The organism is Lentzea sp. HUAS12 (assembly GCF_024125735.1).
GTDB lineage: Bacteria > Actinomycetota > Actinomycetes > Mycobacteriales > Pseudonocardiaceae > Lentzea > Lentzea albida.
Genome location: NZ_CP099738.1, coordinates 914016 through 971686, shown reverse-complemented (window position 1 = coordinate 971686; position 57671 = coordinate 914016). Strand labels below are relative to the sequence as shown.

Below are 57671 nucleotides of genomic sequence, written 5' to 3'. Positions count from 1 at the left end.
CCGCCGAGACGGCGGCTTTCACGTCGTCCGGAAGCAGGTACGACACGAGCGCGAAACCCGTCTCGTAGAACGACTTGCGCGAAGTCCACAACTGCTCGTTGTCCACCTCGCGGTCGACGTGTTCCGCGATCGAGGAATCCAGTGTGGTTGTGATGGACAATTCCGTCTCCCTAGTCGGTGTTCCGCCTCTACCGCCCCGTGGACCCGAAAGGAACGTGCAGCGATTTTCTATCAGCCTGAATCACCTGGAGGCCAGCGATACAAAGGCGACCTAAATGGACCACTATCCCTCATCTAAACGATTCATTATCAGCGCCCTGAAACCTTGGACAGCTCCTGGCGGCCGTGTTTTGGTTGAGGCCAGGACATCCACGGCACTTCGGGGAAGGGACACTCATGTCTGCTGGCTACGGGCGGCTGATCTGGCGCAACGGCGTCCTGATGCCGTGGGAGGAGGCCACCGTCCACATCAGCTCGGTGGGCCACGCCTCCGTCTCGGCCGCGTTCGAGGGAGTGCACGCGTACTGGAGCGGCTCGCGACAGGCGCTGCACGGCTTCCGTTTGCGCGACCACATGCAGCGCCTGCTCGAGTCGCTGCGGATGAGCTGGATGGAACCCGAGTTCGACGCGGACGCGCTCGTCGCGGCGACGGTCGAGCTCCTCGCGTCCTGGCAGAGCACGGGCAAGGACCTCCACATCCGCCCGTGGGGCTTCGCCGCGGGGACGCACCGCCAGCAGATGGTGCCGCGCGGCACCCCTGCCGAGATCGCGATCGAGACCTGGGAGTTCGAGAGCAAGCTGGGCCAGGGCCGCACCTGCACGCTCGCGGTCAGCTCGTGGCCGCGGTTCAACCACGGCGCCTCACCGGCGTCGATGAAGGTGTTCTCCAACTACCACAACGGCCGTCTGGGCAACATCGACGCCACCGCGCGCGGGGCCGACTGGCCGGTCTTCCTCAACACCCACGGCCACGTCACCGAGTCGTCGGGTTCGTGCATCGCCCTGGTCAAACGCGGCCGGCTGGTCACCCCCGCCCTGTCCGACGGCGCACTGGACAGCATCACCCGGCGCACGCTCCTCCAGCTGGCCCAGGAGGAGCTCGGTCTCGAGGTGGAGACGAGGTCGGTGGAACGCACCGAGCTCTACCTCGCCGACGAGATCTTCCTGCTGGGCACGTCCGCCGAGGTGCTGCCCGCCGTCGAGGTGGACGGCTTCCCGGTCGGCGACGGCAAGACCGCCGGCGAGGTCACGCAGGCACTCGAGTCCTGCTACCACGACGTCGTCCGGGCGGCGAACGACAAGCACGACGAATGGCTGACTCCAGTTCCACTCGACCTCGTTCCCGCCGGCGCGGGCCTTTCGGGAGGTGTGCGGTGAAGCGTCTCGTCCACGCCGTCATCGGCTGCGGCCGCGTCGCCCCCAACCACGTCGACGGGTTCTCCGCCCTGCCCGGCGTGGAGGTGCGGTGGGCCTGCGACCGCGATCGCGAGGCCGCGGAGTCACTGGCCGGCGCGCACGGCCTGCCCCGCGTCACGACCGACGTCGCCGAGGTGCTGGCCGACCCGGACGTCGACAGCGTCTCCATCGCGACCGGGCACGCCACTCACCACGGGCTGGTCTCGGCCGCGCTCGCGGCGGGCAAGCACGTGCTCGTCGAGAAACCGCTGGCGTTGAGCGTCGAGGACGGCGCTGCCCTCACCTCGCTGGCCGAACGCACCGGACGGGTGCTGTCGGTCGTCTCCCAGCACCGCTACGACCGGGTCGTCACCGCCGTGCGGGACTGGATCGGGGCAGGCCTGCTGGGCGACCTCGTCTCGGGCGTGGTCAGCCTGCAGTGCGGCCGCGACGACGCGTACTACGCGGGCAGCGACTGGCGCGGCACCTACCGGGGTGAAGGCGGCTCGGCGCTGGTCAACCAGGGCTACCACGCGCTCGACGTGACCCGCTGGCTCGCGGGAGGGTTCGAGGTCCTCGGCGCGGCCACCGGGCACACCGCGCCACGCGGGGGCATGGAGACGGAGGACACCCTGGCGGCGCTGCTGCGCACACCCCGGGGCGCGCTGGTGACCTACCAGGTCACGGTGGCCAGCAGCATCACCTGGCGCACCCGCGTCGAGCTCATCGGCACCGGAGGATCGGTCCTGTTCGACCTCGACCACCCCGGAACGCTGCACGTCGCGGAAGGCAACGACGAGCTGCGCGCGGCGGCGGCGGAGTTCACGTCGGCCGAGGTGGAGCAGGCGCCGCCGGGGATCGGCTACTACGGGATCTCCCACCGCAGCCAGATCGCGGACTTCGCGGCGGCCGTGCGGGACGGGCGCCCGATGATCGCCGACGACCGAGCCGGGCTGGAGACCCTCGTGCTGCTCCAGGACATCTACCGCACGGCCGGGAGCGAGGCCGCGGCACCAGCGCTCGCGGGTTCGTGACCCCGGTCCGGCCGACGAGTTCTCCACGGGAATGGGCGGGAGTCCGAAGAATGCTGCACGACATCGCCGGTGCCACGCGCCGGTTCCTCGATTCGCTCGACGCAGACCAGCGCGACGACACGGTTCGCGCGGTCACCGACGACGACCTCAGGCACAGCTGGGGATACGCGCCCGGCACACGGCCCGGCCTGGTGCTCGGCGACCTCCGGCGGAACCAGCGCAAGTTCGTGCACGGCATGCTCGCGGCCGTGCTCAGCCCGCACGCCTACGCGCAGGCCGCGACGGTCATGGCGTTCGAGGACGTCCTCGACCACCGCGAGGGCGGTGACCGCGACCGGCACGGCAGCGACTACTGGACGCTCCTGTTCGGCACACCGGACGGCGACGAACCGTGGGGGTGGCGCGTCGAGGGCCACCACCTGTCGGTGAACGTCGTCGTCGCCCACGGGCGCGTCTCGGTGACGCCGCTCGCCCTCGGCGCGAACCCGGCCCGAGTCACCCACCGCGGCCGCGTCGTCGGCCAGCCGCTGCACCTGGAGGAGGAACTGGCCCGCGAACTCCTCGACCGCATGGGCCCGGCAGCCCGCGACCTCGCCGTGGTGTCGAGCCTGACGCCCCACGACATCCGCAGCGGCAACTCCCCGCACGTCACCCCGTCGGAGCCGGTCGGCGTGACACCGGCGCAGCTCGGCAAGCCCGCCGCCGCGCTCCTGGTGGACCTCGTCCGCCTCTACCTCGACAGGCTCCGGCACGAGATCGCCTACGAGGAGTTCGCGCGGATCGACCCCGAACGCCTGCACTTCTCCTGGGAGGGCTCGACACGCCGCGGCGAGGGCCACTACTACCGGATCCAGGGGCCCGAGGTGCTCATCGAATACAACAACACGTTCAACGAGGCCAACCACGTCCACACCGTCTGGCGTCGCCCTCCGGGTGACTTCGGCGACGACCTCCTCGCCGCCCGCAACGCCTGACCACCACCTCAGGAGACACCCGATGGAAGTCCGCCTGGACGGCCGCACCGCCATCATCACCGGTGCCAGCAAGGGCCTCGGACTCGCGATGGCCAAGGAGTTCGCCGCGTCCGGTGCCGACGTGGCGATGCTGGCCCGCGACCCCGGCACGCTCGCCGAGGCCAAGGCCCTCGTCTCGGCGAGCGCGGCGGGAAGGGTCGAGACCTTCCGCTGCGACGTCTCGAAGGCCGCCGACGTCCAGCGCGCCCACGACGAGGTCGTCGGCACGCTGGGCCAGGCCGACATCCTGGTCAACAACGCCGGCCAGAGCTGCTCCATGCCGTGGGAGCAGGCCACCGACCAGATCTGGCAGGACGACCTCGACCTGAAGCTCTTCGCGGCGATCCGCCTCACCCGGCTCGTCTGGCCGGGCATGAGGCGGCGCCGCTGGGGCCGGATCGTCAACGTGCTCAACACCGGCGCCAAGACACCGCAGGCCAACGGCTCTCCCACGGTGGTGTCGCGCGCGGCGGGCATGGCGCTGACGAAGGTCCTCGCCGGCGAGGGCGCCCCGCACGGCATCCTGGTCAACGCCCTGCTCGCCGGCCAGATCGTGTCGGACCAGATCGTGCGCAGGCACGAGGCGGAAGGGCAGGGCGTCCCGCTCGAGGACTACATCGCCGAAGCCGGTGCCGCCATCCCCGTCGGTCGCATGGGCAAGGCCGAGGAATTCGCCGCCCTGGCCTGCTTCCTGTGCTCGGACCACGCGGGCTTCACGGCGGGTACGGCGATCAACGTGGACGGCGGCGCCTCGCCGGTGGTGTGAGACCACCGAGCAGCACCTGTTGCCGTGCCGTTCCCCCGTCCGGCCCGCAGGACCGGTATCGAGCCGGGAACGGGGTCCGCCACCATTCGACCAGCGAGCATTCCCACCAGCAAGCGAACGGGAGTTCCCATGTACGACAAGGTGATCGGTCTGGCCCTCTTCCTGGCCGCTACCGCGTTCCCGCTGGCTCTCGACGAGCCGGCCGCACCGCACGGGAGCAGCCAGACGATCGCCGCGGCGCACCAGCAGGACCCCGGCCCTGGCGGCGAGGGCCCGAACAGGAGGTGACATCGTTGTCAGCTAGATCGTCGGAACTGCACCGCGATCCCCAGCCTGTCGAACAGCTGGTCGGCCTCCTCACGGCGCCGCGCGGCGAGGGCGACGTCCCCGATCGCCTGGTGGACCTGGGCGAGCCCGTGCAACGCCCTGGCCTCCTCGACCTGGTAGCTCACGTCCGCGGCGATCCGGTGGGCGGTGGTGTGCAGCTCCAGCGCGAGCTCGTGCCGGCCGTTGCCGAGTTCCAGGCCCCCGAGGATGTTCTCGATCCTGGACTGCCGGATGGGAGTCCGGCTCGTCCGGCCGAGCGCGAGAGCTCTGCCGGCGAGAGCCGCGGCGTGATCGCGTTCGCCGCGGCGGTGCGCCGCCTTGGCCGACAACGCGAAGACGAGGGCGCGGTCCGCCGCGGGTGAGCTGTCGTCCATCAGCTCCAGGGCACGGACGAGGTGCACCTGCGCCTCGTCGTCCTGGTCCAACCCGAGATGAGCCGTCGCCAGGTCGGCCAGCGAGACGAGTTCGTTGTCCCTCGCCCCGAGCTCCTGGTTGAGCTCCAGGGCACGGCGGGCGGCCACCGCGGCCTCCTCGTAGTGACCCCACTGCTCGTAGAGCGTGCTGAGATTCGTGAGCGACTCCGCTTCGGCCCGGCTGGCGCGGAGTTCCCTCTTGATGACGATGGACTGCTGGAGCCGGGACAACGCCTCGTCGAACCGGCCGAGCGCGCCCAGCAGCACCCCGAGCAGGCCGGTGTCCTTCGCTTCGCCACGCCTGTCCTCGAGCTGGACCGCGAGCTGCAGCCCTTCGGTCGCCGCGTCGATCCCCTCGTAGAAGCGGCCGAGCTTCCAGTGCGCGACCGCCAGGTTGGACAGGCTCATCCGCAGCAGGGACGTGTGACCGAGCCGCCGCGACGCCGCGACCGCGATCAGGGCGACCTCCCGGTACTCCTCGAACTGGCCGGTGGAGTCGAGCTGGAAGACGACGTTGCGGGCCAGTACGGCAGCCCGCTCGTGCAGCCCCCCGCGGTGGGCGAGCAGAACGACGTTGCACAGCGCGTTCTGCTCGCGGTCCAGCCACTTCCTGGCGTGGTCGGCGTCCTGCAGGAGCGGCAGGCTCAGACCGCCCTTCTCGAGCGAGGACTCCAGCTCGGCCCTGCCGGGGAACGCGAGGTCGCAGGCGAGATCGGTGGCCAGCACGTAGTAGTCCAGCAGGCGGGCGAGCGCCGTCGTCTCCTCCTGACCGCTCTCCTCGTCCTCGTCGTCGGACGGGCGGCCGCCGAGTCGTCGCGCGAAACTGCGGACCAGGTCGTGGAACGCGTAGTAGCCCAGTTCGTGCTGCTGGATCAGGTGACCGTCGAGGAGGTGCTCCATGATCTCCTCGGCCTCGTCGAGGTCGGTGCCGAGGAGCGCGGCCGCCGAGTACACCTCGACGCTGCGCCCGGGATGACGGGCCAGGAGGCGCAGCGCCTTGCGGTGCTTCGACTTGAGCCCGAGGTAGGACAGCTTCAGAGTCACCTCGACGCTGCGGTCACCTGACCGCAGCTCGTCCAGCCTGCGGGACTCGTTGCCGAGCCGGTCGACCAGGTACGCGATCGTCCAGCGCGGCCGGTTGTGCAGGCGGGCCGCGGCGATGCGCAGCGCGAGCGGGAGGTGCCCGCACAGCTCCGCGAGCGCCGCGGCGGCGACGGGTTCCGCGACCACCCGCTTCTCCCCGAGCGTGTCGGCCAGCATCGCGACGCTGCTCTCCGGGGTCATCGTCCCCAGCGAGATCCAGTGCGCGCTGTCCAGGTCGACCAGCCGCGCCCGGCTGGTGACGAGCATCATCGAGCTCGCGCTCGGCGGCAACAGCGGCCGGACCTGCGCGGCGTCGCGCGCGTTGTCCAGCAGGAGCAGCAACCTGCGCTGGGCCGCGATCGCACGCCACTCGGCGATCCGGCCCGGTGCGTCCCGGGGAATGCGATCACCGGGCACGCCCAGCGCCCGCAGCAGCGTCTCGGCGACCGAGTCGGCGCTCAGCGGCTGTTGCTGTTCGGTGAAACCGCGCAGGTCGACGTAGAGCTGTCCGTCCGGGTAGTCCTCGGCGAGCAGGTAGGCGGCGCGCACGGCCAGGGAGGTCTTGCCGATGCCTCCCATCCCGTCGATCGCCAGGATGCGGGGGCTCAGGCCGCGCGGTTCCCGCGCGTGGTCGAGCAGGTCGAGCAACTCCCGCTCGCGTCCCGTGAAGTCCCGCAGGTCGTAGGGCAGGGAGCACTCGGGGACCGAGATGCCGGGGACCGCGGCGGGAAGGGCATGGGGTTGCGGGGGTGCGGCCAGGGCCGGGTCGTTGCGCAGGATCGAGTCGCGGATCTCGGTCAACCGGGTGTCCGGATCGATTCCCAGCTCGTCGGCCAGGAGCCGCCGGACCCGGTTGTAGGTCTCCAGCGCGTCCGCCTGCCTTCCCGAGCGGAACAGGGCGAGCATCAGCTGGGCGTGCAGCGTCTCGCGCAACGGGTGTGCGGCCACCAGCTCGACGAGGTCACCGACGAGACCGGCGGCTTCGCCGTCGTTCAACCGGAGTTCCATCAGCTGCTCGACCGCGGCCAGCCGGCGTTCCTCCAGCGCGGCGGACGCGGCGTCGATCAGCCGGCCACCAGTGCCGGACATGACCGGACCGCGCCAGAGGGCCAGTGCCCGCCGCAGCAGGTCCGCCACGCCGGCGGCCGAACCCGACGCGGCCGCCCGCCGGGCCTCACCGAGCCTGGCCAGGAAGTCGTTGAGGTCCAGGTAGATCCCGTCGGTGACGGCCCGGTACCCGGCCCCCTCGGTGACGAGCAGACCGGCACCGCCGGGGATCACCTGGCGCAACCGGGCGACCGCCTTGCGGACCTGGTGCGCGGCCGTCGCCGGTGGCGCGTCGTCCCAGACCGCTTCGACCAGCCGGGACACCGGTAACACCTGTCCCGGTTCCAGCAGCAGGCTGACGAGCACCCGTTCGTGCACCGGGCCTCCCAGCTTCAGCCGTTCCGACTCAGTCCGGCACTCGAGAAGTCCGAGAATGTGGAAACGCAGCTGCACTGACTCGGAATGCGGCAACGGTGAATCTCCGTACTAGTGGCGATGCGCTTGACAACCAGGATCTCGATGCCGCAAACGGGTGCAATGCGAACAGATCGGCGTCCGCGAAGGATCTCGCCTCCATTCACCAGGCGACCACTGCCAGCCCCGTCGACGCCGGTGCGAGCCGGGAACAAGGCTGCACCGCAACGATCATCGTAGCTTCGATGCAGACCTTCCTGCACCATGAGGCAAAGCCGACGTCTCATTTCGGCCATCAGATCCTCGATCCGGTAGAATGCGAATCCACCGGCTCATCCAAAGCACTCCGGCCTCTCCCGCACTGCGGATCGCGTCGACGCGGATTTGTCTTCGAATTCAGAAATCCGCGAATCATCGGAAAAATCCGGCAGCGCAGGGCCGTCATCGAGGAGCAGCTGGTGGCCGGTCCCCGGCACGCGTGGCCGAGGAGCACCGAAGCCCTTCGTTCTGCCCCGCCCAGCCACGGGATCACGCCCGCTGCGCGGTTGCGCTCACTCCAGCACCTGCGTCAACTCCGGACTCGGACCACCGTGTGCCGGCACGTCCACCCGCAGCCTCGCCGCGGCCCGCTTCGGCGAGCACGTGGCCGATGAACGCGGGGAAAGCCCGATCGGCGTTGATGCGAGCCGGTTCCACCGATCCGTCGGGCACGGGCGTGCCCTCACCGGCGAGGCGCGGCCCCCTGGCCAGTTCCACGCACCGTCGCCTCAGCGGACGACATCGTCGGGGTTCGCGCCGTAGAGCAGGCGCAGGACGGCGTCGGTGAGGGTGTCGAGAAGTTCGTCGTCGTCGTACGAGCCGGGGTTGGCGTAGGCGTCGGCGAAGGTGACGTTGCGCAGGTGGACGACCATCTTGGCGATCAGGTCGGGCGGACCGCCCACCGTCTTGCCGGCCCTGGCGTCGCGCTGGATGCGCTCGCTGAACATCGTGCAGCCCTCGTCGACCAGCCGCGCGCGGACGTGCATGACCTCGGGGCCGGGGTCGGGCGTGATGAACGCCTCGCGCAGCCAGCGGCCGTCGATCTTCCACCGGGCCAGGCCCGCGGCGAGGCCACTGCGCAGCTCGTCGCGGCCGAGGCCGTCGGCGTGGAACCACGCGGCTATCTCCTGGTTGGCCTCCGCGAGCCGGAGGCGCAGATCGGTCAGGTCCTGCTCCGGAACGCGGACGGGGAAAGGTTCGATTCGAGGCATTTCAGGTCCTCACCCTTGGGTGTCGCTGCGCCACTCAGCGTAGAGTGATCGATACATACAGATCACCCAGGGGGTTGTTCGGAGCAGTTGCGCGGTCCACTGCCGACTCGATCGGACCAGACGGTCGCGGGCGCCGCGCCGCAGCCGGTGCCGGGTCCGGGTACAGGTCGGCCATCGCGCCGGTCGCCGTCATGCGCAGGCGGGGCCGTCGTCGGTCCCGGTGACGCCGGCCTCCTCCGTCGCGCACGTCCTCACTGGTCGACGGGCCACCGCCCGTGCGCCCCTTCTCCGGCCGGGTTCGGCTCGAACACGTTTCCCCGCGTGGGTGCGACGGTCCTCCTCGTCAGCGCCGCGATGCGGAAAAGGGGCCCGACGAGCAGGTCGTACAGGCCGGGCAGGATCCGGAATCCCGCGATGACGAGCGGATTTCCCGGACCGACCCGCACGGAGACGTTCCGCCGTGGACGGTCGGCCAGCCGGACGATCGCGGCGGCGACCCGTTCGGAACTCAGGACCGGGACCGGCGGCCGCGCCGCGTGACCGGTGTAGTTGGCGGCCTGGTAGTACACCGGCGTGTTGACGCTGCCGGGACTCACGATGCACACGTGCACCTCTGGCTCGTCGCGCGTTTCCTGCTGCAGAGTGCGCAGCACGGCGCGCTGTCCCCATTTCGCGGTGGAGTAGGCGCCCATCTGCGGCACGGTGATCGAGCCGAGCAGCGAGTTCACGCCGATGAACACACCGGCGCGCTGGCGGCGCAGAACCGGCAGGACCGCCTGTGCGAGGTGCAGCGTTCCGTGGATCGCGGTGTCCACAACGGAGGTGAACACATCCGGTGGCATTGCTTCCACGCTGCCATAACCCATCGTCGTCGCACTGTGCACGACGACGTCGATCCGCCCGTGGCGCTCAAGGGTTTGACCGACGATTCGACCGGCGCCGCCGGGATCGCCGATGTCGTCGACGATGACGTCCACCCCGGCGATTCCCCCCTCCCGGCAAGCCTTCTCCGCGGCGTCGAGCGCCTCACCGCTGCGGGAGACCAGGACCACGGCATCACCGCGGGAGCAGAACGCCACCGCGGCGGCCAACCCGATCCCGCTGCTCGCTCCCACCACGAGCACCACGCGGCCGGTCATGGGCTCAGCACGACCTTGACGCAGCCGTCGCTCTTGGCGCGGAACAGGTCGTAACCCCGCGCGGCCTCGGCGAGCGGGATGCGGTGCGTGGTCAGGTCCAGCGTGCCGAGCGGATCAGCCGGATCCAGCACCAGCGGCAGGATCTCGTCGGTCCACCGGCGCACGTGGGCCTGCCCCATCCGCAACTGGATCCCGCGGTCGAACATCTCCATCATCGGCATCGGATCCTGCTCGCCGCCGTACACACCGGACACCGACACCGTGCCGCCGCGGCGCACACCCTTGAGAGCGGTGTGCAGGGCGTCGAGGCGGTCCAGCGCGACTTTGTCGATCACCTTCCGGGCGAGGCGGTCGGGCAGCAGCCCGGCGGCTTTCTGCGCCGTGGCGACCAGACCTCCACCGTGCGCCTCCATCCCGACGGCGTCGATGGTGGCGTCCGGTCCACGTCCGTCGACCATGTCGATCAACGCCGCCGCCACGTCGTCGGAGCCGTCGAAGTCGTCGAGGTTGACGGGTTCAGCCCCGTGGCGCTCTGCCAGCGCGAGGCGTTCAGGCACCCTGTCCACGCCGATGACGCGGCCGGCGCCGAGCCATCGGGCGATCCGGACGGCGAACTGCCCGACCGGGCCGAGCCCGAGCACGGCGACGGTGCCGCCGGGCGGGACGTCGGCGTAGCGCACTGCCTGCCACGCCGTCGGCAGGATGTCCGACAGGAACAGGAACTGCTCGTCGGGCGTGCCGTCCGGGACCACGATCGGCCCGAACTGCGCCTGCGGTACGCGCAGGTACTCCGCTTGACCGCCGGGAACCGAGCCGTAGAGCGAGGTGTAGCCGAACAGGCTCGCGCCCTTGCCCTCGCCGCGCACCTGCGTCGTCTCGCACTGCGCGAACAGCTCGCGCTCGCACATCCAGCAGTGACCGCACGAGATGTTGAACGGCACCACCACCCGGTCGCCCACCTTCAGGTGACCGCTCGCACCGGAGCCGACCTCCTCGACGACGCCCATCGCCTCGTGGCCGAGCACGTCCCCCGGCTTCAGGTAGGGCCCGAGCACCCCGTACAGGTGGAGGTCGGATCCGCAGATCGCGGTCGAGGTCACCCTGATGATCGCGTCGGTGGGCTCCTCGATCCGGGGGTCCGGCACGTCGACGACCTCGACCTTCTCGTTGCCCTGCCAGGTCAGCGCCTTCACGACCGCGCCACCTCCCCCACCGGCCCGGTGGGACTTGCGAGCGTGGCCGGCGATGCGGACGTGGCCGCCATCGAGCAGGTGGTCCGGGGCATACGACTCTCCTCCTGGCTGCTGGGTGACAAGACAGCGATACCCCCGGAAATCGACTCAAAACCGTTTCATGCTCCGCGAGACCTGGGCTACCGGTGATCTTGAGCCACACTGCGAGCGTGACAACGCGAGAGTTCTGGGACCGGCACGCGGCAACGTTCGACGACGAGCCGGACCACGGGTTGCGCGACCCGCGGGTGCGCGATGCCTGGGCGCGCCTGCTCCTGCCGCTGGTGCCCGCCGGCTCGTCCGTGGTGGACCTGGGGTGCGGTACCGGCAGCCTGTCGGTCCTGCTCGCCGAGGCGGGTCACGAGGTGCAGGGCGTGGACCTGTCCGAGGAGATGGTCGAGCTTGCGCGGGCGAAGGCGTCGGCGGCAGGCCTGTCGATCGGCTTCGCCGTCGGCGACGCCGCCCACCCGCGGGGCTCGTTCGACGTGGTGCTGGCGCGGCACCTGTTGTGGGCGTTGCCGGACCCGGCCGCGGCGCTCGGGAGGTGGGTGTCGGTGTTGCAGCCCGGCGGTGTCCTCCTGCTGGTCGAGGGCCGGTGGTCGACCGGAGCCGGGCTGACCGCCGACGAGACCCGGAGGCTCGTCCTCGGGGTGCGCGCCGAGGCCGAGGTCACCCCTCTCACGGACGAGGACCTGTGGGGACGGCCGATCACGGACGAGCGCTACCTGGTCGTCAGCCGGCGCTGACCAGCATCGACCGGATCGCGAACTCGAACCGCTCGTGCCCCTCACCGGAGTTCAGCTCGTCCACGTGCGCGGAGATGCACGGGAAGTGGCTCGCCGGCAGCATCCGCAGCCGCTCCAGCACCTCTCCCCGATCCAGCTCACCGCGCAACGACGACTCGACCGTGTACGCGCTCACGTACAGCAGCACGGCGTCGATCGCCCACGCCGCCGCCCGCGGTGACACGCCGCCGGCCAGGAAGATCGCCAGCAGGCCCTCGGTGATCCGGAGGGTGTCGAGGTTCGTGGGCGGCGCGGACAACGCCGCCCGCGCGATTCCCGGGTAGCGCAGGAACTGGTCGCGCAGCTGCCCGCACACGTCGAGGACCTGCTCCCGCCAGCGGGCGGCGTCGGGCTTCGGCGCGATCACGTTCTTGCTCAGCGCGCCGATCAGCAGGTCGTCGAGCTCGGCCTTGTTGCGCACGTGCGCGTAGAGCGAGGCGGGGCCGGTCTGCAGGGCGGCGGCGACGCGGCGCATGGTCAGCGCGTCGAACCCCTCCGCCTCGACCAGTGCCAGCGCCGTGGCGAGGATGCGCCCGACCGTGATCGGTTCCTTGCGCGCCGGGGTCTGCTGGTCGAGCGACGCGATCCGGGTCGCCCACTCCTCGCGGGACGAGGCCTTCCTGTTCATGTCCCCACCTTATCAATTGACCCGAACAGTGTTCGCGAGTAGAACAGTGTTCGTGACAGTTCACGCCGTACCTTCACCGCGATCGCTGCGCGAGGCGTGGATCGCCCTCGCCGGCCTGTCCGCGGTGTTCCTGTTCGAGATGCTCGACAACTCGATCCTGAACGTCGCGCTGCCCACCATCGGCCGCGACCTGCACGCCTCGACGACCGCCCTGCAGTGGGTGTCGAACTCCTACGCGGTCGTGTTCGGCGGCCTGATGCTGGTGTTCGGGGCCGTGGCGGACCGCTTCGGACGGCGCCGCGTGATGCTCGCCGGGCTCGCGCTGCTCGGTGTCGCGAGCCTCGCGACGCTGTTCGTGACATCCGTGGGCGGGCTGATCGCCGTGCGGTCGGTGATGGGCGTTGCCGCCGCCATGACCACGCCGGGGTCGATCGCGCTGGCGTTCCGCCTGTTCCAGGCCGACGACCTGCGCGTCCGCGCGATGACGCTCATCTCCACCGTCGGCCTGGTCGGCCTCGCGGTCGGTCCTCCGCTGGGCGGCTTCCTGCTGGCCGTCGCGCCCTGGCAGGCGTTGCTGCTGGTCAACGTGCCGATTGCGGTGCTCGCGTTCGCCGGCATCGGTCGCGGCGTCGGGCCGGACACCGACCTGCACCGCGGCCCCGCGGACTACCTCGGCGGCGTGCTCGGCACCGTGACGATCGTGCTGGCCCTCGTCGTGCCGACGCTCTTCGTCGAGGGTTCCGGACTGGCGTGGGCCGCCGCCGTGCTGACTGTCGTCGCCGCGGTGGCGTACGTCGTTCGTGCGCGCACGGCCAAGCATCCGTTGCTCGACCTCAAGCTCGTCGCGCATCCACTGGTTTCCGCGGGCCTCGCCTACAAGGCCGCGACCGGACTGGCGGCGGCCGGTCTCACGTACCTCGTGACGCTTCAGCTCCAGCTCGACTGGGGCTGGTCCCCCGCGCTCGCCGCCGCCGGGATGCTGCCGCAGGTCGTGGTGCTGATCGCGGCCGGTCCGGTGGTCACCCGGTTCGTCGAGTGGGCCGGCCTGAACCGCGGCGTGTGGCTCGGCGCCCTCGCCGTCGTGGCCGGGCTCGCCGCGTACGCGCTGTTCGGGCGCCTCGGCTACCTGTCCGTCGCGACGGCCCTGGTCCTGGTCGCGATCGGCATCCGCGTGGTCGGCGCCGTCGCGGGTGTCAACGTCCTCAAAGGTCTGCCGGAGAACCGGACGTCGATCGGCGCCGCGCTGGTCGACACGGCGTCGCAGGTCACGTCGGCGGCGGGGGTCGCGGTCAGCGGGACCGTGCTCGCCGTGCTGTTCGCGGGCGGAATCGCGCAGCCCGGCTGGAGCGCCGGGCAGACGGCGCAGTTCGAGCGGGCGGTCACGGTCGGCGGGCTGACTCTCACGGCGATGGCGGGCGCGCTCGTCGCGTGGGCGTACTTCCGGGCCCGGCACGCGCACTAGGCCGAATTGCGCCAGAAAGTTCTTGCAACGCTTTGCCCGGTGTGTCCGCGGGTGCTACCACCATGGGTGAACCCTGCAAACAAGGAGACAACGTGGTTTCCTCGGCTTCGCGCGTCTTCCTCGCGCTGCTGCTGATCGTCGGACTGTCCACACCGGTGCAAAGTCTTGCGGCGCCACCGGGCGCCAAGGACGTCACCGTCACATTGTTCCAATGGCCGTTCGCCCGCGTGGCTTCGGAGTGCACGAACGTGCTGGGGCCCAAGGGCTACGGTTACGTCGAGGTCTCCCCCGCCACCGAGCACATCCAGGGTCCGCAGTGGTGGACCAGCTACCAGCCCGTGAGCTACCGGATCGCCGGGCGGCTCGGCGACGAGAACGCCTTCCGGAACATGGTCACCACCTGCCACAACGCGGGCGTGAAGGTCATCGCGGACGCGGTGATCAACCACATGAGCGCCGGGTCGGGCACGGGCACCGGCGGCACGAACTACTCCAAGTACAACTACCCCGGCTACTACAGCGACTGGGACTTCCACTCGTGCCGGTCGGCCATCAGCAACTACCAGGACCGCTACAACGTCCAGAACTGCGAGCTGGTCAACCTGTCCGATCTGAACACGGGCAGCGACTACGTGCGTTCGACCATCGCCGCGTACCTGAACCGGTTGATCTCGATGGGGGTCGACGGGTTCCGCGTCGACGCGGCCAAGCACATGGCGGCGGCCGACCTCGCCGCGATCAAGGGGAAGCTGAGCAACCCCAACATCTTCTGGGTGCACGAGGTCATCTACGGCGCGGGTGAGGCCGTGCAGCCCGGCGAGTACACGGGCTCGGGCGACGTGGACGAGTTCCGCTACGCCTACGACGTCAAGCGGATCTTCCAGAACGAGAACCTGGCCTACCTGAAGACCTTCGGGCAGTCGTGGGGCTTCCTGCCCAGCGGCCAGGCGCGGCCGTTCGTGGACAACTGGGACACCGAGCGCAACGGGTCCACGTTGACCTACAAGGACGGTTCGACGTACACGCTCGCGAACGTCTTCATGCTGGCGTGGAACTACGGTGCGCCGCAGGTGTACTCGGGCTACGAGTTCAGCGACAAGGACGCCGGTCCGCCCGGCAACAACGTCTGCTACAGCGGCTGGAAGTGCCAGCACGCCTGGACGCAGATCGCGAACATGGTGCAGTTCCGCAACACCGTGGCGGGCACGGACGTGAACAACTGGCAGGACAACGGGTACGACCTGATCGCGTTCGGCCGCGGCACCAAGGGCTTCGTCGCGATCAACCGCGAGACGTTCGCGGTGACCCGCACGTTCCAGACCGCGCTGCCGGCCGGGAGTTACTGCAACGTGCAGGAGAACGGCTGCGTGCGCGTGACGATCGACGCGCAGGGCCGGTTCACCACAACGCTCGGCGCCGGAACCGCGCTCGCGTTGCACGTGAACGCCCGTTAATGGATCACCGGCTGTCCACCGCGCGAAGCGGTGGACAGCCGGGAGTTCCTCATCAGGCCGTGTGCAGCCTCAGGCCGTACACGTTCAGGATCTCGTTGATCGGCTGGAACCAGGTGCGGCCACCGCTCGAGCAGTTGCCGTACCCGCCGGACGTGACGCCCTGGGCCTGGTCACCGGTGATGAACGAGCCACCGGAGTCGCCGCCCTCGGCGCAGACCGAGGTGCCGACCATCTGGTAGACGGCGCCCTGCGCGTAGTTCACGGTCTCGTTGCGGCCCTGGATCACGCCGCAGTGCCAGCGCGTCGTCGAGCCGGAGCGGCACACGGAGGTGCCCACGGGCGCCTCCCACGAGCCGCGGACCAGCGCGTCCGGCACGGTGCCCCAACCGAGCACGACCGGCACGGTCCACCAGCCGCCGCCGGTGCGCACCCACGCGTAGTCGTTGCCGGGGAACGAGGAACCGGCGAAGTTGCCCTGGAACGAACGGTCCCAGCCGTAGACGGCCGCGCCGCCGCCACCGCAGTGGCCCGCGGTGACGTAGCCGCCGTGCACCGAGAAGCCGATGGAGCAGCGGACGTTGCCGGTGTAGTACGGGTCGCCGCCGACGGTGCCGGCCGCGAAGGTCTGCGGCTGCCGCACGCCCTCGGTGTTCACGGTGATGGCACCGTACTGGCGCGCCTTGTCGAGGAACGACGCCACTTCAGCGGTCTGCTTGCCCGCCTCGACGTTCACCACGACGGTCCCGGTGCGGGGGTCGGGGCGCCAGCCCGCCACCGCGGCCGGCACGGAGCCGGTCGCGGACAGCGCGTCGAGGCGGTTCTTGTGGGCCGCCATGGAGTTCGCCGAGCGGCCGACGATGACCGCGTCGGCGCCGGTGGCCTCGACCTTGCGGGCGGCGGCCTGGTCGGTGACGGCCACGACCAGGCGGTTGGTCGCCTCGTCGAACCAGCTGCCGGCCAGTGCGGCACCGGCCTCGCCTTCGGCGCGCGGCGCGAGCTGCGACGCGCGGTTCTCCTTGTCCAGGCGCAGCCGCGCCTGGGATTCGGTCAGCCCGAACGCCGAGCTCATCGCGGTGAGCAGGCCGGGTGACATCTCCTTCTCCGACGCCTGGGCCGGAACGGTGAACGTCGTCCCGACCAGCACGAGCGCCAGCGCGGGCACGATTCTGGGCACGGTGAAGCGCATGCTCTTCTCCTTGTCCGTGCAGGGATCGCTTCCGCCCCGTTGCGAGAAGCGACGAACATGAGAGCGCTCTCACCGTGCAGCAGGAAAGCAGCGGTGGTCAACACCTGTTACCGGAGTTGTCCTGCCCGACAATTGACCGAATGGGCGAAAACGGGCATCACCGCATCACGACGACCTGGCGTACGGCCTCCCCGGACGCGAGCTTCGCGAACCCGTCGTTGATCTCGCCGAGCCCCAGCCGCCCGGACAGCAACCCGTCGACCGGCAGCCGTCCCGCGCGGTACAGGTCGACGAACCGCGGCACGTCCCGGCGCGGCACGCACGAGCCGAGGTAGCTGCCCTTGAGCGTGCGTTCCTCGGCCACCAGGTTCAGCGCGGGCAGGCTGACGGTCCGGTCGGGGTGCGGCAGGCCGACGGTGACCGTGGTGCCGCCGACGGCCGTCGCGGCGTAGGCCTGTTCGAGCACGGCCGCCACGCCCGTGGTGTCGATGACCTTGTCCGCGCCACCGCCGGTCAGGTCCCTGACCTGCGCGACGACCTCCGGGCCGCCCGCCGCCTCGTGCGTCGCGCCGAGGGTGAGGGCCAGCGCGCGCTTGTGCTCGACCACGTCGACCGCGACGACCTGGGTGGCGCCCGCCGTCACGGCGGCGAGCACGGCGGCCAGGCCGACACCGCCGAGCCCGAACACCGCGACCTTCTCACCCGGCTTCACGTCGGCGCTGTAGAACGCCGCGCCGGCACCGGTCAGCACCGCGCAGCCGAACAGCGCGGCGATGTCGAGGGGGAGGTCGTCCGGCACCTTCGTGGCGGACCGGTCGGAGATCACCGTGTACTCGGCGAACCCCGACACGCCGAGGTGGTGGTGCGGGCGCGTGCCGTCCGGAAGGGCCCATCGGCGGGCACCGCTCAGCAGGGTTCCGTCTCGATTGGCCGCGGCACCCGGCTCGCACAACGCCTGCCGGCCCGACGCACAGCGGCGGCAGGCACCGCACGCGGGCACGAACGACAGCACGACGCGATCGCCTGGCGCGAACTCGGCGTTCGGACCGGCCTCCACGACCTCGCCCGCCGCCTCGTGGCCGAGCACCATGGGCAACGGCCGGATGCGCGAGCCGTCGATCACGGACAGGTCGGAGTGGCACAGACCGGTGGCGTGCACGCGCACCAGCAGCTCACCGGGTCCCGGCGGGTCGAGTTCGAGGTCGACGACCTCGAGCGGCCCGCCGACGGCCGTCAGCACCGCGCCTCGGGTCTTCACGCCACCACCAGTCCTTCCATCGCCGTGCGCAGGGTCGCGGGGATCTCCACCGGCTTGCGGGTCCCGCGGTCCACGAACACGTGCACGAAGTGGCCCTCCGCCACGACGTCCTCGCGTCCGTCGAAGAAGAACCCGACCTCGTAGCGCACGCTCGACCGGCCGAGGTGCCCGACGCGCAGGCCCGCGTCGAGCGACTCCGGGAACGAGACCGAGGCGCGGTAGTTGCAGTGCGACTCCACGCACAGCCCGATCTCCTGCCCGGCCTGGATGTCGAGCCCGGCGCCGATCAGCCACGTGTTGATCACGGTGTCCATGAACGCGTAGTGGACGACGTTGTTCACGTGGCCGTAGACGTCGTTGTCCGCCCATCGGGTCGGAATCCGCTGCCAGTGCCGGTACTTCTCGCGCAAGCTTCCATCCTCTGCCGTAGGTCAGACGCTGTCGTCGAGTCTCCTGGTGAGCTCGACCCTCGACCGCACGCCGAGCCGCGCGAAGATGTTGCGCAGGTGGTGCTCGACGGTGCGGTGGCTCAGGAACAACCGCGCGGCGACCTCGCGGTTCGTGGCGCCCTCGGCGACCAGCCGCGCGATCTGCGCCTGCTGCGGCGTCAGGCTCGGGTGGTCCTTCGGTTCGCCGGTGGAGTCCCCGGCCGCGCGCAGCTCGGCGCGGGCGCGGTCGACCCAGTGGTCTGCTTGGTAGGACTGGAAGATGTGCACGGCGTCGCGCAGGTGTTCGCGCGCCGCCTTGGGCTTGCGCCCGCGCCGCAGCCGGTTCCCGTACAGCAGCTCGGTCTTGGCGAGTTCCAGCGCCGTGCCGCTGGCCCGGTGCAGCCGGATCGCCTCCTCGAAGTGCTCGTCGGCCGTGCCGCTCTCGAGCAGGCCGTGGCAGCGGTGGGACAACGCCAGGCGCGCGGTGCTCCCCGTCGACCCGGCCCACCTCTCGTACGGCTCCAGCGCCCTGTCCCCCGTGGACGGTCTGCCGCAGGCGACGGCGGCCTCCACGACGTGCGGCGCCGCCATCACCTTGATGCCCGCGTGCCCGGGGTTCAGCCGGAGCCGTTCCAGCGCGTCGGCGGGCCGGTCGCGGGCGAGGTCGACGCACGCGAAGGCCCACGCGCCGAACGTGCCGGGCCGGGTGAGCCCGCGCTGGGTGATCTGCTCCGTCGCGGTGTCGATGCGGTCGAGCGCCGTCGCCGAGTCGCCCCTCAGCGCCGCGAGCAGCGCGAGGATCGTCAGGTGGTCGACGACGGCGTTGTGCTGGCCGATCGCCGTCGCCGCGTGCACGCCCTCGGTCGCCGCCGTCAGCGCCGCCGCGTGCTGGTCCAGCAGCAACGCCGACAGCGCCCGGTACACCAGCGCCCACGGCACGAGCGCGGTGAAGCCGCTCTCCCGCGCCGCCGTCACCGCGCTGGTCGCCATCTCGAACGACCGGGTGGCGTCCCCCAGCACGTAGGCGGCCTGGCTCCCCCAGATCCGCGCCTGCGGCCCCGGTACCTGGTCGGCGAGGCCGACCACCGAGCGCAGCGCGGGCAACGCCTCGTCGTGCCTACCGTCGAACGTCGCCAGCATCCCGACGAGGTGGTCGAGCGTGAGCCGGGTCGCGGCCGGCTCGTCGTGCGCGCGGATCTCCCTCGCGAACTCGGCGACGGCGGTGTAGCGGCGGTGGTCCCCGGCGATGCTGGCCGCCTCGCCCGCGAACCCCAGCGCGGCCACGGCGAGCTCGCGCCGGGTGCCGACCAGGCCCTTCGCCGCGCGGATCAGCCGGTCCGCGGCCACGTCCGGGAGGCTCTCGCCGAGGTCGATGCCGCCGACGACGAGGTCCATCAGCGCCCTGAGCTCCGGGGTGGCGGTCATCTTCGTGGCCGTGCGCAGAACGGCCCGCGACCGGTGCGGCGCGCCGTGCGCCCAGTGGTCGGCGGCGGCTCTGAGCAGGTGGTGCGCCTTCTGCTCGGGATCGGTCGTGAGGGTGGCCGCGCGGTCGTGGTCGCGGGCGGCCGTCGCGAAGTCGCCGCACCGGCGGGCGTGCTCGGCGTGGGCGGTGAGGACGTCCGCGAGTCCGGCGTCGCGGGTCAGGACCGCCTGGTGCCAGGTGCGGCGGCTGCCCGGCGGCAGGGTCTCCGCGAGCTCGGCGTGGGCCCGTCGCCGCTGCGGGAGCGGCACGTCGAACTGGAGGGCGGACCGGACGAGCCTGCGCCGGTCGAACAACGGCCCGGCCTCGGTCACCGCGTCCAGGTCGAGCGTCTCGGCGTCGACCTCCTCGTCGACCGCGGCCAACGCCACGACGTGCTTCGCCTGCGGCGACAACGACTCGAACCGGGCCCGCCACCGCCGGCGCAGCGAGCTGTTCTCCGGCAGCACGTCCGGTGCCGGCGCGATGCCGCCGAGTTGCGCGGACGTGAGCGATCCCGCCAGCTCGACCAGCGCCAGCGGGTTGCCGCAGGCGAGGTCGGCCAGGTCCGCGGCGAGGGTGGAGGGCAGGCCGGGCCTCAGGTCGTGCAGCACCCGGACGCTCGTCTCGGCGTCCAGCGGGTCGAGCGTGACGCTCGGCAGCCCGCGTGGCTCCCCTTCGGTGGCGATGAGCAGCACGGCCCGTGTATCGACGACTTCTCGAGCGAGCGCGACCAGGTCGTCGTCGACTTCGGCCACCTCTACGCACAACAACGCGTCGTAAGTGCCTCTCACGGCGTTGAGCAACGACGTCTTGCCCGAGCCGGCTTCTCCGCGCAGCACGAGCACTCCGCCGCGCCCAACGCGCGCACGGTCCACCAACGCGTCCACGGCGACGCGTTGCGGCTCCCGGCCACGCAACATCGGCCCAGTCTTACGGCGGAAACCGCTCCACCGGAAGAGGGAGCGGACAAATTCACCTACCACCGTTAGTTTTTCGGTCGAAGCTGTTCACCGAGACCGGTGGTTGCACCGATGCGCACCCGGTGACCGGGGTTGCAGGGTCGAGGTCGTCCCCCCGTTCCCCCTGCCGAATGAGGTGTACAACGCCGTGCAACTCCGAACCCTGCTCCCCGTCGCACTGACCCTGACGCTCCTGGGCGGCACAGTCGCCCAGGCCGCCGACAACCCCTACGAACGCGGCCCCGCCCCCACCAACTCGAGCATCGAGGCACTGCGCGGCTCGTTCGCCGTGTCGGAGACCTCGGTGTCGTCACTGGTCGGCGGCTTCGGCGGCGGCACGATCTACTACCCGACGAGCACCTCCGCCGGCACGTTCGGCGCCGTCGCCATCTCCCCCGGCTACACGGGCACGCAGTCGAGCATCTCGTGGCTCGGCCCGCGCCTCGCGTCCCAGGGCTTCGTGGTCTTCACGATCGACACGAACACGATCTACGACCAGCCCGACAGCCGCGCGTCCCAGTTGCTGGCCGCGCTCGACTACCTCACCGGCCAGAGCAGCGTCCGCTCGAGGATCGACTCGTCGCGCCTCGGCGTGATGGGCCACTCGATGGGCGGCGGCGGCACCCTGCGCGCCGCGAGCCAGCGCCCGGCCCTGCAGGCGGCGATCCCGCTCACCGGCTGGCACACCACGAAGAACTGGTCCTCGGTCCGCGTCCCCACCCTGGTCGTGGGCGCCGAGGACGACTCCATCGCCCCGGTCGCCTCGCACTCCGAGCCGTTCTACACCTCGCTGCCGTCCACCCTGGACAAGGCGTACCTGGAGCTGAACAACGCCAACCACTTCGCGCCGAACTCGAACAACACGACGATCGCGAAGTACAGCATCTCGTGGCTCAAGCGGTTCATCGACAACGACACCCGGTACGAGCAGTTCCTCTGCCCGGCGCCGGGGCGCAGCACCCTGATCGAGGAGTACCGGGACACGTGCCCGCACTCCTGATCCGCTGATCGGGGGTCGCGGCGCCGTCCGAGCGCGGGGCGCCGCGACCCTTTCCACGAACGCAACACCAACTGTCCGCGCACGACCCGAGTCGGCCCACGCGGTGGCCCATCGCAGCCGGCCACCCGATCGGCTCAACGGAGTAACGGCGCGACCGGCCCGTCCTATGAAGCAGGGGTGACGCCGCCCCGCACACCGAAGTCCCGCCGCCGGACGACCGCCTGGATCGCGCTGGCGGTGGTGCTCGCCTGCGCCACCACCGCCGTGGTCGCGATCAGGCAGGGGTGGTTCGCCTCGGGTTCGTCCGACACGAACTCGGCAGCGGTCGGCAGGGACGGCGTCGACCTCACGGTCGGCGGTGTGCGCATCCACGGCCCGGCCGGCATCGCGCCGGAGGGCACGACCCTCACCGCCCACGCGACCACCGCCGCCGCGCCGGGCCTGAGTTCGACGATCACCGCGAACACCGGTACCGGCATCGAGATCTCGCTGGGCGGCCGGCAGCCCGAGAAGCCGTTGGAGCTGGAGTTCCCGGTCACCGGCACGCCGCCGGAAGGCCGGCACGCGGTCCTCGTCACCACGCCGTCGGACGGGTCCGGTGCGCGCCTGGTGCCCGCCTCGTTCGACGCCGGCAGGAACACGATCACCGCCACGGCGGACCACCTCAGCTCCTTCTGGCCGGCCTTCCTCGACCTCCGCGCGGCGGGCAGGGTGGTCGACGAGGTCGTCGGCAAGGCGCTGGGGATCACCTCCGCCCGCCCCGAGTGCGCCGGAGCGCCCGCCACCGACCCGTCCGGCATGAAGATCACGATGGACGGCGACTACTCGGCGTCCGCGAAGCCCGTCGTGTGGCCGTGCGTGACCGTCCAGGACGGGCGGACGACCGTCGAGCTGACGAGCAACTCCCCGCTGCCGTGGCGGGTCCGCGCCGCCCCGTCCGCGACCCTCGAACCCCAGGGCGCGATCGATCCCGCCAAGGCCGCGGTACTGGCCGGGTACCACGCGCTGGCGACCAAGCGCCCCTACGCGGAGGGTCTGCTGATCCCCGGCAGCGGTCTGAAGCACACGTTCCCGGTGTCCTCGCTGCCCGCGACCGTCGAAGGTCAGGTCGACGTCGGCACGTGGCTCGTCATGGACCTCGTGTTCGCGGTGCAGGCGATCATGGCGCTGTTCCACGTCGACCTCGGTGCCGTGACGGACGACGCCGCCGCGCTCGGCTGCCTCGGGGACGCCGTCGAGGCGGCGAAGCTGGACGCCAAGCCCGGTGCCGACGCGGTGGCCGCGCTCGCCAAGGCGGCGCTGACGTGCCTCGAACCCGTGGCGAAGGCCTTGGGCGGTGGGCTTTCCGCCGCGGCGGGCTTCGTCCTGCTGGTCCTGTCGAGCGGAGTCGCGCTGGTGTTCGGCGGGCTGCAGGGCGCGCTGATGTCGGTGACGGGCACGGACAGGTTCAAGATCGCCCTCAACGGCACCGGCAGGCCCGTCAGCGCGGCCGACCTGAGGTCGGCGCCGGTGCCGAGCATGTGCCGGCACCCCGCCGGGAAGCTCGTCGGCGGCAAGCTTCCCGGGATCCCGGAGAACGACGGCTTCGTCAGCCTCCAGAGCGAGACGATCCAACTGGGCGACCTCACCGGTGACGGCACGCGGGACGCGGCAGCGATCTTCGACTGCTCCCGGGGTGGGGTCGGCTGGCCCAACCACGTCGTGCTCTACGGACCGGGCCCGAAGGTCCTCGGCTCGATCGACCTGGGTGACGTCATCACCGACGCCGAGCACTCGGTCGTGAGCCGCATGAGCATCGCCGGCGGCGACATCTCGCTCACCTGGAACTCCTACCAGGGCGCGTCCTTCTGCCTGCGCGAGTGGACCGGCCGGATCCACTGGGACGGTTCGAAGGCGTCCCTGCTCGGTCTGAAACAGGTGTCCGGAGCCGCCAAGGGAACCTGCTAGCCGAGCACGGTCATCCGCACGTCCCCCGACAACCGGTAGGGCCGCGTCTCCACCAACGCCCCCAGCAGCCGCCGCAACCGCGACACCTCGGCCCGCACCGTCACGACGTGCTCCGCGTCCCCGTACAGCGCGTTGCTCAACGCCTCCGCGGACATCCCCGCCCGTCCGGCCCGGTGCAGCAGCACCAGGACCTCCGCGTGCCGCCGGGTGACCGTGCGGCGCCAGTCCGCGTCGCCGCCGGACAGCCGCACCTGCGGCGTGCGGGTCAGGTCGAGTTCCAGCGACACCGTCCGGTCCACAGAGGACGGACGGATCAGCCAGCCGCCCGCGAGGCGTTCCGGCACGCAGGCTCCCAGGCCGGGCACCGCGACGGGGTGGCCCGCCACGGGAACGGCGACCCGTGATCCCACCGCCACCCCGTGCGACGCGGCGACCCAGCCGTGGTCGTCCACGACGAGCGACGGGCCGGTGAGCAGGACCGCGGACCGCAGCCGCTCCAACCGCTCCTGGTGGTAGCGCCAGAGCCGCGACTCGGCCAGCATGCGACCGGTCTCGACCAGGGCACCGATCGCGGGGTGCAGGGTCAGCGCCGGGCCGCTCACGTCGATCACCCCGAGCAACGAGCCGGTGCGCGGGTCGTGCACCGGTGTCGCGGTGCAGTACCAGGGGTGCTGGCCCTGCTCGAAGTGTTCGCCCGCGAGCAGTTCGACGGGGGCGGCCTCGGCGATCGCCGTGCCGATGGCGTTGGTGCCGACGCGGCGTTCGGTCCAGTCGGCGCCCTCGAAGAAGCCCAGCGCGTCGGCGCGGCGGCGGACGGCGGGGGTGCCGGAGCGCCACAGGATGACGCCCTCGGGGTCGGTCACGACCAGGAGCAGCTGGGAGGCGTCGGCGAGGGAGCCCACGACGGCGCGCAGGTCCGGGACGACCTCGCGCAGCGGTGAGGCCTCCTGGCGGCGGCCGATCTCGGACGGGTCCAGCCAGTCGCGGGTGTTGACGTCGTCGGCGCGCAGGCCCAGGCCGAGGACGCGGTTCCAGGAGCGGGACACCAGGGCGCGCGGGCGCAGCGCGGAGCGGCTGCCCGCGATGACCGCGTCGTGCATGCGCACGAGTTCACGGGCATACGTGGGCAGGTGCTGACCGGGCGGCACTGCCCTGGGCACGCTCACCGGACGAGCATGAACCAGGCGTGCAATCCGGTGCAACGGTTTCGCCGACCTGGAGCAAGGAGGTGAATGCGGGCAGGACGAGCGAGGAGGAGCGGCGATGACGCAGACCATGGACCGCACGGCGCAGGCGAGGGTCGACGCCTGGCTCGGGGAGTTCGAGGCCGCGCTCAGGGCACGGGACGTCGACGCGGCCGCCGGGCTGTTCGCCACGGACAGCTACTGGCGCGACCTGGTCGCCTTCACCTGGAACATCAAGACCGTCGAGGGGCGCGAGGGGGTCGCGGACCTGCTCGGCGCGTGCCTCGACGGCACCGGCCCGGAGAACTTCCGCACCACCGAGACGCCGACCGAGGCCGACGGGGTCGTGGAGGCGTGGCTCGAGTTCGAGACGGCGGCCGGGCGTTGCCGCGGGCACCTGCGCCTGAACGACGAGGGCGCGTGGACGTTGCTGACGAGCCTGCACGAGCTGAAGGGCTTCGAGGAGCGCAAGAAGGCGACGCGGCCCAAGGGCGTACGGCACGGCGTGGTCGAGGAACGCCTGTCGTGGGCCGAGGAACGCGAACGCGAGCAGGCCGAACTCGGGTACGCCCGACAGCCGTACGTCGTGGTCATCGGCGGCGGCCAGGGCGGGATCGCGCTCGGCGCCCGGCTGCGGCAGCTCGGGGTGCCCGCGCTGGTGCTGGAGCGCAACGACCGGCCGGGCGATTCGTGGCGCAAGCGGTACAAGAGCCTCTGCCTGCACGACCCGGTCTGGTACGACCACCTCCCCTACCTGCCGTTCCCGGACAACTGGCCGGTGTTCGCACCCAAGGACAAGATCGCGGACTGGCTGGAGATGTACACCCGCGTGATGGAGGTGCCGTACTGGACCCGGTCGGAGGTCAGGTCGGCGACCTACGACGGTGCACAGTGGACGGTCACGGTCGACCGAGACGGTGAAACCGTGACCTTGCACCCGAAGCAGCTCGTGTTCGCGACGGGCATGTCCGGCAAGGCGAACGTGCCGAGCTTCCCCGGCGCGGAGGTCTTCGAGGGTGACCAGCACCACTCGTCGCAGCACCCCGGCCCGGAGGCCTACGCCGGACGCAGGGCCGTCGTGATCGGCTCCAACAACTCCGCTCACGACATCTGCGCGGCGCTGTGGGAACACGGTGCCGACGTCACGATGGTCCAGCGTTCGTCGACGCACGTCGTGCGCTCGGACTCGTTGATGGACATAGCCCTGGGCGACCTCTACTCGGAACGGGCCGTGGCCGCCGGCGTCACGACCGACAAGGCCGACACGATCTTCGCGTCCCTGCCCTACCGGATCCTGCCGCAGTTCCAGATCCCGGTGTACCAGCGGATCCGGGAACGCGACGCCGACTTCTACGACCGCCTCGAGAAGGCGGGCTTCGACCTCGACTGGGGCGACGACGACTCCGGCCTGTTCCTCAAGTACCTGCGCCGCGGCTCCGGCTACTACATCGACGTGGGCGCCTCGGAACTGGTGGCGGACGGCAAGATCAAACTCGTCCGCGGCCAGGTCGACCACCTCACGAAGAACGCCGTGGTGCTCGCCGACGGCACCGAACTGGAGGCCGGCCTCGTCGTCTACGCCACCGGCTACGGCTCCATGAACGGCTGGGTGGCCGACCTCGCCGGGCAGGAGATGGCCGACCGCGTCGGCAAGTGCTGGGGCCTCGGGTCCGGCACCACCAAGGACCCCGGTCCGTGGGAGGGCGAGCAGCGCAACATGTGGAAGCCGACCCGGCAGCCGGGGTTGTGGTTCCACGGCGGCAACCTGCACCAGTCGCGGTACTACTCGCTCTTCCTGGCGCTGCAGCTGAAGGCGCGGTTCGAGGGGGTGCCGACACCGGTGTACGGGTTGCAGGAGGTGCACCACCTCAGCTGACGAGCAGTTCCTCGGTCGTCTCCCACAACTCGCGCTGCACGTCGCCGCGCCCCGGTCCAGGGCACTGGAGGGGCGCGGCGTCCCTCACGGAGAAGTAGCCGCCGGTGACGTCCGCGAAGGCCGGATCGGTCGCGAGCCGGGTGATGATCGAGGCACCACGAGCGGGGTCGCCGATGCGCAACGCGTGCAGCACCTTCTCCAGCAGTCCGGCGAACGGCAGCTCGCGGCCGAGGCCCGTGGTGTTGAAACCGGGGTCGCAGCAGTTGGCCGTGACCCCGGTGCCCTCCAGCCGCCGCGCCAGCTCCTGGCTGAACATGACGTTCATCAGCTTGGTCCGGCCGTAGTGGGCGGCGGAGGTGAGCGCCGTCGCCGGGTCGAACTCACGGACCTGCCGTGCCGCCTCGGACGCGACGGTGACGACCCTGGCCGGCGCCGAGGCGACCAGCTTGTCGCGCAGGGCGTTCGTCAGCACCCACGGCGCGAGGTAGTTCACCGCGGTCATCTCGGGCATGCCCTCCGGGGTGACCCGAGGGCTGAAGGCGTGGATGCCGGCGTTGTTGACGAGCACGTCGATCCGGTCGTACCGGGCGTCGACCTCCTCGGCCACACGGCGCACGTCCTCCAACGACGACAAGTCGGCCGTGAACGCCGTGACGCCCGAACCGATCTCGGCGCGCAGGTCGTCCACCTTCGCGGCGTCGCGGGCGATGACGGCCAGGTCGAAGCCCCGGCGGGCGAGGTCGAGCGCGACGAGCCTGCCCAGGCCGTGCGTCGCGCCGGTGATGACGGCGGTGGTCATGGTCCTCCTATATCGTGAGGTACCTCAGCATGACACAGAACTGAGGTACCTCACAAAGGAGGCCCATGGACGCCGGCGAGCTCGGCCTGCGCTACCTGACCACGTCCGCGAGGATCCGCCGGACGGTCGACGAGCGCATGGCCGCGAGCGGGGTCTCGCTCGCGCGGACGAAGATCCTGCAGGTCCTCGCCGGGCTGGGCCCGGTCAAGCAGACGCGGCTGGCCACCGAGCTGGGGATGGCAGCGCGTTCGATCACCCAGGCCGTCGAGGCGATGGAACGGGACGGGCTCGTGGAGCGGTCCGCCGACGCCGCCGACAAGCGGGCCAAGGTGGTCTCCGCCACCCCGGCGGGCTTGACCGCGCTCGCGGCCGGCGAGGCGTCCGGTGACGCGGTGCTGCGGTCGATCTTCGAACGGCTCGGTCCCGCTCGGCTGGAGGCGTTGGACGAGATCTTGGAGGTGCTCGGGGAGCACGACTGAGGAAGGTGCCCGTCAGGCCGCACCCTCGGGAGGTCAGCTCAGGCCAGGTGCCCGTCCGGCCGCACCAACCCCGCCTCCGTCTCCACGTGCCCGCCACCCCGCAGCCGCGCGAACAGCGTGCCCCCGTCCGGCAGCCGCTGCTCCGGCACCCGCCTGCCTGTCGCATAGGCGACGTCCAGCCCCGACAACCGTTCGGCGAGTTCGCGGGACATGTCCGGCGCGGACGCGATCAGCCCGCTCACCACCGCGCGCAGCGCCTGCCCCTCCGGCGAGTAGGCCGTCATCAGCGCGGTCTGGGCCCTGGTGTGCCGCAGCAGGTCGGCGCCGACCGGGTGGCGTTCGGCGTGGTAGGTGTCGAGCAACGCGTCGTCGGCGCGGCCCGTCACGACGGCGGCGAGTTTCCAGCCGAGGTTGTGCGCGTCCTGGATGCCCACGTTCATGCCGACACCGCCGGTCGGGAAGTGCATGTGCGCGGCGTCGCCCGCCAGGAGCACGGCGCCGGACCGGTACACCGCCGCCTGCCTGGTCGCGTTGCCGAAGCGCGACAACCACATCGGGTCGCGCATGCCGTAGTCGGTGCCCGCGATCGCCCGCACCGTCGTGCGCAGCTCGTCGAAGGTCAGCTCGCCACGGCGGCCGCCCCCGGGATCACCGCCCACGATCCGGTGCACGCCACCGGGCAGCGGCACGACCATCAGGCCGCCGCGAGGTCCGGCGACGTTCGCGAAGCCCCGCCCGGGCGGGGAGTCCAGGACCACGTCGCCGAGCCAGCCCCAGGTGGTGGCGTCGGTGCCGGGGAAGTCGATGCCCGCGGCCTCCCGCACGGTGCTGCGCGTGCCGTCGCAGCCGACCACGTAGCGCCCGGCCACGACCTCGCCGCCGGCCAGTTCGACGCCTGACGGAGCCATGCCGATCACTCGGCAACCCCGCCTGATCACGGCGCCCAGCTCCACGGCGCGGTGTTGCAGGAGTTCCTCGGTGCGGGCTTGCGGCAGCGCCAGCGTGAACGGGTACGGCGTGTCCAGCACGGAGAAGTCCATGCGGTCGGGTAGTCCGCCGAAGTGCCCGTTCGGGATCCGGAGGCCTTCCGCCAGGAACGGCTCCACGACGCCCCGGCAGTCGAGGACCTCAAGCGTGCGCGGGTGGATCGTCAGCGCCTTCGAGTTCTCGTCGCGCTCCGGCCGCGTCTCCAGGACCACGACCGAAGCACCTCCCAGTCGCAGCTCCCCGGCCAGCCACAGCCCTGTCGGGCCCGCGCCCACGATGACGACGTCGTACATGACTCCACTCCCCTTGGTCACTGACCAATACGATCTCGTCGAGTAGACTAGGTCAGTGACCAAGAGTCAAGCGGACGTGGTGCGGACCGCCCTGGAGATCCTCGACGAGCGCGGCGCCGAGGCCGTGTCGATGCGGGCCATCGCGGAGAGGCTCGGCGTGCGGATGAACACCGTGCTCTGGCACGTGAAGACGAAGGCGCGACTCGAAGAGCTGATGGCCGACGCGATCGTGGCCGGCGTGTCCCTCGACGGCCTGCCGGAGCACTGGCGTGAGCGGGCGGCGGAGGTCGTCCGCCGCTACCGGCGGGCGTTGCTGGCCCACCGCGACGGCGCCGCGCTCGTGGCGGGCACCTACGCCGCCGAACCGGCCACTTTGGACACCGCGGAGGTGCTTGTCGCCTCACTGCTCGAAGGCGGGCTCTCCGCCAGGGACGCGGCGTGGACGTGCTGGAGCGTCATCTACTTCGTTCTCGGCCTGACGCAGGAGGAGCAGGCGCTGCCGAGCGGGTCGGCCACGCTCGACGTGGGAGAACGGCCGGCACTGCGCCGCGCGCTGCCGTTCCTCGCCGAGGAGTCCTTCGACGAACGGTTCGAGTTCGGCGTCGCCAAGCTGCTCGGGAACTGAGTCGGTCGGTTCACTCGACCAGAGCCTCGGTGACGGCGTCGAGCGCCTGCTCGACCACCTCCGACAACGAGCGCATGAACGTCGCGCTCACGTGGTTGTCGTCAAAGTTGACCAGCAGGTCGCCCTTCACCGGCGGGCACTGGTCCTCGGTGCACAGCTCGTCGCTGAAGTCGAGGAACGACACGTTGCCCGGCACGTCGAGGTGGGCGTAGGGAGGCACCGGCGAGAGCAGTTCGGAACGCGGTGCGCCGCACCGGGCCGCGGGGCCGTGCACCTGCACGCAGTCGAGCACCGAGAAGCTGTAGCGGGGGTTGTCGCGCACCGCCACGACCGGGATTCCCGCGTCGTCGAGCTGGCGCCAGCGCTCGACGAAGCCCGGCGGCGTCACCTCGGTCAGTCCTACCTGGACGTTGCGCGTGGCGAGGGTGAACACGAAGTCGGGGCGCAGGTCGAGGATCTCGGTGGTGGCGTCCTCGTTCCACCGCACGCACGACTGGTCGCCGGGGTTCTTCTCCGACCGCGTGGAGTACGGGCAGGCGCCCTTGAGCATCGCGACCAGCTGCCAGTTCCGGCGTTGCGCGATCGGCTCCAGCGCGGCGATGTACTGCTGGACGTGCGAGTCGCCGACGAGGACGACGCGTTTGGCCGGGGTGCCGTCGGCGGGGCCGTGGCAGATCTCCAGGTCCTGGTTGCGCGGTGACCTCTCGCAGTGCTGGCCTTCGATCGCCGCGAAGTCCGTGGCGGCGACCTGCGCGGCCACCTCGCGCGGGCCGGCCGGGTGCAGGAACGCGGTCGCCGCGAGCAGCGGGACGAGCAGCAGCGGGGTGAGGGTGCGGGCCCTCCAGCGCGACTTGCGCACGGGTTCCTCGACGAGGTGGTGCGTGGCCGCCGCGAGCAGCAGCGACGCGCCGATGATGGCGAGACCGCCGAGCAGGCCGACCTCGCTGCGACCCCTGATCACGAGCCACCCGACCAGCACCGGCCAGTGCCAGAGGTAGAGGGAGTAGCTGAGATCTCCCAGGTACCGCAACGGCTCGGCGGACAGGAGGCGGTCCGCGCCGAACCGGCTGCCGGTGGCCCCGGCGACGATCACCGCGGCGGCGCAGGCCGTCGGCCACAGCGCCAGGTAGCCGGGGAAGGCCGCGCCGACGTCCAGGACCAGTCCGCAGACCAGCAACCCCAGCAGCCCGGTCCAGCCCAGTACCGTCCTCAGTGGACGCGACAGCTCGATCCGCGACACCACCAGCGCCAGGATCCCACCGAAGGCGAACTCCCAGATCCGCGTCGCCGTGTGGAAGTAGGCCAGCGGCTGGTCGAGGGCCGTGAGCCACACGGAGAAACCGAGCGACACAGCGAAAACCGCGAGCAGCACGCGTGCGAGCGAGCCCCGCAGCAGCGTGACCACCAGGACGAGCAAGGGCCACAGCAGGTAGAACTGCCCCTGGATCGACAGCGACCAGAAGTGCTGGACGACGCTCGCGTGCTCGTGCTGCGCGTAGTAGTCCGTCGAATCCGACGCCAGCTGCCAATTTTCCAGGAACAGCGCGGAGGCGATCACCTCGCGCACGGTCTGCGACCAGCGGTTCTCCGGCAGCAGCAGCGCACCGGCCACGAGCGTCGTGCCGAGTACGACGACGGCGGCGGGCAGGAGCCTCTTGGCCGTCCTGCTCCACGTCGCGCGCAGGTCGATCCGCCCGCGCCCGGCGGCGCGCACGAGCTGACCCGTCACCAGGAAACCGGAGATCAGGAAGAAGACGTCGACACCGCCGGAGACGCGGCCCAGCCACACGTGGTAGACGACCACGAGCAGTGCGGCCACCGCACGCAGGCCCTGCAGTTCCGCGCGATAGGTCCGGCCCGGCGCCTGCTCCGCCGCTCTGTGATCACTGCCCAGCACGCCTGCGAGGCTGGCGTGTCACGGCCGCGCGGTAAATCCGTGGCAACACCCAAATCCGCCCCGCGCCACCCCTGCCCACGGCGGGAGGTTGAGTGCCCGGACGGATCGTCCGCACACCGTGCGACGGGCATCGTGGACGGCACCACCCCTCCGACCGCCGCTGGGAGGCGCCATGGTCCACACCGGCCACACCACCCGCACTCGACGGCCGCTGCCCTGGGTACTGCTCGGGGTCGCACTGGCCCTGCTGATCGCCGGAATCGCCACGCCGCACGCACTTCTGATCGCCGCCGGGCTGATCCTGGCCGGCCTGATCGGCCTGGACCGCAAGCCCTGACTGCATGTCCGCCACGTCCGAAATGGGTGTTGCACCCGATAGTTCCGGACGGCCGTCCCGCCCAGACTGGGAACCACGACCTGGCTGGAGACGGGAGGCGACATGTCCACAGCGGGACGACTGGCCGGACGCACCGAACGGGCTGATGCCATGCAGGCACGCGACATCGCCATCAACGTCCCGACCGTGACGGTCGACGACCCGATCACCAAGGCGGTGCGGGTGATGGCGGTCAACAGGCTGCCGGGGCTCATCGTGGTCGACGACCGCGCCCGGCCGTGGACGGTGCTGCCCGGCACCCAGGTGCTGCGGCTCGCGGTTCCCCAGTCCTACCAGGAGGACCCGGCGCTCGCCCGCGTCCTGGACGAGGGTTCCGCCGACCTGTTCTGGATGGAGCTGAGCGACCGCACCGTCGGCGACGTGGCGCCGAACCAGCGCGCCAAACCCGCGACCGTCCGCGCCGACGCGACCCTGCTGGAGGTCGCGGCGCTGATGGCACGCCAGCACAGCCCGCTCGTCGCCGTCGTCGACGAGGCGGGAGTGCTCGTCGGGGCGATCACCCTCGACCGCCTCATCACCTCGCTCGCCGTCTACACCGGCGAGGACTGAGCCCACCGGACCATCTGTCCCCCGTCACCGCCGGCGTGCTGAACTCGCGCCGGCGGTGACAGCCATCGGGTTGGGAGATCCGTGAGCGCCGCACTCGCCCTGACGATCTTCCTCGTCGCGTTCTTCTTCATCGCCACCGAGAAGGCGAACAAGGTCAAGGTCGTCCTCGTCGCCGCCGGGCTGATGGCCGTGTTCGGGCTGGTCCCGGGCTCGGAGGTGTTCTTCTCCGAACACGCGGGCATCGACTGGAACGTCATCTTCCTGCTGTTCGGCATGATGATCATCGTCGGCATCGTCAAGCAGACCGGTGTGTTCGACTACCTCGCCATCTGGGCCGCCAAGAAGGCCCGCGGCCGCCCGTACCGGTTGATGGTCATGCTGATGATCATCACCGCGATCGCGTCGCCGTTCCTGGACAACGTCACCACGATCATGCTGGTCGCGCCGGTCACCATCGTGGTCTGCAACCGTCTGAAGATCGCCGCCCAGCCGTACCTCATCGCGGAGGTGCTGGCGTCCAACATCGGTGGTGCCGCGACGTTGATCGGTGATCCGCCGAACATCATCATCGGCAGCCGGGCCGGGCTGACGTTCATGGACTTCCTCGTGCACATGGCGCCGATCGTCGCCGTCGTGTTCGTGGTCTTCGTGCTGCTCACGAAAGTCCTGTTCCGCAGGTCGTTCCAGTACAACGCCGAGAACGTCGAAGCCGTGATGGCGTTGCAGGAACGGCGGGCGATCACCGATCCGGCGATGCTGCGCCGATGCCTGATCGTGTTCACCGGCGTGGTGATCGGGTTCGGTCTGCACGCGGTGGTGCACGTCGATCCCGCGATCGTCGCACTCGTCGGCGCGGGCGTGATGCTGCTCGTGACGCGGGCGGACGTGAACGACGTGCTCGCCGAGGTCGAGTGGCCGACGCTGACGTTCTTCATGGGCCTGTTCGTGATGGTGGCCGGTCTCGTCCACACAGGAGTGATCGAGACCGTGGGCACGTGGGCGGTCTCGGCGTTCGGGGACAACTACTTCGCCGCCGCCACCGCGTTGCTCTTCGGTTCCAGCGTGCTCGGCGCGTTCTTCGACAACATCCCGTACGTCGCCACGATGACCCCGGTGGTCGAGGGCATGGTCGCGGAGATCCCCGACGCCGCGACGGGTCAGTCGCTGTGGTGGGCGTTCGCCCTCGGCGCGGACTTCGGCGGCAACGGCACGGCGGTCGCCGCGAGCGCCAACGTCGTCGCGCTCGGCATCGCCGCCCGCGCCGGGCACCGGATCAGCTTCTGGCAGTTCACCCGCTACGGCATCGTCGTGACGCTGGTGAGCACCGCCATGGCGTGGGTCTACGTCTGGCTGCGGTACTTCTGACGCCGCAGCACGGGGGACACCCAGGCCGTCGTGACTCCCGCGAACAGCACCGCGAGCCCGCCGGCGAGTCCCGCCCGCGGATCACCGGCGGCGACCGACAGGACACCGGCCAGCCCCGCCCCCAGGGGCTGGCCGAGACCCCAGGCGACCATCCGCGCAGTGGTGTTGACCCGCGACTGCAGCTCCTCCGGGCAGACCTGCTGCCGGTAGGTGATCCCGTTGATCACCACGAGGGCGCCGGTGACGCCCCACAGCGTGGCCGTGACGCACAGGACGATCCAGTGCCCGCTGACGAGCACCAGGCAGCCGCAGAGCAGGGACAGCGGCAGCGTCGCCAGCGACACCCTCGCGTTGCCCCAGCGCCGGGTCGCCTTCGGGAACAACCGCGAGGCGACGACCGCGCCCACACCCCAGCAGCTGAACAGCACGGCCAGCCGCGGATCGCCCTTCGGCGCCACCCCGAGCACCTTGTCGGCGAACGGCACGAGCACCGCCATCCACGCGCCGCTCGCCACCGAATGCGTGGCGCCGACGAGGGTCAGGACCCGGATGACCGGCTCGCGCCAGAGGAACCGCAGCCCCTCCTTCACGTCCTCGGTGAGCTCACCCGCCCCGCGCACCGGCCGCGGAGTGCTCAGCACGCTGGTGATGGCGCGCAACAACAACGCCGACCCGACCGCCGTCAACGCGTTCACCGCCAGCAGTGCCGCCGGCGCGACGACCGCCACGAGCAGGCCCGTCAGGCCGGGCACGACGAGTTCCACGACGGTCGTGCGTCCGTACAGGGTCGAGTAGGCGGCGGGAAGCTTCTCCTTGCCCACCAACGTGGGCAGCGCGCCGAAGTTCGCCGCGTCGAAGAACACGAACGCGGTCTGCGTCGCGAACGCCACCACCACGACGTGCGGCGCCGTCAGCCCGCCGAGCAACCAGGCCAGCGGCACGCTGAACAACACCACGGCGACGGTGACGTCCATCGCGACCATCATCAGCCGGCGGTCCAGCCGATCCGCGAGAGCACCGGCCAGCAGCCCGAACACGAGGTACGGCAACGCTTCCGCGGCCGTCACGGCCGACGTCCAGCCCACCGAGCCCGTGAGCTGGTAGACCAGGACGGGCAGCGCCACCGCCGACACCACGGCGCCGGTCACCGACAGCACCCGTGCGTTGAGGTACCGGCGGAAGTCGTGTTCGGTTCCTGTCACCGCGATCCCTCCCCGTACCGGCCGGCGACCGCCGCCGCCCGGTCCCTCACCCTGTCGCGCAACCACTGCGGCTCCAGCGCTTCCGCCCCCGTCGACAGCTGCCACAGCGCCCATTCCGCGTGCCGGGCGTCCTGGAACGTGACCTCCATCCGCAGCCGGTCGCGGTCGGGTTCCTCCGCGAGCACGGCCAAGGCGGTCCTCACCAGTTCCTCGCGCCGTGCCGGATCCACCCGCAACACCACCGCCACCTGGTCACCGCCGGTCCGGAACCTCGTGCTGCGCTCCTGCCAGAGCCGGTCCAGGTCGACCCGGTCCGGACGCTCCGCCGGTTCGTCCAGTTCCTCGGCAGCGAGGACCCGCGACAACCGGTAGGTGCGGTCCTCCCCCGCCCTGCGCGCCAGCAGGTAGCCCTGCCCCCGCGCGGTGACCAGGCCGATCGGGTCGACCGTGCGCCACCGCGCCGCGCTGCCCGAAGCCTCGTAGCGGATGCGCAGCCGACGCCCCGCGAACACCGCGCGCCGCACCTGCGCCACGACCGCGTCCGGCAGTTCCTCCTCGGCGCAGCGGCGGGCGAGCAGATCGATCTCCGGGTCGACGAGCAGGCGTTCCGCCGCACCGGCCGCGGTCTGCCGGTAGCCCTCGGGCAGCGCGTCGACCACCTTCAGCATCGCCGAGGCGAGCGCCGATCCGAGACCGAACACCTGCGCCCCGCGACGCGAGCCGGCGACCAGCAGGGCGAGCGCCTCGTCGTGGTTCAGGCCGGTCAGCTCGGTCCGGAAACCGGGCAGCAGCGCGAAACCGCCGTGCCGGCCGCGTTCGGCGTAGACCGGGACCCCGGCTGCGGACAACGCTTCGACGTCGCGCAGCACCGTCCGGGTGGACACCTCGAGCTCACGGGCGAGCGAGGTGGCCGACAGCCGCCCGTGCCGCCGCAGCAACAGGACCAGCGAGACCAACCGGTCGGCACGCATGCGGAAAACCCTACGGGAATACACGACAGAGGATGTCGCGTATTCGTTGGCAGGCTCACCAGCGACAACCCGAGATTGGAGCTGCAGTGGCACTGGAACGAACGCCCGTCGACCCGTGGGCGTGGTCGGCGGAGCTGGGCTACCACCAGGGCGAGGTCGTGACCGGGCAGACCCGGACGCTGTACCTCGCCGGGCAGACCGCGACGAACGCCGACGGCAAGCCCGAGCACGTCGGCGACATGGCGGCGCAGGTCGCGCTGAGCCTCGACAACCTGGAGGCAGTGCTGGCGGAGGCGGGGATGACGCTCGCGAACCTCGTGCGGCTCACCGTCTACACCACCGACGTCGACCTGCTCTTCCAGCACTACGGCGTGCTGGCGGCACGGCTGGGCGCCGCGCGCGTTGCGCCGCCGACGACGATGCTGGGGGTCGGCAGGCTGGCGCTCGCGGACCTGGTGGTGGAGTTGGAAGGGACGGCCGTGGCATGACGACCGCGGGGGGCCGGGACCGCCTTCCGCCGGGGTCCCGGTCACCTCGCACGACCGCGAAGAGATCCGCGGGCGGATCATCCCCGAGAACCGGTTCTCCCGTTCGGTGAGGGAGTCGCCGAACGCCCGGCCGGCTGCGGCGGGCCGCTGAGGTCGGCCCCGGATCCGACACCCTGCTGGTCGGGCACGAGTGCGGCTCGCCGATCGGGTCCGTCGTCGTAGTGGTGCTCGACCGCGGAGGTGAGGAGGCTCAGTTGCCGGTCGAGCGCGGGATGCCGTTGCGGTGGCGCGACCGCCTTGAGGTCGTGCAGCGCGGCGAAGATCCGGCGCGGTACCTGCGGTGAGGCGACTCCGGCCAGCCGGAGCTCGTCGAAGGCGAGTCGCACGTAGCCGTCCCATCCGAGAACGCGCTCGGTGAGCCGGACGTCGCCGTGGGCGTCGTCGTGCCGCCCGGTCGGGAAGCTCCGGGTGGCGAGCTGGCGGAGGGCGTCGTGCAGGCGGTCGATGACCATGACGGTCGTGGTGGGGTCGGTGAAGGGCTGGGCGATGCCGCGTTCGGCGATGTCGACGAGCTTGCGGAAGCCGTAGGCCGGGTCGTCGCCGTGGGTGCGTTCGGCGGCGAGGACTACGAGCCCGGCCAGCTGCCCGTGGTCCAGGCGGGCGGCGTCGCCGCGGATCCGGAACAGCGGCGCGCCCGCGGGCACGAAGTCTCCCATCATGGGAACCAGTTCGAGCACGCAGCCGGCGTCGTGGGCGGCGGCGACCAGGGCGGGGCGGTCCAGGTCGACCACGATCCCGGATTCGGGGCAGACGACCACGTCGCGCGGGGCCGGCGTCGAGTCGTCGGACGTGTAGAGCCGGTCGATCTGTTCGTGGAGGTGGTCGCCGACCAGGTCGATCAGGCCGGCGGCGCGCAACGAGTTCCCGGAGTGGTGCATGTAGAGGAACAGGGTGGCGATGCTGGCCAGCATGAGCAGGTAGGCCACCAGGACCGTCAGGCCGGGCACGGTGCCTCCACCCGCGACGTCCAGCTCGCGCAGCGCGAGGACGGCGAAGGTGAACGTCGAGGCGAACAGCCCGTAGGCGAGCTGACTGGCCCGGTCCTGCAGCAGTGCCCGCACGATCCGCGGCGAGAACTGGCCCATGGCGAGCTGCACGGCCACCGTGGTGATGGTCAGGACGAGCGTGGTCAGGGTGACCATGGCCGACGCGATCGTGCTGAGGATCGTGGACACCGCGTCCGGCTTGCCGGTGATGCTGGTCGGGATCATGCGGTCGCCGATCGACCGGTCGATCGCGACGGTGATCGTGGACAGCGCGATCGCGGCGAGCACGCAGAGCAGGGGAACGATCCAGAGCTCGCCTCGCAGGCGGTGACGGGTGCGCAGGGACGGCATCGGCGACTTCCTCCGCATCCGGGGTCAGCCCGGGAGCTTCGAAGCGAGGACGTCGACGTTCTCGATCACAGGTGACACGGTGAACAGCTCCTCGGCGCGCTGCCCGAGCGCGGTGCCCACGCCACCGGAGAGGTGGGCCTGCCGACCCGCGTCGTCGGGGAACACGTCGAAGATGCCGAACGTGGACTCGTCGAACCGGACGGCGAACCAGGCCCGGGTGTCGGGTTCCTGCTCGACGACCGCCTGCGCGTCCGCCAGGAACTGCGCCACCTCCGACTCCTTGCCCGGCTTCGCCTGCACACGGACCAGCAGACCGACTCGCACCATGGCTCCTCCTTCGGTGGGTACTCCTTCAACCGGTCGGCCTACCCGTGCCGGTTCGAGGCAAACACCCACCGAAGTCCACCGGGGGTCAGAACGAGCCGGGCAGCACGAGAACCGCCCAGGCGGCGATCGGTCCGAGCGCGACGATGACGCAGGTGTAGGAGATCACCTGCCGGTAGAAGCGGGTCCGGTCGACACCGCGGGCGTTGGCGAGGACCAGCGCGCCGTTGGTGGAGAACGGTGAGACGTCCACGATCGTCGTGGAGATGGCCATGGCGGCGACGACCCCCACAGCGGGCAGGGAATCGGTGAGCAGCAACGGGATCGCCATCGGGATGGTCGCGGTGAGGATCGCCGTCGAGGAGGCGAAGGCCGAGGTGACGCCGACGATGACGCACAGCACCAGCGCCACGAGCAACGGCGCGCCCAGCCCGACCGCACCGTGGGCGACCCAGTCGATGGTGCCCGAGTGCTCCAGCACCCCGACGTACGTGACCATTCCCGCGACCAGGAGGATCGTCGGCCAGCTGATGCCCTCGACGGCCTTGCCGAGGTTCTCCCGGTCGAACAGGGCGAGCACGGCACCCGCGGCCAGCGCCAGGAAACCGACCTGCAGGTGGAACGCGAGCGCCCCGACCACGAGCACGACCAGCGCCGCCAGCGTGGCGCGCTGACGCCAGGCCACCGCGACCGCCTGCGGCTTGACCGCGGTGGCCACACCGCCGCCACTCGGCTCGGGTGCACCGCCCGAGCTCCCCGCGGCACCACCGGTCGCGACGTCGTCCGGGTGCTCGACGAAGCTCTCCTCGCCCCGCCGGCGCAGCAACGCGTAGGTGCCGGCGGCCAGCAGCAGGTTGAAGCCCAGGCTCGCGAAGAACAACGTGGCGTGGGAGATCGTCAGACCGGACTTGACGACGATGCCGTAGACGAGCGCCCCGGACACCGCCATCGGGGAGAACGCCCCGGCGTGGGCGCCGCAGATCACCATCATGCCGATCATCAGCGGGCTGATGCGGTAGGCGAAGGCGAAGCTCATCCCGACCGGCACCAGCAGTGCGACGGCCGCCGGGGTGAAGGTGCCCAGTGCGGTCAGCGTGGCGGCGACGACGAACAGGACCCACGGCACCAGGATCGCGCGGCCTCGCACCAGCCGGATCCCACCCTGGACCAGCAGGTCGATCGTGCCGTTGAGCTTGGCGACGGAGAACAGGTAGGTCACCCCGACGACGGTGATGAACAGCGAGACCGGGAAGCCCTCGAAGATCTCTTTCTCGTCGAGGCCGAACACGAAGGTGCCGACCAGGAACGACGCGACCAGCGCGAGGATCCCGATGTTGATGGGCAGCACGGTGGCGACCACGAACATGCCGCCCAGAACCAGGATCGCGATTATCTGTGATGACATCATTGTCCTCTTCGGTCGTGCGCTCGCCCCGACGCTGCCGTCCGGGCGGGACGGTGCGGGTCAGGAGGCCGCGGCGGCCGGTGTCGGGAGAGAGGGCTCCAGCGGCGCGTCGTCGGGGAGCACGAGGGTCGCGTCGCCGATGCGGCGGGTGGTTCGGGTGACCCCGATCGCGAGCAGTCCGTCGCGGGTGCCGGCACGCGTGGTCACGACTCCGGCCGGAGTGTCCAGGCGCAGCACCTCCAGCTCACCGGCGGTGAAGTCGGACAGGACGGTACCCGGCGTGTGCGCGGCGGCGGTGAGTGCGACGCTGCCGGTGATGGCCAGTGCGGGGTGCGTCCGTCCCATGGACAGCATCCGCACCGTCACGTCGGAACGGTCCGGTCGGCCCGGGCCGACCAGGGCGAGCTTGGGGGTGGCGCGGGCGGCCCCGGCGGGATCGCCCGCGAGACCCATGCGGACCGCGGCGGCGCGCCGGATGCGGTCCAACCGGGCCAGCAGGTCCTCCTGGGCGTCCAGGTCGGCCGGGGACGCCTCGCCGTCCACCCCGACCTCGTCCGCGGGGACGAGGACCACGGGCGCCCCGGCGTCGAGCAGCGTGACGCGCACCCCGTCCACCACGTCGACCGCGTTGCCCGTGGGCAGCAACGCCCCGGTCGTGCGGCCGGCCGGGTCGACGAACCACAGCCGCACCCCGAGGCCGGGCTGGGCCACCCCGGGAATGCGGTCTCCGCCCTCCTCGGTCACCTGACCCGAGGGCGTCGGCACGTCCACGACGATCAGCTGGCCGGTGTTGGTGTTGTTGATCCGCACCGTGGTCACCTCGCCGGTGGGCACCACCCAGCCGCGCCGCAGCGCGTAGGGCCCGACGACCGCCGAGCAGTTGCCGCAGTTGCTCGTCCAGTCCACCCGCCCGTCGGCGATCCCGATCTGGGCGAACGTGTACTCGACGTCGATGCCCGGCCGATCGCTCCTGGCGAGCACGACGGCCTTGCTGGTCGTGGACGTCGCCCCGCCGACACCGTCGACCTGGCGCGGGTCAGGGCTTCCGTACAGCCGCAGCAGCACCTCGTCGAGGTCGCGACCGGGCACCGCGAGCACGTCGCGCTCGAACACCCAGCACTTGCTGGTACCACCGCGCATCCAGGTCGCCGGTATCTCTCGCACAGCCACTCCTTCGCGACGGTGCAACACCGCCGTAACAACCAGGGGAACGACGGCAACGGTGACCCGCACGGACCTTGAACACAATCACGGAAAACTCGATGCCCGTGAAGTTCTGCTTCATGCTCAGATGCCCTGGAACAAGCACCTGTGCAGGTCCTCACGATGAACTTCGCAGATGAACGCCTCGCTCCAGCGTGAAGCTAAGCTGCACGGAACGTACCGATGAGTGAAGTTCCAAACCTGAATTTTCTCGCAGAGGAGCGGCCATGTTGGATGTCCGGCGTCTGGCACTGCTCGCAGCCGTGGTGGACACGGGTTCCATGACCGCCGCCGCGGACCAGCTGGGTTACACCCCTTCCGCAGTCTCCCAGCAGCTGCGCCGACTCGAGGTGGAAGCCGGTCAGCCACTTCTGCACCGGCAGGCCAGAGGGGTGCGTCCCACCGAGGCGGGCGCCCTGCTGGCAGGCCACGCCCGCCACGTCCTGCGCAGGCTCAGCGCCGCCGAGGCCGACCTGGCCGAACTCGCGGGACTGCGCCGCGGCACCGTCGCGATGGGCGTGTTCCCGACCATCGCGAGCGCCCTGCTCCCCCAGGCCGTCAGCCGGTTCCGCCGCCAGCACCCCGATCTCCGCCTGGACGTGCGCAGCACCCGCTTCGACGAGCTCGTCGAGCTGCTGGAGGACGGCACCGTCGGCATCGCACTGCTGTGGGACTACGCGTGGAACCGCGTCGACGTGCCCGACATCTCCCTCACCCCGCTGCTGGACGACCCGACCGTGCTCATCGTCGCCGCCGACCACCGCCTGGCCCGCAAGCGGTTCACCACCATGTCCGACCTCGCCCACGAGGACTGGATCGTCCGCGCCCACGAGCACCCGGTGGCCGAGGTGCTCGAACGCAGCTGCCGCGCGGCCGGGTTCACCCCGAAGATCGCGTTCGAGGCCAACGACTACCAGGAGGCGCAGGCCATGGTCAGCGTCGGAGTCGGAATCGCACTGGCACCCAGGACCGCGGTGCGCAACCCGCACCCGGACGTCCGCGTGCTCGCCCTCGGCACGGACGTGCCGGCCCGCCGCGTCCTGCTGGCACACCGCCAGGACCGGCTCCGCGCACCGGCCGAACTCGCCCTGCACCAGCTCGTGGTCGACGTCGCCCGCGAGTACCAGACCAAGCCCTGACCTGGTTCCGCGATCGTGGTGTGACCGGCCCGCAGCGATGGGCGTTCAGGTGCCGGCCACCTCGACCGACTCGATGGCGGCGGCCGCGAGCGGTGCCGCCGTCTTCACGTAGCGCGTGGCCAGGGACTGGAACACCTGCTCCGCCTCGATCGCGGGCCAGTCGCGGTCGAGCAGTTCGGCCGGCAGGTGCGGGTCCTGCCGGACGAGGTCGAGCCAGTCGGCGTGAAGCAGCAGCTGGCGGGCCAGGTCGTCGGGCAGCGAGTCGTCCGGTTCACGCCACCGCGTCAGGAAGTCCTGGTAGCGCGCGGCGATGGCGGCCGTGTCGAACGCCCTCCGCGCCAGGTCGGCCGCCTCCGTCGGCTTCGCGTGCTGCGCGGTGAAGACCGTGACGTTGCCTGCGAGACCGAGGCTCTCGACCACCTCGGTGACGTCACGGGTGCCGGGCGCGATCCAGAGCCCGTTCTGCACCGGGCCGAAGCCCGCCCACTGCAGTTGCGAGCGCAGGTCGTGCCGTTCGCCGCGGCGGCCCTCCGGCAGCGAGAAGCCGACCAGGGTCCACGTGCCGTCCCAGTCCCTGTTCACGGCGCCGCGCTGCCAGATCCGGCGTTCACCGTCGCGCAGCACGTCCGTCGCGCGCGGCGTGAGTCCGAAGTAGACCTTGCGGCCGCCGCGGTGCTTGGTGAGCAGTCCGCGCGAGGTCATGCGGGTCAGCGTCGAGCGCACCGCCTCCTCCGAGACGTCCACGCGCCCGAACACGTCGATGAAGCTGCCCGAGTAGACCGCGATGCCGCGGTCGAACACGTACAGGCCCAGGAAGTTGAGCATCAAGGACTGGGGTGTCACCGGCACCACGATACATGTTGGGCAGCATCTAGACGAGCGTCATGAATGTGCCCTACTTTGGTGGCGATCCCCCACCGAGAGGACTCGCCTGATGGAGCTGTCGGGAAAGGTCGCGATCGTCACCGGCGCCGGCCGCGGACTGGGACGGGCGTACGCGGAAGCGTTGGCGCGCAACGGGGCCCGGGTCGTCGTCAACGACGTGGACGACTCCGCCGAGGAGGTCGCGGCGAGCATCGGCGGACGGGCGGTGATCGCGCCGGTCGGGTCCACCGAGACCGCCGACCTGCTCGTCTCCGCGGCCGTCGAGGAGTTCGGGCGGCTCGACGTGCTGGTCACCAACGCGGGCATCCTGCGCGACCGCGTGCTGTGGAAGATGACCGACGACGAGTTCGACGCCGTGATCGACGTGCACCTGCGCGGCACGTTCACCTGCGCCCGCGCGGCGGCGGTGCGGATGCGCGAGCAGGGCACCGGCGGCAGCCTCGTGCTGGTCTCCTCCCCCGCCGGGCAGCGCGGCAACTTCGGGCAGACCAACTACTCCGCCGCCAAGGCCGGGATCGCCGCCATGGCGCGGACCTGGGCGCTCGAGCTCGCCAAGTCCGGCATCGCCGTCAACGCGGTCGTGCCGGTCGCCGCCACCGAGATGACGCGGACCATCCCCGCCTTCGCGCCGGTGATCGAGGAGTCGGAACGCACCGGTGCGCCGCTGCCGTCGTGGGTGCGGCACGACGAGGGCCTCGGCACGGTCGAGGACGTCGCCGAGCTGATCGTCTACCTGGCGTCGGACGCGGCGAAAGGCGTGACGGGGCAGGCGATCGGCATCGGTGGTGACCGGCTCGCCCTCTGGTCGCACCCCGCCGAGAAGCAGGTCGAGTTCTCGGACGGCGGCTGGAAGGCCGCCCAGATCGCCGAGCGGTTCGCCGAGTTCGAGCCCGAGACCTACGGGATCCCGCAGCCGGTGGCGCCGTGAACATCGACGAGATCGTGGCCATCGACGTCCACACCCACGCCGAGATCTCGCGCGACGGGCACAGTTCGCTGAGCCCCGCGTTGCTCGAGGCGTCGGCCAAGTACTTCAAGGCGGCCCACCGGCAGCCGACGATCGCCGAGACCGCCGCGATCTACCGCGAGCGGAAGATGGCCGCGGTGATCTTCACGGTCGACGCCGAGCACGCGACCGGTCACCCGCGCATCTCCAACGAGGAGGTGGCCGCGTCCTGCGCCGAGCACGCCGACGTGCTGATCCCGTTCGCGAGCGTCGACCCCTGGAAGGGCAGGGCGGCGGTGAGGGAGGCCCGGAAGCTCGTCGAGGAGCACGGCGTGCGGGGCTTCAAGTTCCACCCCAGCCTCCAGGACTTCTCGCCGAACGACCGGATGGCGTACCCGCTGTACGAGGTGGTCGAGGAGCTCGGCGTCCCCGCGCTGTTCCACAGTGGACAGACCGGGATCGGCGCGGGTGTCCCCGGAGGCGGCGGCATCCGGCTCAAGCACTCCAACCCGATGCTCGTGGACGACGTCGCCGTCGACTTCCCGCACCTGAAGATCGTGCTCGCCCACCCCTCGTTCCCCTGGCAGGACGAGGCGCTCGCGGTGGCGACGCACAAACCGTTCGTGCACATCGACCTGTCCGGCTGGTCGCCGAAGTACTTCCCGCCGAACCTCGTCCGGTACGCCAACACCCTGTTGCAGGACAAGGTGCTCTTCGGCTCGGACCATCCCGTGATCACCCCGGACCGCTGGCTGGCGGACTTCGCGAAGCTCGACATCTCCGACGAGGTCCGCCCGAAGATCCTCAAGCACAACGCCGCCCGTCTGCTCGGACTCGTGAAGGAGGACGCGTGACCACCACCGTGAACGGAATCGCAGAGCTGAGGGCCCTGGCGGGCAGGGATCTCGGGCACACCGACTGGCTCCAGGTCGACCAGGACCGGGTCGACACGTTCGCCTCCGCCACCGACGACCACCAGTGGATCCACGTCGACCCGGAACGCGCCGCCACCGGGCCGTTCGGCGGCACGATCGCCCACGGCTACCTGACGCTGGCGCTGCTCATCCCGCTGATGACCGAGCTGCTGGAGGTCTCCGGCGTGCGGATGAGCCTCAACTACGGGCTGGACAAGGTGCGGTTCCCCGCGCCCGTGCCGGTCGGCGCCAAGATCCGGCTCCGGGGAACCGTCGCGTCCGTCGAGGACGTGCCGGGCGACGGCGTGCAGCTCACCGTCGACTTCACGGTCGAGATCGAGGGCTCCGCGAAGCCCGCTTGCGTCGCACGTGCCGTCTACCGCCACTACACATGAGGTGAGGTCATGGCGCCAACAACGCAGTTACGCCGTGCCGTTGCGTCCAGCTTCCTGGGCAGTGTGATCGAGTACTACGACTTCCTGCTCTACGCCACCGCGTCCGCGATCGTGTTCAACAAGGTCTTCTTCTCCTCCCTGGACCCGCTGGTCGGCACGATCGCGAGCTTCGGCACGTTCGCCACCGGCTACCTCGCCCGCCCGCTCGGCGGTGTCCTCTTCGGACACTACGGGGACCTGCTGGGACGCAAGAAGATGCTCGTGCTGACCATGAGCCTGATGGGTGTGGCGAGCTTCCTGATCGGCCTGCTGCCCACCTACGCCCAGGTCGGCTGGCTCGCTCCCGCCGGCCTGATCCTGCTGCGGGTGCTGCAGGGCATCTCCGTCGGCGGCGAGTGGGGCGGAGCCGTGCTGATGTCGGCCGAGCACGCCACCTCGCGGCGCGGGCTGTGGGCGAGCTTCACCAACGCCGGCGCGCCGTGCGGCATGGTGCTCTCGACGGCCGCCCTGACCGGGACCGCCGCGCTCGTCGGCGAGCAGGCGTTCCTCGAGTGGGGCTGGCGGGTGCCGTTCCTGCTCAGCGTCGTGCTGCTCGGCATCGGTCTGTTCGTGCGGTTGAAGGTCGAGGAGACCCCGGTCTTCCAGGCCGGGCGCAGGCCGGGCTCCATGCCGTTGGTCGACGTGCTGCGCAACCACCCGCGCACGCTGGCGCTCGGGATCGGCGTCGGTCTCGCCGCGTTCGTCGCGCAGTCGACCCTGACGACGTTCGTGCTGGCGTACGGAGTGCAGGCGGGGGAAAGCAGGCAGATGATCCTCAACGCGCTGACGCTCTCCTCGGCGCTCGCGGTGCTCGGCATCATCGGCTGGTCCGCGGCGTCGGACAGGTTCGGGCGCAGGCCGGTCGTCCTCGCGGGCGCCGTGCTCATGGCGGCGTTCGGCTTCGCGCTGTTCCCCCTGGTGGACAACGGGTACGTCGTCATCGCGCTGGTGCTCGGCCAGGCCGTGATCCACCCGATGATGTACGGGCCGCTCGCCGCGCTGTACAGCGAGCTGTTCACCACCGGCAGCCGCTACACCGGCGCCTCGCTCGGTTACCAGCTCGCGGGTCTCGGCGCCGGGTTCGCGCCGCTGATCTTCGCGCAGGTGCAGAAGTCGTCGGGCACGGGCGCGATCCCGTTCATCCTCGCGGCCTTCTGCCTGCTCACCGTCGTGTGCACGGTGGTCCTCCGGGAGACCAGCCGGACCAGCCTGACAGGAGACAGGGATGCGGAACTCGGGACTGGGCAGCTGGCCCCACCGCCGCGCACGCATGGCGCCGAAGCGTAAGGCGTTCACCTACAACGGGGTCTCGACGACGTACGACGAGCTGGCCGTCCGCACGACCCGCCTCGCGTGGCGGTTGCGGGAGCTCGGCGTGCGGCACGGTGACCGGGTCGCGTACCTCGGCCCGAACCACCCGTCGTTCGCCGAGACCCTGTTCGCCGCGCACCAGCTGGGCGCGATCTTCGTGCCGCTGAACTTCCGCCTCACGCCCGCGGAGGTGAACTACCAGCTGGCGGACTGCGGCGCGCACGTCCTCGTGCACGCGCCTTCCCACGCCGCCGAGCACCCGCGCGCGGTGTCGCTCGCGGAGTACGAGGACTGGCTGCTGGGCGGCTCCGACGAACCGGTCGACGAGCCCGTCGACATCGGCGAGCCCGCGCTGATCCTCTACACCTCCGGCACGACCGGCAGGCCCAAGGGCGCGGTGCTGACCCACGCCAACCTGCTGTGGAACACCTTCAACCTGATGATCGGCGTCGACCTCGCCTCCGACGAGGTCGCGCTGGTCACCGCGCCGCTGTTCCACGTCGCCGCGCTGGCCCAGACGTTGCTGCCCACCTTCGTCAAGGGTGGGCACTGCGTCATCACCTCGGGCTGGGACGTCACCGCGTGCGTGTCGTTGATCGAAGAGCACGGCGTGACGTCGATGTTCGGCGTGTCGACCATGTTCGCGGACCTGGCGTCGTCGTCGTTGTGGCACACGGCGGACCTGTCGTCGTTGCGGGTGCTGCTGTGTGGCGGGGCGGCGGTGCCGGACGCGGTGATCCGCGCCTACCAGGACCGCGGCCTGGTGTTCTGCCAGGGCTACGGCCTCACCGAGACCGCGCCGGGCGCCACGTTCCTGGAGGCGTCCGACAGCGTTCAACGCGCGGGTTCGGCCGGTCCGTGCGTGTTCTTCGGCGATCTGAGGCTCTCGGACGTCGGCGAGGTCGAGGTGCAGGGCCCGAACGTGACCCCGGGCTACTGGAACGACCCGGTCGCCACCGCGGCCGCGTTCACCGAGGACGGCTGGTTCCGCACCGGCGACCTCGGCCGGCTCGACGACGGCCACCTGTACGTCCTCGACCGCCTCAAGGACATGTACATCTCCGGCGGCGAGAACGTCTACCCGGCCGAGGTCGAGAACGCGATCACCTCGCACCCGGACGTCGCCGAGGTGGCGGTCGTCGGGGTGCCGGACCAGCGCTGGGGCGAGGTGGGACGCGCGTTCGTGCGCCCGCGCGACGGCGCCGTCGTGGACGCCGCCGGGTTGCGGGAGTTCCTGGCGCCACGCCTGGCGAAGTACAAGATCCCCGTGCACGTCGAGGTGGTCGCCGAACTGCCGCGAACGGGGTCCGGGAAGGTCCTCAAGCCCGCGCTGCGCCGGGTGCCGTTGTGACCGCGTGACGGCACAGGAGCGTCTGGACCGCCTCGTCCACCGAGTGGGCCAAGGCCTTCTCGGTGGGCGCCCAGTTCACCAGCAGCATCCGCGGCCAGAACGCGAAGTTCGAGATCATGCCGAGGAACTGCGTCGCCGCACCGACCGGGTCGTCGACCACCAGCGTGCCGGCGCCGTGCTCGGCGGCCAGGTAGTCGCGGACGGAGTCGAAGAACGGCTGCTTGCCCAGCTTGAACTGCGTCTGGCCGAGCTCGGGGAAACGTGTCGCCTCGGCGATGACGATGCGGAACAGCGCGACCATGCCCGGCCGCGTCAGCAGCGCCACGTACCGGTCGCCGAGCACCTTGAGCCCCTTCGCGGGGTCGCCCGGCGGCGGCGTGAGCGCGCCCTCCTCCGTGCGCCAGTAGTCGGTGACGATCGCGTCGAACAGCTCGGCCTTCGTGGGGAACTGCTTGAACAGCGTCGCCTTCGAGACCCCGGCCGCGTCGGCGATGCGTGCGAGTGACGTCTTGTCGTAGCCGGACTCCAGGAACAGCGTCGTCGCGGCGTCGACGATGGCCGTCCGCTTCTGCTCCGCCAGGCGCTCGTGGTAGGTCGGCACGCCCCCAGTATGCCACGAGGTGAGTCACTTGACTCACCATCGAGGTCGTGTCTACGGTTCCGAGGTGAGTCACTCAACTCACCACTGGAGGAATGGACGATGGGACGCTTCGACCGACGGACGGTGCTCGTCACCGGCGCGACGAGCGGGATGGGTGCGAGCCACGTGCGGGGCTTCCACACCGAAGGGGCGCGGGTCGTGATCGGCGCGCGGGACCTGGCGGCAGGCGAGGCGTTCGCCGCGGAACTGGGCTCGCGGGCGGTCGCCGTACGCCTCGACGTGACGTCCGAAGCCGACTGGACCGCCGCGCTGGAAGCCGCCGGGCCGATCTCGGTGCTGGTCAACAACGCGGGCGCCCAGCACCCCGCCGCGCTGATCGAGGACACCGCGCTGCAGGTCTGGGAAAGGACGCTCGCGGTGAACCTGACCGGGCAGTTCCTGGGGATCAAGCACGCGGCGGCGTCGTTGCGGCAGGCCGGCGGCGGGTCGATCGTGAACATCGCCTCGACGATGGGCAACGTCGGTCAGGCCTACTACGCGCCTTACGTGGCGAGCAAGTGGGCGCTGCGCGGTCTGACCCGCACGGCGGCGCTCGAACTCGGCCGCGACGGGATCCGGGTGAACTCGGTGCACCCCGGTGTGGTGGCGACGCCGTTCATCACCGAGCCCGTGGCGGACGGGCAGCCGGCCATCGGCGACCTCTACTCCCCCGCCCCGTTCGCCGTGCCGCGGCTCGGGACGCCGGAGGAGGTCACCGCGCTCGTCCTGCACCTCGCCTCGGACGACGGCGCGTTCGCGACCGGGGCGGAGTTCGTGCTGGACGGCGGTCTGCTGCTCGGGCCGGCACTAGTGGCGTAGGTAGTCCACCACCGGGCCGAACGTGAACAGCCCGGTGCCCGCCACCAATTCACCCTTGGCGGGCAACAACATCTCGTGCGCGCGCTGCCACAGTTCGTCGTCCCGCAGCCTGGTCGCCGCCATCGCCAGCAGGCAGGCGCGGACCTCCGTCAGGAGGTCGGCCGGGCCGTCGGGAAGTGCCCGTGCGGCTGCGAGCGCTTCGTCCGGCGGCAAGGCCAGCGGGCGCACCCAGTCGAGGTGCGGGCCCCAGTCGTCGTCCAGGTCCACTGTGGACGGCCCGTGCAGGCTGAGCAGGGCGAGCGGCAGGAGTCCGCTTTCCATGCCCCACATGCCGGTTCCCCGGACGCGCTCGGCCGCGGCCCGGTAGGCGCGGTCGGCTTCGGCCTTCTTCCCCGCCGCCGCGAGTTTCAGCGCGGCGTACCACTCGGTGAAGACGCTGACGAGCGGCAGGTCGTGTTCGTGGGCCAGTTCGTCGGCGGCGGCCGCGTGCCGGTCGGCGGTGGCGAAGTCGGCGAGCGCGGACGAGGCCTGCACGAGGATCAGGTGGCCGAGGACCTCGTGGGTGACCAGGCCACCCGCCACCTCGACGAGTTCGCGCCCGATCTCGGCTCGTTCGCGGGCGAGGCCGGTGCGGTGGAAGGTGTGCATGAAGCGGGCGTTCAGCGCGAACGCGTGCAGGGCGGGATCGCCGAGGTCTCGGGCGATGGCCTCGGCTTCCCGGGCTTCGGCGAGGCGGGCGCCGGTGCCGCGGTCCTCCATGGCGATGGTGGCGAGCAGGCGGGCGCGGGTCGCGGTGGGGCCGGGGAAGGACGGGAGGACGCGTTCGGCGGCGGCGATGAGTTCGGCGGAGTGGGCCGGGTCGTCGTTGGTGGTCCAGATGCCGGGGACGTCGAACGAACCGATCGCCTCGGCCGCCTCCCGCGCACCACCGGCGAGCCGCAGCGCCACCGACCGCTGCCTCCTCGCCTCCTCCAGGTCCCCGCTCACCGCCAGCGCCCTGGCCAGCCCGATCACCAGGTCGGCACGCTCCGTCCCGGCCGCGATCGCCGCTCTCCACCACCGCACCGCCTCACGAGGCGAGCGCGTCCCCTCCGCGGCCTCGGCCAGCGCCCGCACCGCGGCCGCACTCCTGGTCCCCGCGAGGGCGTAGTGGTGCGCACGCGTCCGCACGTCACCTGAGCCGAGCGCCTCCGCCACCACCGCGTGCCAGCGTGCGCGCCTGGTCAGCGACACGTCCTCGTACAGGGTGTCGCGCACCAGCACGTGCGCGAACCGGGCGTGGCCGGGCGCCACCTCCACCACGAACCCCGCGGCGATCGCGGCGTCCAGCGCGTCGAGCACGTCGTGACCCGCCAGTGCGGCCAGCAGATCGACGTCGACGTCCCGGCCGAGCACGGAGGCCTGGTGCAACACGGTCCGCGCCTCGGCCGGCAACCCCGAGAGCCGGTGGCGCAGGACGTCCCGCACACCGGCCGGGACCGCGCCGAGGTCACCGCCGGACTCGACCAGTCGCACGAGTTCCTTGACGTAGAACGGATTGCCTCCGCTGCGTTCATGGATCGCCCGCGCGTCCAGCGAGCCCACCAGTGCGGCGACCGCCTCCTCGTCAAGTCCGCGGAGCTCCACCCTGACCGGTTCGGCGCGCGCCAGCGCCTCCAGCGGCACGGCGGTGCGCGAGGTCACGACGATCAGCACCCTGCCCGACAACCGGGTCGTGGTGAAGGCGGCCAGCACCGCCAGTGTCTCCTCGTCGGCCTGGTGCAGGTCGTCCAGCACCACCAGGACCGGCGCCGCCGACTCCACTGTGGACACGACCGCGCGACGCAGGTGGAACCGGTCGGCCACCGGGAGTGCCGACCCCAGCGCCTCCACGACCTGCTGCCACGGCCACGCCACCGGCGCGTCCTCGGGGCAGCGCGCCCACACCGTCCGCCAGCCCTTCGCGCCGAGCACGGCGCTGAACGCCTCGGCCAGCGCCGTCTTGCCGACACCGGCCTCGCCGGTCACCACCGCGACGCCGAGCCCGGCAGCCGGTGTCGCCGACTCCAGGGCCGCCAGTTCCGCAGACCGTCCCACCAGCGGAGACCGGGGTGCGGGCGTCAGGCGGGGCGACTGGGCGAGGATGTCCGACTCCAGCGCTCGGAGCTCGGGCCCGGGGTCCACGCCCAGGTTCTCGACAAGGGCGAGGCGGGCGGAACGCACCGCTTCCAGCGCGTCGCCCTGACGGCCTTCGCGGTACAGGGCGAGCGCGAGCAGGCTCCACGCCTTCTCGCGCCACGGGTGGTCGGCCAGGTGTGCGCGCAGGTCTGCGGCGACCCCGGCCGCCCGTCCGACGGCCAGCGCGGCCTCGGCACGGCGTTCGACCGCCACCAGCCGCAGTTCCTCCAGCCGGTCGATCTCCGCGCGCGCCCAGTGCTCGTCGGCGAACTCGGCGTAGGCGGGCCCCCGCCACAACGCCAGCGCACCGTCCAGCACGGACAGGTCGCCACCGAGCATCTCCTCGAACCGCCAGGCGTCCACGTCCTCCGCCAGCAACGCGTAGCCCGCGCCCTCGGTGACCAGCAGCGTCGACGGAGTCCGGGGTGGACGACCGGGTTCGAGGGCCTTGCGCAGCGCCCCGACGAACGTCTGCACCGTGCCGAGCGCGCCGTCCGGCGGGTCCTCCCACAGGTCGGCGACGAGCGTGCGCACGGGCACCACCCGGCGGCGCGCGACCAGCAGGCGGGCCAGCACGGCGCGTTGCCGGGGGCCGCCGAGCCGGGCCGACCCGGCGGTCAGCGGGCCCAGCACCCCGAACCTCATCCGGCGCTGATCCGTTGCTGATCGGGCGGCGCCACAGTGTGCTCGTGAACCACACCGCATTCGACTACCAGCGCGTTCAGGTCTCCGGCGGCATCGAGCTGAACGTGGCCACGACCGGCGGCGGAAGCCCCGTCGTGCTCCTGCACGGCTTCCCGCAGACCCACCTCATGTGGCGGCACGTCGCCGCCGGCCTGGCGTCCGACCACACCGTGATCATGCCCGACCTGCGCGGCTACGGCGACAGCGACAAGCCCGCCGACACCGGCTCGACCTACGCCAAGCGCACCATGGCCGCCGACGTGGTCGAGGTCGCGCGGCGGCTAGGGCACGACACGTTCGCCCTGGTGGGACACGACCGCGGCGCGCTCGTCGCGTTCCGCACGGGCCTCGACCACCCGGACCACGTCACGCACCTCGCGTCCCTCGACGTGCTGCCGACGCTCGACATGTGGGACGTGATGCGCGGAACGTCCGCCGCCGTCGGGTTCCACCTGTTCCTGATGGCCCAGCCACCCGGTCTCGCCGAGCAGATGATCAGCGCGGTCCCGGACGCGTTCTTCGGCCACTTCCTCGACATCTGGAGCCAGAAGCCGTTCCCCGGCGACGTCCGCGCCGAGTACCTGCGCGCCTCCCGGGAGGCCGTGACGTCGATCGTCGCGGACTACCGGGCGTCGGCCACGATCGACGTCGAGCACGACACCGCCGACCGGGACGCGGGCACGCGGCTGAAGATGCCGGTCACCGTGCTGCAGCAGGACTGGGGTGCCGCTCTCGGCTTCGACGCGCGGCGGCTGTGGGAGGCCTGGGCACCCGATCTCGACCACCGCACGGTCTCGTGTGGACACTTCATGGCCGAGGAGGCGCCGGACGTGGTCACGGCGGCGATCCGCGACCTGCTGAAGCGCTGATCCCGGCCCCCGTCAGGTCCTGACGCGGCCCTTGGTCGTCCACATCCGGTACCCCGCCGACTGGGCCTCCGCCTCCGACCCGAACGTCATGTCGCCCTTCGTCCGCCGGTAGTACGGCGAGTCCGGCGTGTGGTAGACCATGGTCTTCGAGTTCCCCTTGACCGGCAACGGTTCCTTGACCGGCTTCGGCGCGGCGGGCGGCTGCTCGGAGATCACCACCTGCTCGGTGGTGGAGCGGGGCGCGGGCAGTGCCAGGCGGGCCTTGGGGCGTTCGGGCTGGAGGCGACCGCGGACCGACAGCCACGTCACCAGCACGCCCACGGCGAACGACGCCAGGCAGAGCAGGAACATCTGCGAGAACAACCAGAGCACAGCGAACTCCTAACGGACTACGACGTCGACCTGGCGCGTGGCCGGGTCGTACTCGCCGCCGGGGGCGGGACGGGTCTCGATGGCGATCAACGCGGGTGCCACGCCCTGGCCGACGAGGACGTCGCGGACCATCTCGCCGCGCTTCACCGCCATCGCCTGGTCGGTGCCGTGGGCCACCAGGGTGATCGAGGCTCGGGGGGCCACGAGCAACATGCGGCCGACGCGTTGGATGAGCACCGGGCCGTGGCCCTCGTAGGCGGTGGTGCCCTGCACGAACCGGATGGCGCCGTTGCCGTTGACCAGGCGGGAGATCGAGTCGTGCAGCGCCTCGACGTTGAGATCGCCCGTCGTCGTGGACGGGCCGATCTCGATGCGGTCGGTGACCTGCAGGCCGTTCGCGGCCTGCTTGACGGCGTCGCGGACCGCGGTGGCCCTCACCTCGTCCGGCACGCGGGCGGCGACCACGACCTGTCCGTTGTGGATGGTCGTGGTCACGTCCGACACCTTGGCGGACAGCGCTGCGGTGACCACGCGGCCGATCACGGCCGGCGGGATCGGCAGCAGACCGCCCTGGCGCAGGGCGGCCGTGACGCGGTGGCCGTCGGCCTGCACGGCCTCGATGAGCGCGCGGCGTTCCGCGTCGTCGGCGACCGCGCCGGACACCAGGATCTCGCCACCGCGCAACGCCACGAGCAGCTGCTCGGGTTCGGCCGCGCGCACGTCGGCGGTGCCGACACCGGACACGTCGGACACCACGGCGCGCACCGCGTCCACCGAACGGGGCGCGACCTCGGTGACCACGACCGTGCGGCCGTCGACCGACACGACACCGTGGTAGCCGGCCTTGCCGAGCGCTGTCCGCACGTCGGCGTGCAGCGTCCGTTCGATGCCACCGCCGTGGACGACCACGCCGGTGGCGGCGAGCAACGCGGGCACCAACAGCCCGCCGATCCAAACCGCGTGAGGCAAACGCACGGCGCAGGGGTACCGAACCTCGCCACTCGAAATCCAGCCGCTCCAGCCTTTCGGGTCGGACTTCACCCGGTCAGGTGGCCGGACCGAGTTCGCTGCCACCACGGGTCACGGCACCCTGGACCACGCGAGCCGGCGGCCCCGGGCTGGACGGGGAGCTCCGATCCCGGGGAATCGGCGTACGTTGAAGATCGTGACGACGAGCTCGACCGAGCAGCGGATCCCGCGCCGGGGCGGCCGCGTGACCTTGATCACCAGCGCCCCGCGACACCTGAGGAAGACCCGACGATGAAGTCAGAACCGGTCGCCCCCGCCGACGACACCGCTGAACGCACCACGCGGGCGATCGAAGACCTGAGCGGGCCACGAGGGGTGCCGCTGCTGGGAAACCTGCCCGAGCTGGCCCGCGGTCAGGTCATGAACCAGGTGCTCGAACGGTGGTGCGACCGCTTCGGGTCGACCTACCGGGTCCGGCTGGGAGGAACACCCGCGGTGGTGACCGCCGATCCGGTGCTGGTGGACACCGTGCTGCGCCAACGACCTGACGCGTTCCGGCGGTCGAGCATCATGTCGGAGGTCATCGACGAGATCGGCGGGCACGGCGTGTTCACCGCGGAGGGCGCCGAGTGGCGGCGGCTGCGGAAGATCGCGACGCAGAGCCTCAACAGCTCGTACCTGCGACAGTACTTCTCCACGATCGCCGAGGTGACCGCCCGGATGCGGAACTCGTGGGTGAGTGCGGCGGACGCGGGCTCGTCGGTCGACGTCCTCGCCGACATGCAGCGGTACACCCTCGACGTCACCACCTGGCTGGCCACGGGTCACGACCTCAACTCGGTCGACAGCAACGACGACAGCCTGCGCAGCCGCCTGGTCGAGTTGTTCCCCGCGTTCGCCCGGCGGATCAACGCTCCCTTCCCGTACTGGCGCCACGTCAAGTTGCCGCAGGACCGGCGTCTGGACGCGACCGTCGAGGAACTGGCGGCTCTCGTACGCGTCCAGTTCGTCAAGGCCCGTGAGCGGATGGCAGGCGGCGCCGAGCCCACGAACTTCCTGGAGGCGCTGGTCCGACCGTTGGAGGACGAGCCCGCGGCCTCGGACGAGGAGGTCTTCGGCAACGTCGTGACAATGCTGCTCGCCGGTGAGGACACCACCTCCTCCACGCTGGCCTGGGCCGTGCACCGCCTCAGCGCGCACCCCGAGGCGCAGGACCGGGTGGCGGCGGAGGCCGAGGCCGTCCTGGCCGACGGTCTCGCGGACCCGGCCGCGGTCGGGAGGCTGACCTACGCGCGAGCGGTCATCGACGAAGCCATGCGGCTCAACCCGGTGACACCGTTCATCGTCGTGCAGCCGAACCAGGACATCACCGTGGACACCGCCGAGGGGTCTCTCCGGCTGAAGCAGGGCACTCCGGTGTTCACGCTGCTGACGTACGGATCGCGCCGCGACCACAGCCGGTTCGGCGACCACGACGCGTTCCGCCCGGAGCGCTGGCTCGACGAGTCGTCCGCCCCCGCGGAGCTGCCCTACGCGCCGTTCGGCGCGGGCCCGCGCTTCTGCCCCGGCCGCAACCTGGCCCTGCTCGAGGCGACCCTGCTCATCGCGACCCTGTGCCGCGCCGTCACCATCAGGGCGCACGACGCCGACGGCCCGGTGCGGGAACGCATGGGCTTCACCGCGTTCCCCACCGGTCTCGCGGTCACCCTGCACCGACGCGAAGCCCTTGGTTGATCGACCCTCCTCCGCGGACGGGGAGGACGACCGACCAAGGGCTTCGTGCTAGTCGACCGTCGCCCGCGTCCGCCGCCACGCGATCACGATCAACGCGATCAGCCCGAACAGCGGGATCGTGCTGATCGCCCACGACAGCCCCATCGGCGGCCCCGGCTGCTCCATCACGGCGAGGTTCTTCAGCTCACCGGTCCCGGTGCCCTCGGGTCCCTCGACGTCGAACTTCATCGTCCACGTGCCCTGCTCGGGCAGCGCGAAGATGTCGAGACCCCACACCTCGCGCTTGCGCGGGTGCCGCGCGAGCGGGCTGTCGTCGGCCTCCACGCCCTCGCGGAACAGCGTGAGCGTGCCCTTCTTGCCCTCGATGCCGTTCTCCGGCGCGAAGGTGAAGTCGAGCGACTGCATGGCCTTCACCGGCCACGTGCTGAAGCCGATGGTCAGGTCGTACGGTCCAGCCTGCACCTTCTCGGTGTGCACGACGTTCACCGGTTCGAAGGCCAGGGCGGGGGCCGTGAGGCCGAGCAGCAGGGTGGCCGTGCCCGCGAGTGCCAGCAGTGTCTTACGCATGGCGGTCTTCCTTTGCTGGTGCGAGGTGGCGGAGCATCTGGCCGAACCGCCGGCCGAGCATCCCGGCGAGGGCGCCGAGCACCGCGCCCGCCACGACGGTGGCCACGTAGCGCTGGAGCGCCGGGAAGTTGCTGCCGTAGGTGAGCATCCGCTGCAGGGGCGCCAGGGCCGTGATGATCACACCGCCGAGCGCGCCCGCCACCCACGCGGGCAGGCCGCGCAGCAGTTCGACGGCGACGGCGACGAGGAGCAGGCTCATCGGGATCATGTTGGGCAGACCGGGGATTCCGTCGACGTAGTCGCGCAGCGGCAGGCCGGTCGCGTCCGCGTACACCTCGGTGGCCCACGGCGAGAACCACCAGAACAGGGCCTGCAGGAAGGCGACGACGACTCCGACGGCGAGAGCGCCGCCGCGCCGGTTCAGCACGTACGCGCCCATGAACAGGATCATCACCGAGAAGAACGCGCTGCCGGCGTTGACCGTGTTGACGGGCCCGCCGGGCAGTGCGCTCAGGCCGAGCACGGTCACCATGCTGAACGCGAGCAGCGTGCCCGCGGCCCCGGCGACGCCGTAGGTGCCCCAGCTCTGGTCGCGGGCGACCGCGAAGACCATCACCGCGCCGACCATGGTGATGGAGATCGACAGCAGCAGGCCGATGTGCGGCGGCGAGTCGATCACGGCGTCGAAGCCGTAGAGGCCGTGCCACCACTGGTCCCACAGCCCGTAGACCAGGAACAGCGCCGCGCCGATGCCGGA

At 71.1% G+C, this 57671-nt stretch carries 53 protein-coding genes (2 of these 53 cut by a window edge); 26 read left to right on the top strand and 27 right to left on the bottom strand.

Going from position 1 to position 57671, the window contains the following annotated elements:
- On the bottom strand, window positions 1–160 hold the beginning of the coding sequence (locus ND450_RS04570; RefSeq protein WP_253324894.1) for a hypothetical protein. Its footprint begins 584 nt before the window's first position; the window shows 160 of its 744 coding nt (coding positions 1–160); its start codon is at window positions 158–160; the stop codon falls past the left edge of the window.
- Between the two features lie 236 nt (window positions 161–396).
- On the opposite strand from ND450_RS04570, the gene ND450_RS04565 reads away from it, so the two are divergent.
- The 5 genes from ND450_RS04565 to ND450_RS04545 all read left to right on the top strand — a co-directional run bounded on the left by ND450_RS04565 (window position 397) and on the right by ND450_RS04545 (window position 4496).
- Complete coding sequence (locus tag ND450_RS04565; RefSeq protein ID WP_253324893.1) at window positions 397–1377, top strand: aminotransferase class IV; 981 nt, start codon at window positions 397–399, stop codon at window positions 1375–1377.
- The gene (locus ND450_RS04560) at window positions 1374–2429 is read left to right on the top strand and encodes a Gfo/Idh/MocA family protein (RefSeq protein ID WP_253324892.1); all 1056 of its coding nucleotides are present in this window, start codon (window positions 1374–1376) and stop codon (window positions 2427–2429) included. The genes ND450_RS04565 and ND450_RS04560 overlap by 4 nt, the downstream gene beginning before the upstream one ends.
- 50 nt (window positions 2430–2479) lie before the next feature.
- Entirely contained in the window at window positions 2480–3403 is a 924-nt protein-coding gene (locus tag ND450_RS04555; RefSeq protein ID WP_253324891.1) for a DUF3500 domain-containing protein, read from the top strand.
- Window positions 3404–3425: 22 nt separating this feature from the next.
- Entirely contained in the window at window positions 3426–4208 is a 783-nt protein-coding gene (locus ND450_RS04550) for an SDR family oxidoreductase (RefSeq protein ID WP_253324890.1), read from the top strand.
- A 129-nt stretch (window positions 4209–4337) separates the two neighbouring features.
- Window positions 4338–4496 carry a hypothetical protein gene (locus tag ND450_RS04545; RefSeq protein WP_253324889.1) on the top strand — a complete coding sequence of 53 codons (159 nt, stop codon included), beginning with the start codon at window positions 4338–4340 and terminating at the stop codon, window positions 4494–4496.
- A gap of 8 nt (window positions 4497–4504) precedes the next feature.
- Here ND450_RS04545 and ND450_RS04540 read toward each other — a convergent pair whose 3' ends face one another.
- The 4 genes from ND450_RS04540 to ND450_RS04525 all read right to left on the bottom strand — a co-directional run bounded on the left by ND450_RS04540 (window position 4505) and on the right by ND450_RS04525 (window position 11074).
- Complete coding sequence (locus ND450_RS04540) at window positions 4505–7456, bottom strand: AfsR/SARP family transcriptional regulator (protein WP_253324888.1); 2952 nt, start codon at window positions 7454–7456, stop codon at window positions 4505–4507.
- Between the two features lie 803 nt (window positions 7457–8259).
- A complete protein-coding gene (locus ND450_RS04535; protein WP_253324887.1) occupies window positions 8260–8742 on the bottom strand; it encodes a hypothetical protein in 483 nt (160 codons plus the stop codon).
- A gap of 251 nt (window positions 8743–8993) precedes the next feature.
- On the bottom strand, window positions 8994–9881 hold the full coding sequence (locus ND450_RS04530) for an SDR family oxidoreductase (protein WP_253324886.1): 888 nt from the start codon (window positions 9879–9881) through the stop codon (window positions 8994–8996).
- A complete protein-coding gene (locus ND450_RS04525) occupies window positions 9878–11074 on the bottom strand; it encodes a zinc-dependent alcohol dehydrogenase (RefSeq protein ID WP_253324885.1) in 1197 nt (398 codons plus the stop codon). The genes ND450_RS04530 and ND450_RS04525 overlap by 4 nt, the downstream gene beginning before the upstream one ends.
- Before the next feature lie 209 nt (window positions 11075–11283).
- Here ND450_RS04525 and ND450_RS04520 point away from each other — a divergent pair, with 209 nt between their 5' ends.
- Window positions 11284–11859, top strand: a complete 576-nt coding sequence (locus ND450_RS04520) for a class I SAM-dependent methyltransferase (RefSeq protein ID WP_253324884.1) — start codon at window positions 11284–11286, stop codon at window positions 11857–11859.
- Here the strand turns inward: ND450_RS04520 and ND450_RS04515 are convergent.
- A complete protein-coding gene (locus ND450_RS04515) occupies window positions 11846–12526 on the bottom strand; it encodes a TetR/AcrR family transcriptional regulator (protein ID WP_253324883.1) in 681 nt (226 codons plus the stop codon). The two genes, ND450_RS04520 and ND450_RS04515, sit on opposite strands and share 14 nt — an antisense overlap.
- A gap of 52 nt (window positions 12527–12578) precedes the next feature.
- Between ND450_RS04515 and ND450_RS04510 the strand changes: the two genes are divergently transcribed.
- Together ND450_RS04510 and ND450_RS04505 are read left to right on the top strand one after the other, a co-directional pair.
- Window positions 12579–13988, top strand: coding sequence for an MFS transporter (locus tag ND450_RS04510; protein WP_253324882.1), 1410 nt, complete (start codon window positions 12579–12581; stop codon window positions 13986–13988).
- Window positions 13989–14080: 92 nt separating this feature from the next.
- Window positions 14081–15442, top strand: coding sequence for an alpha-amylase family protein (locus ND450_RS04505; RefSeq protein WP_253324881.1), 1362 nt, complete (start codon window positions 14081–14083; stop codon window positions 15440–15442).
- 52 nt (window positions 15443–15494) lie between these two features.
- On the opposite strand, the gene ND450_RS04500 is transcribed toward ND450_RS04505, so the two are convergent.
- The 4 genes from ND450_RS04500 to ND450_RS04485 all read right to left on the bottom strand — a co-directional run bounded on the left by ND450_RS04500 (window position 15495) and on the right by ND450_RS04485 (window position 20696).
- Window positions 15495–16628, bottom strand: coding sequence for a S1 family peptidase (locus ND450_RS04500; RefSeq protein ID WP_371927655.1), 1134 nt, complete (start codon window positions 16626–16628; stop codon window positions 15495–15497).
- Between the two features lie 157 nt (window positions 16629–16785).
- Window positions 16786–17886, bottom strand: a complete 1101-nt coding sequence (locus ND450_RS04495; protein WP_253324880.1) for a zinc-binding dehydrogenase — start codon at window positions 17884–17886, stop codon at window positions 16786–16788.
- Window positions 17883–18296, bottom strand: a complete 414-nt coding sequence (locus ND450_RS04490) for a thioesterase family protein (RefSeq protein WP_253324879.1) — start codon at window positions 18294–18296, stop codon at window positions 17883–17885. Before ND450_RS04490 ends, ND450_RS04495 begins: the two co-directional genes overlap by 4 nt.
- A gap of 21 nt (window positions 18297–18317) precedes the next feature.
- Complete coding sequence (locus tag ND450_RS04485; RefSeq protein ID WP_253324878.1) at window positions 18318–20696, bottom strand: LuxR family transcriptional regulator; 2379 nt, start codon at window positions 20694–20696, stop codon at window positions 18318–18320.
- 187 nt (window positions 20697–20883) lie between these two features.
- Here ND450_RS04485 and ND450_RS04480 point away from each other — a divergent pair, with 187 nt between their 5' ends.
- Both ND450_RS04480 and ND450_RS04475 read left to right on the top strand, forming a co-directional pair.
- A complete protein-coding gene (locus ND450_RS04480) occupies window positions 20884–21735 on the top strand; it encodes a dienelactone hydrolase family protein (protein ID WP_371927653.1) in 852 nt (283 codons plus the stop codon).
- A 177-nt stretch (window positions 21736–21912) separates the two neighbouring features.
- The gene (locus ND450_RS04475) at window positions 21913–23682 is read left to right on the top strand and encodes a hypothetical protein (RefSeq protein WP_253324877.1); all 1770 of its coding nucleotides are present in this window, start codon (window positions 21913–21915) and stop codon (window positions 23680–23682) included.
- Here ND450_RS04475 and ND450_RS04470 read toward each other — a convergent pair.
- Window positions 23679–24848 carry a transcriptional regulator gene (locus ND450_RS04470; protein ID WP_253324876.1) on the bottom strand — a complete coding sequence of 390 codons (1170 nt, stop codon included), beginning with the start codon at window positions 24846–24848 and terminating at the stop codon, window positions 23679–23681. The genes ND450_RS04475 and ND450_RS04470 overlap by 4 nt on opposite strands.
- Window positions 24849–24945: 97 nt before the next feature.
- On the opposite strand from ND450_RS04470, the gene ND450_RS04465 reads away from it, so the two are divergent.
- Complete coding sequence (locus ND450_RS04465; RefSeq protein WP_253324875.1) at window positions 24946–26742, top strand: NAD(P)/FAD-dependent oxidoreductase; 1797 nt, start codon at window positions 24946–24948, stop codon at window positions 26740–26742.
- Here ND450_RS04465 and ND450_RS04460 read toward each other — a convergent pair.
- Window positions 26735–27541 (bottom strand): SDR family NAD(P)-dependent oxidoreductase, encoded by an 807-nt coding sequence (locus ND450_RS04460; protein WP_253324874.1) that lies wholly within the window; start codon window positions 27539–27541, stop codon window positions 26735–26737. The two genes, ND450_RS04465 and ND450_RS04460, sit on opposite strands and share 8 nt — an antisense overlap.
- 65 nt (window positions 27542–27606) lie before the next feature.
- On the opposite strand from ND450_RS04460, the gene ND450_RS04455 reads away from it, so the two are divergent.
- Entirely contained in the window at window positions 27607–28020 is a 414-nt protein-coding gene (locus tag ND450_RS04455; protein ID WP_253324873.1) for a MarR family winged helix-turn-helix transcriptional regulator, read from the top strand.
- A gap of 38 nt (window positions 28021–28058) precedes the next feature.
- On the opposite strand, the gene ND450_RS04450 is transcribed toward ND450_RS04455, so the two are convergent.
- On the bottom strand, window positions 28059–29300 hold the full coding sequence (locus tag ND450_RS04450) for an FAD-dependent monooxygenase (protein ID WP_253324872.1): 1242 nt from the start codon (window positions 29298–29300) through the stop codon (window positions 28059–28061).
- Between the two features lie 55 nt (window positions 29301–29355).
- Between ND450_RS04450 and ND450_RS04445 the strand changes: the two genes are divergently transcribed.
- The gene (locus ND450_RS04445; RefSeq protein WP_253324871.1) at window positions 29356–29925 is read left to right on the top strand and encodes a TetR/AcrR family transcriptional regulator C-terminal domain-containing protein; all 570 of its coding nucleotides are present in this window, start codon (window positions 29356–29358) and stop codon (window positions 29923–29925) included.
- A gap of 10 nt (window positions 29926–29935) precedes the next feature.
- Here ND450_RS04445 and ND450_RS04440 read toward each other — a convergent pair whose 3' ends face one another.
- Window positions 29936–31822: an acyltransferase family protein gene (locus ND450_RS04440; RefSeq protein ID WP_253324870.1), complete on the bottom strand. Its 1887-nt coding sequence runs from the start codon at window positions 31820–31822 to the stop codon at window positions 29936–29938.
- A 172-nt stretch (window positions 31823–31994) separates the two neighbouring features.
- Between ND450_RS04440 and ND450_RS04435 the strand changes: the two genes are divergently transcribed.
- From ND450_RS04435 to ND450_RS04425, 3 genes are all read left to right on the top strand, one after another.
- Window positions 31995–32159: a hypothetical protein gene (locus ND450_RS04435; RefSeq protein WP_253324869.1), complete on the top strand. Its 165-nt coding sequence runs from the start codon at window positions 31995–31997 to the stop codon at window positions 32157–32159.
- 102 nt (window positions 32160–32261) lie between these two features.
- Complete coding sequence (locus tag ND450_RS04430) at window positions 32262–32768, top strand: CBS domain-containing protein (protein ID WP_253324868.1); 507 nt, start codon at window positions 32262–32264, stop codon at window positions 32766–32768.
- An 81-nt stretch (window positions 32769–32849) separates the two neighbouring features.
- The gene (locus tag ND450_RS04425) at window positions 32850–34133 is read left to right on the top strand and encodes an SLC13 family permease (protein WP_089924740.1); all 1284 of its coding nucleotides are present in this window, start codon (window positions 32850–32852) and stop codon (window positions 34131–34133) included.
- Here the strand turns inward: ND450_RS04425 and ND450_RS04420 are convergent.
- The gene (locus ND450_RS04420; protein WP_253324867.1) at window positions 34109–35335 is read right to left on the bottom strand and encodes an MFS transporter; all 1227 of its coding nucleotides are present in this window, start codon (window positions 35333–35335) and stop codon (window positions 34109–34111) included. The two genes, ND450_RS04425 and ND450_RS04420, sit on opposite strands and share 25 nt — an antisense overlap.
- Window positions 35332–36306, bottom strand: coding sequence for a YafY family protein (locus ND450_RS04415; protein ID WP_253324866.1), 975 nt, complete (start codon window positions 36304–36306; stop codon window positions 35332–35334). The genes ND450_RS04420 and ND450_RS04415 overlap by 4 nt, the downstream gene beginning before the upstream one ends.
- A 92-nt stretch (window positions 36307–36398) precedes the next feature.
- Here ND450_RS04415 and ND450_RS04410 point away from each other — a divergent pair, with 92 nt between their 5' ends.
- Window positions 36399–36794, top strand: coding sequence for a RidA family protein (locus ND450_RS04410; protein ID WP_253327857.1), 396 nt, complete (start codon window positions 36399–36401; stop codon window positions 36792–36794).
- Between the two features lie 77 nt (window positions 36795–36871).
- Here ND450_RS04410 and ND450_RS04405 read toward each other — a convergent pair whose 3' ends face one another.
- From ND450_RS04405 to ND450_RS04390, 4 genes are all read right to left on the bottom strand, one after another.
- Complete coding sequence (locus ND450_RS04405) at window positions 36872–38191, bottom strand: DUF2254 domain-containing protein (RefSeq protein WP_253324865.1); 1320 nt, start codon at window positions 38189–38191, stop codon at window positions 36872–36874.
- Window positions 38192–38215: 24 nt separating this feature from the next.
- Window positions 38216–38518, bottom strand: a complete 303-nt coding sequence (locus ND450_RS04400; RefSeq protein ID WP_253324864.1) for a putative quinol monooxygenase — start codon at window positions 38516–38518, stop codon at window positions 38216–38218.
- 85 nt (window positions 38519–38603) lie between these two features.
- Window positions 38604–39920, bottom strand: a complete 1317-nt coding sequence (locus ND450_RS04395; RefSeq protein ID WP_253324863.1) for an SLC13 family permease — start codon at window positions 39918–39920, stop codon at window positions 38604–38606.
- Window positions 39921–39980: 60 nt separating this feature from the next.
- Complete coding sequence (locus ND450_RS04390) at window positions 39981–41084, bottom strand: PrpF domain-containing protein (RefSeq protein ID WP_253324862.1); 1104 nt, start codon at window positions 41082–41084, stop codon at window positions 39981–39983.
- A gap of 266 nt (window positions 41085–41350) precedes the next feature.
- Between ND450_RS04390 and ND450_RS04385 the strand changes: the two genes are divergently transcribed.
- Window positions 41351–42262: a LysR family transcriptional regulator gene (locus tag ND450_RS04385; RefSeq protein ID WP_089924754.1), complete on the top strand. Its 912-nt coding sequence runs from the start codon at window positions 41351–41353 to the stop codon at window positions 42260–42262.
- Window positions 42263–42307: 45 nt separating this feature from the next.
- Here the strand turns inward: ND450_RS04385 and ND450_RS04380 are convergent, their stop codons facing one another.
- The gene (locus ND450_RS04380; RefSeq protein WP_253324861.1) at window positions 42308–43105 is read right to left on the bottom strand and encodes a PaaX family transcriptional regulator C-terminal domain-containing protein; all 798 of its coding nucleotides are present in this window, start codon (window positions 43103–43105) and stop codon (window positions 42308–42310) included.
- A gap of 91 nt (window positions 43106–43196) precedes the next feature.
- On the opposite strand from ND450_RS04380, the gene ND450_RS04375 reads away from it, so the two are divergent.
- Genes ND450_RS04375 through ND450_RS04355 form a run of 5 tightly spaced genes read left to right on the top strand, consistent with a single transcriptional unit; the run spans window position 43197 to window position 48103 of the window.
- On the top strand, window positions 43197–44075 hold the full coding sequence (locus ND450_RS04375) for an SDR family NAD(P)-dependent oxidoreductase (protein ID WP_253324860.1): 879 nt from the start codon (window positions 43197–43199) through the stop codon (window positions 44073–44075).
- Window positions 44072–44947 carry an amidohydrolase family protein gene (locus ND450_RS04370; RefSeq protein WP_253324859.1) on the top strand — a complete coding sequence of 292 codons (876 nt, stop codon included), beginning with the start codon at window positions 44072–44074 and terminating at the stop codon, window positions 44945–44947. Before ND450_RS04375 ends, ND450_RS04370 begins: the two co-directional genes overlap by 4 nt.
- Complete coding sequence (locus tag ND450_RS04365) at window positions 44944–45402, top strand: MaoC family dehydratase (protein ID WP_253324858.1); 459 nt, start codon at window positions 44944–44946, stop codon at window positions 45400–45402. The genes ND450_RS04370 and ND450_RS04365 overlap by 4 nt, the downstream gene beginning before the upstream one ends.
- Before the next feature lie 9 nt (window positions 45403–45411).
- Entirely contained in the window at window positions 45412–46728 is a 1317-nt protein-coding gene (locus ND450_RS04360; RefSeq protein WP_253324857.1) for an MFS transporter, read from the top strand.
- Window positions 46712–48103: a long-chain fatty acid--CoA ligase gene (locus ND450_RS04355; RefSeq protein WP_253324856.1), complete on the top strand. Its 1392-nt coding sequence runs from the start codon at window positions 46712–46714 to the stop codon at window positions 48101–48103. The genes ND450_RS04360 and ND450_RS04355 overlap by 17 nt, the downstream gene beginning before the upstream one ends.
- Here the strand turns inward: ND450_RS04355 and ND450_RS04350 are convergent.
- Window positions 48072–48704 (bottom strand): TetR/AcrR family transcriptional regulator, encoded by a 633-nt coding sequence (locus ND450_RS04350; protein WP_253324855.1) that lies wholly within the window; start codon window positions 48702–48704, stop codon window positions 48072–48074. The two genes, ND450_RS04355 and ND450_RS04350, sit on opposite strands and share 32 nt — an antisense overlap.
- A gap of 99 nt (window positions 48705–48803) precedes the next feature.
- Between ND450_RS04350 and ND450_RS04345 the strand changes: the two genes are divergently transcribed.
- Complete coding sequence (locus ND450_RS04345) at window positions 48804–49562, top strand: SDR family NAD(P)-dependent oxidoreductase (RefSeq protein ID WP_253324854.1); 759 nt, start codon at window positions 48804–48806, stop codon at window positions 49560–49562.
- Here the strand turns inward: ND450_RS04345 and ND450_RS04340 are convergent.
- A complete protein-coding gene (locus tag ND450_RS04340) occupies window positions 49551–52364 on the bottom strand; it encodes a BTAD domain-containing putative transcriptional regulator (RefSeq protein ID WP_253324853.1) in 2814 nt (937 codons plus the stop codon). The two genes, ND450_RS04345 and ND450_RS04340, sit on opposite strands and share 12 nt — an antisense overlap.
- A gap of 38 nt (window positions 52365–52402) precedes the next feature.
- Between ND450_RS04340 and ND450_RS04335 the strand changes: the two genes are divergently transcribed.
- Window positions 52403–53272: an alpha/beta fold hydrolase gene (locus ND450_RS04335; RefSeq protein WP_371927652.1), complete on the top strand. Its 870-nt coding sequence runs from the start codon at window positions 52403–52405 to the stop codon at window positions 53270–53272.
- Between the two features lie 12 nt (window positions 53273–53284).
- On the opposite strand, the gene ND450_RS04330 is transcribed toward ND450_RS04335, so the two are convergent.
- The gene (locus ND450_RS04330; RefSeq protein ID WP_253324851.1) at window positions 53285–53644 is read right to left on the bottom strand and encodes a hypothetical protein; all 360 of its coding nucleotides are present in this window, start codon (window positions 53642–53644) and stop codon (window positions 53285–53287) included.
- A 9-nt stretch (window positions 53645–53653) separates the two neighbouring features.
- Window positions 53654–54619 carry a hypothetical protein gene (locus tag ND450_RS04325; protein WP_253324850.1) on the bottom strand — a complete coding sequence of 322 codons (966 nt, stop codon included), beginning with the start codon at window positions 54617–54619 and terminating at the stop codon, window positions 53654–53656.
- A 285-nt stretch (window positions 54620–54904) separates the two neighbouring features.
- Between ND450_RS04325 and ND450_RS04320 the strand changes: the two genes are divergently transcribed.
- Window positions 54905–56347 (top strand): cytochrome P450, encoded by a 1443-nt coding sequence (locus ND450_RS04320; protein WP_253324849.1) that lies wholly within the window; start codon window positions 54905–54907, stop codon window positions 56345–56347.
- A gap of 48 nt (window positions 56348–56395) precedes the next feature.
- Here ND450_RS04320 and ND450_RS04315 read toward each other — a convergent pair whose 3' ends face one another.
- Entirely contained in the window at window positions 56396–56914 is a 519-nt protein-coding gene (locus ND450_RS04315; protein WP_253324848.1) for a hypothetical protein, read from the bottom strand.
- Window positions 56907–57671: the 3' portion of a hypothetical protein gene (locus ND450_RS04310; RefSeq protein WP_253324847.1), read on the bottom strand. Its footprint extends 336 nt past the window's final position; 765 of the gene's 1101 nt are visible here — the last part of the coding sequence; its start codon lies off the right edge, out of view; the stop codon is at window positions 56907–56909. The genes ND450_RS04315 and ND450_RS04310 overlap by 8 nt, the downstream gene beginning before the upstream one ends.

Bases quoted from the DNA above. Each gene is read 5' to 3' on its own strand.
- ND450_RS04415 (WP_253324866.1), bottom strand. From the start codon at position 36,306: ATGCGTGCCGACCGGTTGGTCTCGCTGGTCCTGTTGCTGCGGCGGCAC.
- ND450_RS04435 (WP_253324869.1), top strand. From the start codon at position 31,995: ATGGTCCACACCGGCCACACCACCCGCACTCGACGGCCGCTGCCCTGG.
- ND450_RS04320 (WP_253324849.1), top strand. From the start codon at position 54,905: ATGAAGTCAGAACCGGTCGCCCCCGCCGACGACACCGCTGAACGCACC.
- ND450_RS04355 (WP_253324856.1), top strand. From the start codon at position 46,712: ATGGCGCCGAAGCGTAAGGCGTTCACCTACAACGGGGTCTCGACGACG.
- ND450_RS04455 (WP_253324873.1), top strand. From the start codon at position 27,607: ATGGACGCCGGCGAGCTCGGCCTGCGCTACCTGACCACGTCCGCGAGG.
- ND450_RS04460 (WP_253324874.1), bottom strand. From the start codon at position 27,541: ATGACCACCGCCGTCATCACCGGCGCGACGCACGGCCTGGGCAGGCTC.
- ND450_RS04360 (WP_253324857.1), top strand. From the start codon at position 45,412: ATGGCGCCAACAACGCAGTTACGCCGTGCCGTTGCGTCCAGCTTCCTG.
- ND450_RS04385 (WP_089924754.1), top strand. From the start codon at position 41,351: ATGTTGGATGTCCGGCGTCTGGCACTGCTCGCAGCCGTGGTGGACACG.
- ND450_RS04430 (WP_253324868.1), top strand. From the start codon at position 32,262: ATGTCCACAGCGGGACGACTGGCCGGACGCACCGAACGGGCTGATGCC.
- ND450_RS04565 (WP_253324893.1), top strand. From the start codon at position 397: ATGTCTGCTGGCTACGGGCGGCTGATCTGGCGCAACGGCGTCCTGATG.
- ND450_RS04465 (WP_253324875.1), top strand. From the start codon at position 24,946: ATGACGCAGACCATGGACCGCACGGCGCAGGCGAGGGTCGACGCCTGG.
- ND450_RS04515 (WP_253324883.1), bottom strand. From the start codon at position 12,526: ATGAACAGGAAGGCCTCGTCCCGCGAGGAGTGGGCGACCCGGATCGCG.
- ND450_RS04555 (WP_253324891.1), top strand. From the start codon at position 2,480: ATGCTGCACGACATCGCCGGTGCCACGCGCCGGTTCCTCGATTCGCTC.
- ND450_RS04545 (WP_253324889.1), top strand. From the start codon at position 4,338: ATGTACGACAAGGTGATCGGTCTGGCCCTCTTCCTGGCCGCTACCGCG.
- ND450_RS04500 (WP_371927655.1), bottom strand. From the start codon at position 16,628: ATGCGCTTCACCGTGCCCAGAATCGTGCCCGCGCTGGCGCTCGTGCTG.
- ND450_RS04395 (WP_253324863.1), bottom strand. From the start codon at position 39,920: ATGTCATCACAGATAATCGCGATCCTGGTTCTGGGCGGCATGTTCGTG.
- ND450_RS04530 (WP_253324886.1), bottom strand. From the start codon at position 9,881: ATGACCGGCCGCGTGGTGCTCGTGGTGGGAGCGAGCAGCGGGATCGGG.
- ND450_RS04345 (WP_253324854.1), top strand. From the start codon at position 48,804: ATGGGACGCTTCGACCGACGGACGGTGCTCGTCACCGGCGCGACGAGC.
- ND450_RS04550 (WP_253324890.1), top strand. From the start codon at position 3,426: ATGGAAGTCCGCCTGGACGGCCGCACCGCCATCATCACCGGTGCCAGC.
- ND450_RS04375 (WP_253324860.1), top strand. From the start codon at position 43,197: ATGGAGCTGTCGGGAAAGGTCGCGATCGTCACCGGCGCCGGCCGCGGA.
- ND450_RS04400 (WP_253324864.1), bottom strand. From the start codon at position 38,518: ATGGTGCGAGTCGGTCTGCTGGTCCGTGTGCAGGCGAAGCCGGGCAAG.
- ND450_RS04315 (WP_253324848.1), bottom strand. From the start codon at position 56,914: ATGCGTAAGACACTGCTGGCACTCGCGGGCACGGCCACCCTGCTGCTC.
- ND450_RS04450 (WP_253324872.1), bottom strand. From the start codon at position 29,300: ATGTACGACGTCGTCATCGTGGGCGCGGGCCCGACAGGGCTGTGGCTG.
- ND450_RS04405 (WP_253324865.1), bottom strand. From the start codon at position 38,191: ATGCCGTCCCTGCGCACCCGTCACCGCCTGCGAGGCGAGCTCTGGATC.
- ND450_RS04485 (WP_253324878.1), bottom strand. From the start codon at position 20,696: ATGTTGCGTGGCCGGGAGCCGCAACGCGTCGCCGTGGACGCGTTGGTG.
- ND450_RS04535 (WP_253324887.1), bottom strand. From the start codon at position 8,742: ATGCCTCGAATCGAACCTTTCCCCGTCCGCGTTCCGGAGCAGGACCTG.
- ND450_RS04340 (WP_253324853.1), bottom strand. From the start codon at position 52,364: ATGAGGTTCGGGGTGCTGGGCCCGCTGACCGCCGGGTCGGCCCGGCTC.